We start from the raw sequence: 57671 nt of genomic DNA, 5'->3' as shown, positions 1-57671 counted from the left end.
GCAAAAGCTGTTGAAAAATACCGCAGTGGCAGCGGCGGCGGGGCTGCTGCCGCACCGGCTAATTGAGGAGGCGACCATGGCTAAAGCATCATCTCTGAGCACGCTTTTCGGTAATGCGGTCTGTGAAGATTTCATGGCCTTTGTCGAGGATGACAAGTCTCTTTCCGTAAGCCGCGAAGTCTGTGCGGCCCTTGAACTGTCGGAAGATGCAACACAGGATGGCGGCATTGCCGCCGCACTAAACCGCATCGAACCCGGTAACTCTCCAAAGGTAGTAATGGTCGATGTCACCAGAAGCCTTGATCCTGACGGAGACATCACTCGCCTGATCCGCAAAATGGGCACGGAGAATACGCTGATTGTTATTGGCGATGCCAATGATGTGGGCGAGTTCCGCAAAATGGTGGCGCTGGGGGCAAGAGACTATCTGGTCAAGCCGCTGACCTTCGAGTTGATGAAGGATGCCATCGAGAATATTGATCGCCAGTCGCAGGCCGTGAAAGCATCACAGAGTGGCCGCCTGACCGTGGTTATCGGGGTGCGCGGCGGCGTTGGCGCAACGACTATCGCCACAAACCTCGCCTGGATCATGGCGAATGAGGAAAAGCTGCCGACGGCCTTGCTTGATATGGATCTGCATTTCGGCACGACGACATTGTCGCTCGATATCGAAACCGGTGGCGGCTTCCGTGAGGCGCTGGAAAATCCGCATCGTCTGGACAAGCTGTTTCTGGACAGCGCCATCGTCAAGGATGGCGAGCGTCTTGCCGTTCTCGGAACGGAAGAGCCGATCGACGAGCTGGTGGACGTCAGCGAGGAATCCATCGACGCCCTGATCGGGGAAATCAGTCAGGATTACAACCAGCTTGTGATTGACCTGCCGCGGCATATGCTGCCAACGCAGGGGGCGCTGCTGGCCGCCGCCGATGCCGTGATTCTGGTATCCGACCAGACGCTGGCCGGAATTCGCGATATCAACCGGATTACTCAGGCCATGACATCACTGCAAACAAAGGGACGTATCCTGAAGGTGGTGAGCCGTGTCGGATCAGAACGGGCGGCACAAGTTTCAAAAGCGGATTTTGAACGCGGCCTCAATGAGCCGGTGAGCTATATCATCCCGGAAGATGCCAAAACCCTGACTGTTTGCGCCAATGCCGGCAAGGCGGTCGGGGAAGTGGCAACCAAGACGCCGATTGTCAAGGTCTTGCGGGAACTGGCGGCAGACGTGTCGGGATATGAGAAGCCGAAGAAAAAAGGGCTTTTCACGATTGTTCCGGGCGGCAGGAAAAAGAAGTAAGCGAGGCCTGAACCGTGAGCTTATGGCGTTCATCTTCAACGGACAGCAAGGATAGGGCAATACCTGCCGCGAGCGCGGCCGGGCCCGTTGCCTCGGAGCTTGTGGCGAAATTCTCGCCGGAAGTGATGGAGAAGCTGCTGCCGCAAATCGATGTTAACGAAAATCGCTCCGCCGTTACGCAGATGGTCAAGACATATTTGCGCGAAACGATGAAGCGTGAACGGATCGATCTCAATGTTCTGGAGCAGCGCGCGCTGGTCAATGACCTGGCGCAGGCTGTCTGGTCACGGCTGGACGAAAAAAAGCAGCGGATCGCGGCCGCGGTTTCAAAGTCATCATCAGAGCGGCCGTCTTCCGGCAACGGGTCGGAAATGTCCGCGTCTTATAGCGCCCGAATTGTCGAAGAAGGCGTGACTGTTTTCGGCGCTGACCCGGATGCGCCGGTAGAATTGCAGGCTGAATTCGACCGACCGGCCGGATATGAGGCATCCTCCTCAGAAATGGAGGAAGATGACGACGAAGATATCGTCCCCGTCGTGCCGCTGGCGAAACAGGAGGATGCTGAACCTGTTGAAAAAGAAGAAGTAACTTCTGCTTCGCTGTTCAACCTGTCGATGGCGCCGGAAACCACCGGTAAGCCTATGAACAAACATCTGGAAAGTATCAAGCAAACGGTCCAGCCGCTGCTGATGGAGCGTATCGATATCAGCGCCGCCGTGACCATGGACCGTCTCGACCTGGCGCGTGATATTTCCGATATTGTCACCGATATCCTGATCGAGGAACGTATCCAGCTTAATCAGCGCGAGCAGCGTGAGCTGACCGAAAGCCTGATGCATGACATGCTCGGCCTCGGTCCGCTGGAGCCTTTGCTCGCCGATGAGGGCATCACCGATATTATGGTCAATGGCCCCAAGCAGGTGTTTGTGGAGCAGAAGGGCAAGTTGGTGCTGTCCGATTGCCAGTTTCGTGACAACGCCCATGTGATGCAGATTGCAGGGCGTATCGTCAGCCATGTGGGGCGGCGTATTGACGAATCAAACCCGCTGGTGGATGCCCGCCTTGCAGATGGCAGCCGAGTGAATATCATCATTCCGCCGCTCGCCATTGATGGCCCGTCCATCTCCATCCGTAAATTCGCCAAGCAGAAAATCACTCTCGATGTGATGGAGCGGCAGCAGAATATGTCGCCGGCTGCGGCGACTGTCCTGCGGGTTGCGGGCCGGTGTCGGTTGAATATCCTGATCTCTGGTGGTACGGGCTCCGGTAAAACCACCATGCTGAACGCCATTTCCCAGTTGATCGATCCGGGCGAGCGCATCGTGACTATCGAAGACGCGGCGGAACTGCAATTGCAGCAGCCCCATGTGGTGCGGCTGGAAACTCGCAGCGCCAACCTGGAAGGCGGTGGTGAGATTACCATGCGCGATCTTCTCAAGAACGCCCTGCGTATGCGGCCTGACCGGATTATCCTCGGCGAAATTCGCGGCAGTGAGGCCATTGACATGCTGCAGGCCATGAACACCGGACATGACGGTTCGCTGTCCACCATTCACGCCAACCGCCCGCGCGAGGCGCTGACCCGGCTAGAAAATATGGTGGGCATGTCGGGCGTCAATCTGCCCGCAAAGGCCGTGCGCACGCAGATCGCTTCCGCCATTGATCTGATCGTCCAGGTTAGCCGGATGCGCGATGGTGTCCGCCGTATTACCTATATTTCCGAAGTGGTCGGCATGGAAGAAGACGTCATCACCATGCAGGACCTGTTCTGGTATGAGTTTCATGGTGAAGATAAGGGCGGCCGTCTGCTCGGTGAGTTCAAGTCATCGGGCCTGCGTCCGCATTTCGCACCACGGGCGGCCTATTTCGGCCTCGAAAAGATGCTGTTGGGAGCNATATGATGGATCAGATGACCATGATGCTCGTTGTTGGNGGCGCGACNNTGNTGATTTCNCTGCTGCTGGTTTTTGCCTTTGCCGGNGGCGANGGGCACAGCCGCGACATGANNCGNCGGCTTGCGGAAATCAGCGANGGNCAAAAGCCCACCGGCAAACCGANANCCCGCAGCTCCGCCCGCCGGGCACANGATACCAGCGGNTTNCGAATTCTCGACAGTATTATCAAGACGCTNGTCCCNAANCCCGATCNNCTCAAGATCNGGCTCGAAAAGACNGGNTANAAGATTTCCATCTCNCGCTACGCCACCTTTACCGGCATNCTGATCCTGCTGATCATCGGNGCNGGCCATTATCTNTATGANNTGCCGATGTTTCTCGCCATTCCAGTGGGGCTCGCTTCCGGGCTTTTNCTGCCGCATTTCACGATNGGNTTTCTNGGCAANCGGCGGATCAANAAATTCATGAAGACCTTTCCCGAAGCNATTGAATTGCTGTGNCGGGGCCTGCGTGCCGGTCTGCCGATCAGCGAGGCGATTGTCACCGTCGGTAAGGATGCGCCGGANCCGGTTGGCAAGGAATTTCGNGGCGTTGCCGATGCCATGCGGGTNGGNCANAGCCTGGAGCAGGGGCTGTGGGATGTGGCGCGACGCATCGACGTTCCGGANTTCAAGTTCCTCATCATNGCCATATCCATCCAGCGCGANACNGGCGGTAACCTNGCGGAGACCCTTGGCGGACTTGCNAGNACGCTGCGCAAGCGGCGCCAGATCAAGCTGAAGATCAAGGCAATGTCTTCTGAAGCGCGNGCCAGTGCCTGGATCATNGGCTCCCTGCCTTTCATCATGTTTTTCCTGCTGTGGCTGGCCAACGATTCCTATGTCATGACCCTCGTCAATGATCCGCGNGGCATGTANATGATCGGNGCNGGCCTNACCATGATCGGNTNCGGTGTCGGCGTNATGGCGAAAATGGTCCGCTTCGAGATCTAGGAGGTCACACTATGGTCGATATCGCCACCCTTCTGCCNGANTGGCTGCGTGANGANAATATGCTGGCCCTGATTGCCGGGGTGGCTTCCTTNGCGGTGGTGCTGATGATGTGGAATGCGCTGCTGGTGAAGGANACACTTGCCCGGACGCATCAAGAATCTCGAAAAGCGNCGCAGCAAACTGAAATCGGAGATGGTCGGCCAGACCAGGCAGCGCAGCAAGCTGGTGATGCGCGAAACCTTCATGCANCGCATCGTCAANAAGCTGCAGCTCATGCGGGGCGANCGGGCGCGGGTTATGGCNGCNAAGNTGGCAAANGGCGGNTGGCGCTCGAAAGATGCGCTGGTGGCCTATCTGTTTGCAAAAATNTCTCTGCCTCTTCTTTTTGCGGTGCTGACNGGCGTTTACCTCTTTGGCACGCATGCAGTTGAATGGGGCGCGGCNGTGAAGTTGCTGGTCTCCGGCGGTGCCGGGCTTCTCGGCTATCTTTTGCCGGACATACTTGTCAAAAACCGGNTTTCAAAGCGGTATGANGCGATTCGCAAATCCCTGCCGGATGCGCTTGACCTNCTTGTGATCTGNACGGAGGCNGGGCTNAACCTTGACAGNGGGCTGGATCGGGTCTGCCGGGAGATTTCCAANTCCTCGCCTGAACTCTCNGATGAATTCGGCCTTGCCTCCATCGAACTTGGGTTNTTGCCAGATCGCAAGATGGCACTCGCCAATTTAGCGGCACGGGTTGATTTTCAGGCAATGACAACGCTTGTGAATACATTGATNCAGACTGAGAAATACGGCACGCCGCTGGCTGTGGCACTGCGTGTGCTGGCCAGTGAAATGCGGGACGAACGNNTGATGAAGGCGGAGGAGAAAGCCGCCCGGCTGCCCGCCATCATGACAGTGCCGATGATTNTNTTCATTCTNCCTGCNCTCTTTATTGTGCTGATCGGTCCCGCGGTTCTGAAGGCCATTGACGCTTTTGCGGGCGGGGGCTGAGCCCNCGCTCATTATTCAAAATATAAAAAGATATCTGTCTTGAAAACGGCGCTTCTCCGGCGTCGTTTTTTAATGCCACGCCTCAGAGCCATAGGNCAGAAGAAAGAGNGNATGGANTGGCTATTCATAANATGAAGAAGCGCNGGACAGGAGAAGGGNCACGGGGTGAATAAANCCGAAAAGATTNCACAAAATAAAAGGGCCGGTAGATAACCGGCCCTTTTTTGTTGCTNTGCGCAGCTNTCAGAAAGCNCCGAAACTTTCTTCCGTATCGGCGATCATGCCGGGTTCGCTGGCGGGTTTCNCTTTGTTGGCAGGAGNNGTTTCCTCCACCATCCGNTGTTCNGGNGCGAGGGTNGGNNTCTNCTGCTTTNTCGGNCCGGCNTTTTCAGGGGCTGGCATAAAGCAGTCNAAATTGCGGTCNCGAAGCGTGGCGCAGAGGTTCATCATACGNGNCCTGTCCGCGAAGCCACCGATTTGCAAGCGGTAGTGAACGCCCCCCTTGTCGCCAAGGTCGGCATGATGATAGACCGGNTCGACANCNTCCAGNAGGTCNATNTTCTGCGACTGGATAATANGCCAGCCTTTTTCGGCAAGCGGCATATCCTTATAGGAACCGATCTGCAAATAATATTTACCGCCATCGGGCTTGTAGGCATTGGCAAGCGGCGTAAAGGACGCTTTGACAACCGTCGCCTCGTCAGTTTTGTCCGCCTTTACGGCTTCCACCTTTGCGGTGGCCGGTGGTGTGGGTTTTGCGTCAAGCGTCCATTCACGGGCCGGGGCAGGGGTGCTCTCCTCTGTTTTGGTCAGGTTTTTCGCGGCAGTCGCTTTTGGCGCCTCTGCCGGAGCTTCCGCTTTTGACACTGCAACCGGGCTCTCAGCCTGCTTTTTAACGGCTTCCGCATGGGCGACAACCATCTCATCAGAGCTTTGCGGGGTGGCTTTCTTTGTCGTCACGACCGGTGCGACTTCCTGCACAGCAGGAGATTTTGCAGTCACTGTCGGCGCGGCCGGTTCCGACTTTGCCATCATGACGGGGGCGGCGGGGGGCGGCGTCAGGCTTTTTGGATTGCTGCGGGCCGGGGCCGCGGGCTTGCTTGCGGCCGCATCGGTGCCGAGCCGTTCACTGTCCACACGGGCGACCAGCCTATCCGGGTTTTCCGGGCGGCGCGGGGCGTCACGATCAAGCTGTTCGGCAACTACCACTTCATTACGCGAGGCTTTCATCATCTTGATCTGCTGATCGAGAGAGCTGACATTCTCGTCTGTTTCGCCGTTGAGCGCCGCGAAGTAGAGCGCGTTGTTGCGCACTTCCTGTTCCGAGAGATCCATGCGGGAATATTTCAGCGCCTCACCGGATTTGCCCGCCAGCCCGTAGACCAGGGCAAGCGTCTGACGATGCTTTGCTGTGGCTGCCGGATTGTCAGTAACCGTTTTCAGTAGTGCAATGCCCTGATCCGTTTCGCCCGTAAGAGCAAGGGAAAGGGCGAGATTGCTTTTATAATTGAGATTTTCCGGGTCGGCCTTGATGGCCTGGCGATAATATTCCTGCGCCTGGGGATGATCCCCGGCTTTGTCGAGTGCCACCGCAAGACCACCGAGAGATCTCGCGTCATTGCCGTTTATTTCCAACGCGCGGGTAAAGTGTCGCGAGGCCTGATAGGGCTTTTCAAGCTGAAGCTGGGTATAGCCGAGGCCATGCAGCGCCGCGAGATTGCGGGGATCTCTGACAAGCGCCTGATCGTAAGCGATGAGGGCTTCGCCGGGTTTGCCCGTGCTGCGCAGGATGTCTCCCATGGCAAGCAGCGGTGCGGGGTTGTTCGGGTCCTGCTGTGCGGCGGTTGCATAGAGACGCAGCGCCGTCGGGGCGTCATGTCTTGCCCAGGCGCGCTCGGCAACCCGCACCAGTGATTGATAATTGAGACCCTTGCCGGACCGATCATCCGCATTGCTGGCGATGGCGGCGGGCCTGTCAGCGGCGGTGCTTGCCGAAGTGGCGGGATCGGCGGTGGTGTTGCAGCCCGCAACGACCAATCCGGTCGTGGCGAGAAGGGCTGTCCGGAGACGGGCGGCAAATGGTTTGTGAATAGGCACAGCTCTGGCCTCTCTTCTGAGTGATGAACCAATGAGCTTGCAGCCTAATACGATCTTCCTTAAAAACGGTTAATGCATAAGGAAAATTGTCCTAAAATTGCCGAAAACCGAGGGGTATCCAGCGCCTGTCTTTGAGGACTGTTCCGTTAGACCAATCGTCGCCGGGAGGGCGCAGGGGCAACCGGTTCTGGTCGGGAAGAGACTGGTGCCGGCGCGAGGGGAGGTGGAGCCGCAGTCGCCGCCGCACCTTCGCGGTTCGGGTCGATGAAGCGGTCGAACATGCCGGAGCGGATATGCTCTGGCAGGGCGCCGAATAGCGAGATGGTGTTCTGCAACCCGATGCCGTTCACGAAATTGGCGATGGCGATGGTCAGTAGTCCAGTGCGGACTGTTCCGGGGTCAATGCCCTGCTGATGACAGCGCGCTAGGGCATCGGAAAACTCCTTGGCGACGATATCGTTCATAGTGTCCTTTCTCATAATCCCTCCGTCTGCGCGTTCCATTGCGCTGATGAACATGTACAGATAACGAACAGGCAGAATGGTTGTGACAATCAAGCAGAGGATTTTTCAATTCCGGGCACTCTGCGCTAAATTATGCCTATAATCATAAAATGAGTGGCAACATGCCCGAAGCAGGATGAACAGGGAGGCTGAGGATGAAGGGTGATGAGGTGCAGACGCTGGCGGATATGGTGAATGACAGCCGCTCAATCGTGATATTCACGGGCGCGGGGATCAGCACGGAATCAGGCATCCCGGATTTTCGGAGCCCCGGCGGTCTGTGGGAAAAGAACCGCCCTATTGATTTTTCCGAATTCATCTCCTCGGCTGAGGCGCGGCGGGAGAGCTGGCGCCGCAAGTTTGCGATGGACAGCGTCATGGCAACTGCCGTTCCAAATGCAGGTCACCAGGCGATTTCCAACCTTCATCAGCAGGGCAGGCTGAAGGCGGTGATTACCCAGAATATTGACGGGCTGCATCAGGCGTCCGGTATTCCGGATCAGGAGGTTATCGAAATTCACGGCAATACGACTTATGCAAAATGCCTGGATTGTGGCACGCGTATGGAACTTGACGAGGTGCGGGCCGTTTTCCTGCCCGATGAGGTTCTGCCGGAATGCGGTCATTGCGGTGGCCTGATCAAGACAGCAACGATTTCTTTCGGTCAGGCCATGCCGGTGGAGGAAATGCGCCGCGCCACCGAGGCGGCGCTCGATTGCGACCTTTTCATTGCCATCGGGTCATCTCTGGTGGTGTATCCGGCGGCGGAATTGCCGCTGATCGCCCGGCAGGGCGGCGCGCCGCTGGTGATTTTGAACCGTGAACCGACGCCGCTTGATAGCTACGCGGATCTGGTACTCAACCGGGAAATAGGGGATACGCTTGCTGCCGTCACGAAATTGTAAGAAAATTGCCGCATAAGGGCTGGCTGTGCGCGGTTATTCCTGACCCCTTTCACCGACGATGAGTTAATAAATGTCCTCTGGTCCCGGCAATTTCTGGAGAATGCTGCTGTTTATCCTTCTGATGATCAGCCCGCTTGGCCTGCTTCTTCTGCTGCTGGATTTGCAGGGCGGAGTAGGGGCCAAGGATTATGCATTGCTGCTGGCGGCAGTGGCGATGCCGGCTTTATTTGTCTATCTTCGCATGATGCGAGAGCTGCGCACGGTGGCGCGGCGGATGGAGCGGGCGGCGGTCATGTCACCGCTGGATGTGACGGGAACCGACGGCGCGCGCGCCGGGCTGTTGCCGGTCGATAACCTGCTGCTCGCGATGGAGCAGTATCGTCGTGTGCTGCAACATATGCTGCGCGAGACACAAAGGCGGCAGGATGAGACGGCGTTGCTGTTTGACCTGCTGCCCGATCCGGTGCTGGTGTTGGGGCGTGGCCGGCAGATCAACCGATCCAACGCCGCCGCGAAACGTTTCTTCCATGTGGAGGAGATGGGCGGCGAACTGACCCGTTTCATCCGTCATCCGGCGCTGTTGAAAGCCGTTGACGCGGCGGAGGAAGGGCAAGCACTTCATGAGCGGATAGAATTCACCGTGTCCGATGTGGTGCCCCGGCATGTGGCGGGATATCTGGTCAGCCTGAAGGAAGAAGAAAATGCGGAGGCCGATCTCATCCTGACGCTGCATGACCTTACCGAATCACGCCGGATGCAGCAGATGCGCGTGGATTTTATCGCCAATGCCAGCCATGAACTCAGAACCCCGCTTGCCATTCTGGTGGGCGCGCTGGAAACGCTGGTGGGCCCGGCGCGGAATGATCTGGCCGCCCATGAGCGATTTTTTACCATGATGCAGACACAGACGACACGCATGTCGCAGCTCGTTAATGATCTGCTGTCGCTCTCGCAGATCGAGATTAATGAGCATAGTCGGCCGACGGGCCGGGTGGATATGGCGCGTCTGCTTACCGGTGTTGCCGATCTGTTGCGGGCCAAGGCGGTAAAGCTGGAAAAGAGCATCCGGCTAGATCTGCCGGAACGTGATGTGATTGTCACCGGCGACTTCGATCAGCTCACGCAGGTGTTCACCAACCTTGTGGACAACGCCCTGAAATACGGGCGGGAGAAGAGCGAGGTGACCGTCCGGGTGACAATCAGCGGGCAGGAGGCGCGCCTTTCTGTCATTGACGAAGGGGAAGGGATCGCGGAGGAACATCTCTCCCGCCTGACGGAGCGGTTTTACCGTGTTGATAATGATCGCAGCCGTAAGCTTGGTGGCACCGGCCTTGGCCTGGCCATCGTCAAGCATATAGTGAGTCGCCACCGTGGCCAGCTTGAGATCAGCTCAACCGTTGGAAAGGGCTCCTGCTTCACCGTTCGCCTGCCGCTGGCAACAGGCTGATAACCCGTTTTCCGCCGTTTTTTGCCTCCTTTTCCGTTGTAACAATAGTGTCACGAAACTGTAGTAATTCTGACGCCTGACAAGCGCAATGTTCCGCCACCGACAGAGAATGCTGTCGCATGCAATGAACGGAGAATGACACGTGCTAAACAAAACCATCGGTCTGGCAATCGCCGCAACAGTTGCCACCGCCGCCTTCTCGGGTCAGGCAATGGCTCGCGATCAGATCAGGATCGTCGGCTCTTCAACGGTTTTCCCTTTTTCCACCGCCGTCGCCGAAGCCTTCGGCAGCAGCGGCAGCTTTAAAACCCCGGTTGTTGAAAGCACCGGTTCGGGCGGCGGGCTGAAGCTCTTCTGCTCCGGCGTCGGGCTGGATACTGCTGATATCACCAATGCCTCCCGCCGGATCAAACAGTCCGAAGTTGATACCTGTGCAAAAAATGGCGTTACCGAGATTACGGAAGTCAAGGTTGGTTATGACGGTATCGTGATTGCCAACTCCAAGTCAGCGCCGGTGTTTGACCTGACCAAGCAGCAGATTTTCATGGCGCTTGCCAAGCAGGTGCCAGTAGATGGCAAGCTGGTCGATAACCCTTACAAGACCTGGAACGAAATCGATCCTTCGCTGCCTAACACCAAGATTGAAGTTCTGGGCCCGCCCCCGACGAGCGGCACCCGCGATGCATTCGTTGAACTGGCCATGGAAGGCGGCGCGGATGAGTTTGAAATGCTGAAGGCACTGAAAAAGTCCGACGGCAATGCCTATAAGGCGGCTGCTCATTCCGTCCGTGAAGACGGCGCCTATATCGAAGCCGGTGAAAACGACAACCTGATTGTCCAGAAGCTGGAAGCCAATCCCGATGCGCTTGGCATTTTTGGCTTCAGCTTCCTAGACCAGAATGCTGACAAGCTGCAGGGCAGCCATGTGGGCGGTGTCGAGCCGACCTTTGAAAATATCGCTGATGGCAAGTATGGCATTTCCCGCTCCCTCTACTTCTATGTGAAGGATGCGCATGTCGGCAAGGTGCCGGGCATCAAGGAATTCCTCGCTGAATTTACGAGCGACAAGGCCTTCGGTGAATTCGGTTATCTGACCGAAAAGGGCCTGATCCCGCTCGGTGAAGCGGAACGTGAAAAAGTCCGCAGCGATGCGCTGGAACTTGCGCCGCTGAAACTGATGTAATTTTCCGGAGAAGGCGGGGTTTCGGCCCCGCCTTTTCTTTACAATGATTTTCCCTGCCGGGCGCCGGCCTCATAAAAGTAACTGTCATGAGCTTCTATCCCTTTCTGATCGCGCTACTGCTGCTCTCTGCCGCCGGATACTGGTTCGGTTCAAAAAAGGCCCTTGGCGCCGTTCGGCAATCGACGAGTTTTCTGACCCCCCGTCCGCATCAGTTCGGTCTGTTTGTCGCCATATGGGCCCTGCTTCCGCCCCTTTTGCTGGGCGTGTTTTGGGTGGTCTTTCAAGTGATGCCGTTACAGCTTGATGCCGGTACAAATCAGCAGATTGACCGGGTTTTCTTCCCGGTTCTGGGGCTGCTTGCCGCTGCCGGTGGTCTTTTCCTCGCCATTCGCCGGATCGGCCCTGATCTTAAAGTTCGTAAGAGTATCGAGGCGGTCGTTTTCGGTATCCTGATCCTCGCTTCCATTATTTCAATCCTGACCACTGTCGGCATTGTCTTCTCGCTGCTGTTTGAAACGATCCAGTTTTTCAAAAAAGTACCGATGAGCGAGTTTTTCTTCGGTCTGAACTGGAGCCCGCAGACTGCACTGCGTGCCGATCAGGTGGGGTCGAGCGGGGCATTCGGCTCAATTCCGCTTTTTACCGGCACGCTGCTGATCACTTTTATCGCCATGTGCGTCGCCGTGCCGCTTGGACTGCTCAGCGCTATTTATATGACCGAATATGCGTCCGACCGGTTCCGTTCGGTGGTGAAGCCGTTGCTGGAAATCCTCGCCGGTATTCCGACGGTCGTCTACGGCTTCTTCGCGGCTCTGACTGTCGGCGTGTTCCTGCGCGACACCGGCAGCGCCATCGGCATTGATATTGTGTCGGAAAGTGCGCTGGCTGCCGGGTTCGTGATGGGCATGATGATTATCCCCTTTGTCTCCTCACTCAGTGACGACATCATCATGGCGGTGCCGCAGAGTTTACGCGATGGCTCCTACGGCCTTGGCGCAACCCGTTCTGAAACGGTGCGCAAGGTGATCCTGCCCGCGGCGCTGCCGGGCATCGTCGGGGCCGTCCTGCTGGCCGTCAGCCGCGCTATTGGCGAAACCATGATCGTGGTAATGGCCGCCGGTTTCGCCGCCAACCTCACCGCCAATCCGCTGGAAGCCGTGACAACGGTGACTGTGCAGATTGTCGGACTATTGGTGGGGGATCAGGAATTCGACAGTGCCAAAACCCTGGCGGCCTTTGCGCTCGCCCTCGTGCTTTTCATTGTGACCTTGTGCCTGAACGTGATCGCCCTGGTCGTCGTTCGCAAATATCGGGAAAAATATGACTGACCTTAGCAACAAGACCGGTGGGACGGGTTGGAATTCCGATCATTTCCGCAAAAACCTTGCACGCCGGAAACGATCAGAAAAACGATTTCAGCGTATCGGCCTGGGGGCCATCCTGACGGCGTTGACCCTGCTGGCAATCCTGATGTTCAGCATCTTCAGCAAGGGCTACACCGCCTTTATCCAGACGTCTATCTCGCTGGATGTGACGTTCAATGAGGCAATCATTGACAAGGACGGTACGCGCGATCCGGAGGCTCTTCGCCACGCCAACTATACAAAGCTGGTGCAGGAGTCGCTGCGGGCCCGCTTCCCCGATGTCGAGGGGCGTAGCAATCTGCGCGCGCTGTTCGGCCTGCTTAGCAATGATGCGAGTGATACGCTCCGCGATATGGTGATGGCGAACCCGGAGCTGATTGGTCAGACGCTGTCTGTCGAGCTGTTGGCGGGCGATGATGTGGACATGCTGAATAAGGGCTATATCGACCGTGACCTGGCTGAGGATAACCGCCGCGTCAAGGACAAGGAGCTTGTCTGGATCGACAGCCTTAAAGAGGAAGGGCAGATTGTCACCCATTTTAATTCGGGCTTCTTCACAAACGGTGACAGCCGGGAGCCGGAGAAGGCCGGTATCGCGGGCGCCATGGTCGGCTCTTTCTACACGTTGCTGATTACCATGCTGCTATCCTTTCCCATCGGGGTGATGACAGCGATCTATCTGGAGGAATTCGCCCCGCGCAACAAGTTCAATGACCTGATTGAGGTGAATATCAATAATTTGGCGGCCGTTCCTTCCATCGTATTCGGTCTGCTGGGGCTTGCCATCTTCTTGAATGTGGCGCATCTGCCGCGCTCGGCCCCGCTGGTTGGCGGCCTCACCCTTGCGCTGATGACACTGCCGACGATCATTATCGCCTCAAGGGCCGCGATCCGCGCCGTCCCAGACAGTATCCGCCAGGCGGCGCTCGGCCTTGGCGCCTCGAAACAGCAGGCCGCCTTTCATCATGTGCTGCCGCTCTCGATGCCGGGTATCCTGACGGGGACCATCATCGGTCTTGCCCAGGCTCTTGGCGAGACGGCGCCGCTGCTGATGATTGGTATGGTTGCCTTTATTGCAGATATACCGGGCGGTATCAATGATCCGGCAACGGTCATGCCGGTGCAGATTTTCCTCTGGGCGGATAGCCCGGAGCGGGCCTTTGTCGAAAAAACATCCGGGGCGATCATGGTATTGCTCGCCTTCCTCGTCCTCATGAATGCATTGGCGGTCTTCCTTCGCAAGAAGTTTGAGCGTCGCTGGTAGAAAAGGAAATGAACGTGCAGATGCAAGCGGAAACAAATCTGATGAGTGATGCCGACATGGCGGAAGAGATTGTCATCGAGACACAGGATGTGAATGTCTTTTATGGCGATAATCATGCACTGCGCGGGGTATCGCTGGATATCCCGAAGCATCAGGTCATGGCGCTGATCGGACCGTCAGGTTGCGGTAAATCCACCTATCTTCGCTGCCTCAACCGGATGAATGATACGGTTGAGGGGTGTCGCGTCGTTGGGAAAATCCTGCTCGATGGCATTGATATTTACGGGCCCCAAGTGGATGAGGTGCTGCTCCGTGCTCGCGTTGGTATGGTGTTTCAGAAGCCAAACCCCTTTCCGAAATCCATCTATGACAATGTGGCTTATGGCCCGCGCATTCATGGTCTTGCCGCCAATAAGGACGAGCTGGATGAGATTGTTCTCAGCAGCCTTGAAAAGGCCGGGCTGCTGAAAGAAGTGCAGGATCGGTTGCATTCCAGCGGCACAGGCCTTTCCGGCGGACAGCAGCAGCGTCTCTGTATCGCCCGGGCGCTGGCGGTCCGGCCGGAGATCATCCTGATGGACGAACCCTGTTCGGCGCTTGACCCGATTGCTACGGCGAAGGTTGAGGAGCTGATTGACGAGCTGAAAGAGAATTACACCATCATCATCGTGACCCATTCCATGCAGCAGGCCGCCCGTGTGTCGCAGCGGACCGCCTTCTTCCATTTGGGTGAGATTGTCGAGACTGGCCCGACGGAGCAGATTTTTACCAGCCCGATCGATGAACGGACGCAAGGATATATTACCGGCCGGTTCGGCTGATACGTCATTTACTGACAGGAGACTCAAGAATGAGTAGCGGACATATAGTGAAATCTTTCGATGAAGAGCTGGCGCGGGTGCAGAATGCCATCGTCGAGATGGGGGGAATCGCGGAAACCCAGCTTGAGGCGGCGGTAAGATCCCTGGCTGAGCGGAATACCGAACTTGCCCTTAAAACCATTGAAGGCGACAAGGCCGTCGATGCGCTGGAACATCGCATTGATGATATGGCCATCAAGATGCTGGCGCTTCGCAGCCCCGTCGCAGACGATCTCAGGATCGTTATTTCCGGGTTGAAGATCGCGTCCTTGCTGGAGCGTGTCGCCGATTATGCGGCGAATATCTCCAAGCGGGTCATCGCCCTCAACTCCGCCCCTGCGATTGCACCCATTTCATCCATCCCGCGGATGGGCGAGTTGGTGCGCCGCATGATTGCGGATACGCTGACCGCATACAGTAATGCCGATGCGGCGCTCGCCTATGATGTCTGGGCGCGTGATCAGGAAGTGGATCAGCTTTATAACAGCATGTTCCGCGAACTACTGACCTTCATGATGGAGGATCCGCGCAGTATTACGAGCTGTACGCATTTGATCTTCATGGCGAAGAATATCGAACGTATCGGCGATCATATGACGAATATTGCGGAAATCATTATATATCAGGTGACGGGCGACATGCCAAAGGAACCCCGCCCTAAGGGCGACAAGACCAGCGTCACCATGATCGACCCGAAAGAAGGCTGATCGAGGTTATTTGAGTATGAAGATACTGATTGTTGAAGACGAACCGGCCATGGTCGAACTGCTGCGTTATAATCTGGAAAGCGAAGGATTCGATGTCGTCTCCGCCCATGATGGGGAGGAGGGGCTGCTGGCTCTGGAGGAGGAACAGCCGGACCTGCTGCTGCTGGACTGGATGCTGCCGGGCGTCTCAGGCATTGAAATCTGCCGCCGGGTGCGACGGGATGCGAAACAGGCGGGCCTGCCTGTCATCATGATTACGGCCCGCGGGGAAGAGCAGGATCGTGTGCGCGGCCTTGATGTCGGGGCGGATGATTATGTTTCGAAACCCTTCTCGCCGGCTGAACTGCTGGCCCGCATCCGGGCGTTGCTGCGGCGGCGCAACCCGGATGTGGGGGCAGAGAAGCTGAAAGTCTCCGATGTGGAGTTGGACCTTGTGGCTTACCGGGTGCGTCGTGGAGACCGGGAGTTGCATCTCGGCCCGACGGAATTCAAGCTCTTGCGCTATTTTATGGAGCGGGCGGGGAGGGTGTTGACCCGTGATCAGCTTCTCGATGGTGTCTGGGGGCAGAATGTCTATGTCGAAGATCGTACGGTGGATGTCCATATCCGCCGCCTGCGCAAGGCCCTTAATGAAGCGGGAGAATCGGATCTCATCCGTACCGTGCGTGCTGTTGGTTATTGTTTTGAACGGGCCTGACAGCCGGTTTGCCGGAATAACCCGCAAACCATAAAAAAATGCCGCGTTCATGAAGCGGCATTTTTAATATCTGGGGTTACTCTGCCCGTGCTGCCGATACCGGATCAGCTTGCTGAGCCGGTCTGTTCCTTCAACCTTGTGATCAGACCTTCCACGCCGACACCAGGCTTGTTGACAACGGAGGAGAAATCAGAGCGCTGTGTCTGCGCCATGCTGATACCCTCAACGATAACATCGACAATTTTTTCACCATTATCTCCCTGACGCACACGCCAGTCGAGCTTTACGGGCGGGCCGTTCGGCCGGACAATCAGCGAATTGACCAGCGACTCCTTATCATTGAGAGAGGTTGTTTCCTTGAATTCCAGATTTTCACCGGAATAGGAGCCGATCTTGTCGGCATAGCTGGAAACCATATAGTCGCGGAAAACTTTCAGAAATTCGCTGCGCTGTTCCTCGCTTGCGCTCCGCCAGTGCTGGCCGAGCACGAAACGGCCGATCCGCTCCATATCAAAGCTGCTGTCCAGAAACTGTTCGAAACGTTCCTGTTTCTGTTCATCGCTGAGGGATGTATCGGAGAGGGTGGCAACGGCCTTTTCGCCAATGCCTTTAACAAGGGCGAGGGCGGCCTGTTCCTTGTCTGCGGCTAGGGCAGGCGCTCCCGTAAGGGCGGTTATAAGCGCCGCGGCGGCAATCAGCCCGCTAAACATACGTCTGGTCAACATCATATCAACACCCCCAGTGGGTTTGGATATTCAAAATATATAATGATTAAATTAGTCCGGTGAAGCTAGTTTTTCTGCACCGGCTTGTCATCATCCTCAAATGACATATCCGGCAATTGTGTCGAATTGCTGGCACCGTTGAGAATCATGTTATTACGATTCTGTCGATAGAGGCTGCGGATAGCTGCATAGAAATCAATAGAGGTCCGCTCGATTTCATCCAGCGCCTCAATGGAGCGGGATCGCGCGTCAATGCCATCTGCGGCAAACAGTGCGACCGGTACATAATCCCAGTCATGTTCACGCGCGACGTAATTCACCGGATTGAGGAAATAATCAACCACAGCGCCGCCGGCGGCGCGCGTTGTCCGCGGTCCAAAGACCGGCAACACCAGATAAGGACCTTCCTCCACGCCCCAAACGGCCAGCGTCTGGCCCATATCTTCGGGCTGGGTGTCCAGCTTTGCCACATCAAACAGGCCGCCAACTCCAAGGAAGGTGTTGGTAAAGAAGGCGCCCATGTTATCACCGGCGCGATCCATCTCGCCCTGAAGGACATTATTGATAAAATAAACGGGCTGCCACAGGTTGGTGATGAAATTGCGAACACTGTCCTGCGCGGCATCGGGAAGAACGCCGCGATAGATTTCGGCAACAGGGCGCAGCAGCAATGCGTCAAGCGCGTAATTCACATCAAAGAAATAGCGGTTCATCGGCTCCAGCGGGTCGTAGACTTCGTCATACATGACCACTGCCGCCTTGCTTTCCTTCTGTTCCGGCGTGGCACAACCGCTGACGCTAACCATCAGCGCCGTTGCCAGCAAACCGGCTTTTAATGATGTCGATTTTATACGCAATCCCATTTTTTCTTTTCCACCTTAGTAACCTGCGCGACCGGAAATGACTGCCACTCTATTCAATAACGGTTACCAAAGCCTTTAACCCCCGATTTTCTTTCTCTCCGCCAAGTTTTGAAGCAAAATCAAGCACCTGCGAAGGGAACAACTAGTGTACGTACCTAGCACAAGGTACAAGGTATGGCGAGTCGGTGATTTTCAGGCCATTCAGAATCCTTGCGTGGTGTGGCGAAAAAGTCGCTGTCCGGTCGATATTAATCCTGTACAAAGATATAAGGATATGTTTATATCGTTTTAATTAATGATTTATTTGAGGTTGCTGTGGAAAATTTGCTGCAAGGCCTGCGTGCGGCGGGGGAGGAAACACGGCTTCGGCTGTTGGTTCTCTGTGGCCATTCCGAGCTGACAGTCAGTGAACTGACCCAGATACTGGGGCAGAGTCAACCCCGTGTTTCCCGTCATCTGAAACTGCTGTGCGAGGCGGGATTGCTGGATCGCTATCAGGAAGGAAGTTGGGTTTATTACCGTTTGTCCGCCAAGAGCGAGGCAGCGCTGCTGGCGCGTACCCTTGTTGATCTGGTGCCGGAGACGGATGCGACTGTCTCGCGCGATCTGGAGCGGCTGGAAGCGGTCAAAAAGGCCCGGACCATCGCGGCAGAAGAATATTTCCGGGAAAATGCGGCTCACTGGCGGCAAATTCGCTCGCTGCATGTGCCGGAGGAGGCGGTGGAGGCAGCATTGCTGGAACTGATGGGCAGCACCGAGATTACCGATTTTCTTGATATCGGCACGGGAACGGGGCGGATGCTGGAATTGTTCGGTCCGACAGTCGCCCATGCCATTGGCGTGGACACCAGCCGGGAGATGCTGTCCTTTGCCCGCACGGCCATTGATGACGCGGGCTTGCGTAACTGCCAGGTCCGCCTTGCCGATATGTATAATCTGCCTTTTGCCAGCCAGTCACAAGACGCCATCGTTATCCATCAGGTGCTGCATTATGCGGAGGATCCGGCGGCTGCTATCCGCGAGGCTGCCCGTCTGCTGCGCCCCGGCGGCCTTCTTGCCGTTGTTGATTTTGCGCCCCATGAACTGGACAGCCTGTGCACGGATCATGCCCATCTCCATAAGGGGTTTTCGGAAAATGCCGTCTGGCGTATTTGTGAAGAGGCCGGATTGCAGTCAAAAGATTTTCGGGTACTGGAAGGTAGCCCGCTCAATGTCAATATTTGGACGGCCGCGCCCGCCGTGCGCCGTCAGTCAAAAGGAGCCATCGCGTCATGATTATGTCTGGAATTTCCGAGAGCGCCGCCACAGCAGGCCTGCTGTCCGCTGCGGGCGGGCGCAGCAAGGTGGAGGTTTCCTTTGAGTTTTTCCCGCCAACGACGGACAAGCTTGCCGAAAAGCATTGGGAGGCATTGACGCGCCTGACACCGCTGGGCCCGCGCTTTGTTTCGGTCACCTATGGGGCAGGTGGCTCAACGCGGGAGCGCACCCATGCCCTGGTTAGCCGCATCCGGAATGAAACAGAGCTGGAGCCTGCGGCGCATCTGACTTGTGTCGGGGCCAGCAAGGGCGAAATCGGGGAGATTGCCGATCTTTACTGGGAAAGTGGCATTCGACATATTGTGGCACTGCGCGGCGATCCGCCGGAAGGACAGGGCCATTTTACGCCGCACCCAGACGGCTTCACCGGATCGGTGGAACTCATCGAATTTCTGAAAAAGCGACATGATTTCGAAATTTCTGTCGGCTGCTATCCCGAAATTCACCCCGAGGCGAAATCCAGCCTGGCCGATATCGAGTATCTGAAACGTAAAATGGACGCCGGGGCGACGCGGGCGATCACACAGTTCTTTTTCGATCCGGAAACCTATCTGCGCTTTGTTGATCGGGCGCTTGCCCATGATATCACCATTCCGATTGTTCCGGGCATTCTGCCGGTTACGAACTTCGCCAAGGTCCGCCAGTTCAGCAAACAGTGCGGGGCGCAGGTTCCGGCCTGGCTCGCCCATCTGTTCGAGGATCTGGATGAGGATCCGGCAACACGCAATATGGTCGCTGCGATGGTGGCAACGGAGCAATGCCTGCGGTTACAGCGGGCCGGAGTGGGGCAGTTCCATTTTTATACGCTCAACCGGGCTGACCTTGTCTATTCCGTGTGTCATACACTTGGAATACGACATAAAAAAAGCATCTGAACAGACTAATATATTTATATTTGCAGGCGGGGACACCAGTGAATAAATCAACAGCCTTCACCGAAATTGAAGCGATTCTGAAAAATCGAATCATGGTGCTGGATGGCGCTATGGGAACGATGATTCAAGGATTCCGTCTTGGTGAGGAGGACTATCGCGGTGATAAATATCCGGATGCTGTGAAGGATCTGAAGGGAAACAATGACCTTCTCACTCTGACCAAGCCGGAAATCATTGAGAGCATTCATGACCAGTTTCTGGCGGCCGGCGCGGACATACTGGAGACCAATACCTTCAACTCCACTTCCATTGCGCAGGCTGATTACGACCTTCAGAGCGAGGTCTATGAACTGAACCGGCAGGGTGCGGCGCTGGCCCGCCAGGTGGCGGATCGCTGGAGCGCGAAAACACCCGAACAGCCGCGCTTTGTCGCGGGGGTTCTGGGCCCGACCAACCGCACGGCGTCCATCTCCCCTGATGTTAATGATCCCGGCTACCGCAATGTCACCTTTGATGAGCTTGTGGCCGCCTATGACGAGGCGTTGCGCGGCCTGATGGATGGCGGCGCGCAGATTATCCTTATTGAAACCGTATTTGACAGCCTCAACTGCAAGGCGGCCATCTATGCTGTCCTGAGTTATTTTGAAGAAACCGGCGTCCGGCATCCCGTGATGGTGTCGGGAACGATTACGGATGCTTCCGGCCGCACATTGTCGGGGCAGACGGCAGAGGCCTTCTGGGCGTCCATGGCGCATGTGGAACCGATCAGTATCGGATTTAATTGTGCCTTGGGTGCCAAGGACTTGCGTCCGCATATTAAAGCTGTTTCCAATATTGCGAATACGGGCGTGAGTGTTCATCCCAATGCCGGGCTTCCCAATGAGCTTGGGGAATATGACGATACGCCGGAATATATGGCGGAGCAGCTGGCGGAATTTGCAACAAGCGGCCTTGTCAACATTGTCGGGGGGTGCTGCGGAACGCGGCCCGATCATATCAAGGCAATCGCCGAAGCGGTCGGCAATATTCCGCCGCGATTGCTTCCCGAGCTGGACCCCATGTGCCGCCTGAGCGGTCTGGAGCCGCTCTACCTTGATGATGTGGTGGGCTTCATCAATGTCGGTGAGCGTACGAATGTGGCTGGTAGCGCGAAATTCAAGAAGCTGGTGATGGAGGGGCAATATGATACTGCCCTCGATATTGCCCGCGATCAGGTGATTAATGGCGCGCAGATCGTCGATGTGAATATGGACGATGCGATGCTGGACGCGAAGTCGGCCATGCAGACCTTTCTCAACCTGATTGCCTCAGAGCCGGATATCAGCCGGGTGCCGTTGATGATCGACAGCTCCAAATGGGAGGTGTTGCAAACGGGTCTCAAATCCGTTCAGGGCAAGGGCATTGTCAATTCAATCTCCCTGAAAGAGGGGGAAGAAGAGTTTATTGCCCATGCACGGGAAATTCGCCGTTTCGGCGCCGCCGTTGTTGTCATGGCTTTCGATGAGGATGGGCAGGCGGACAACCGGACGCGGATGGTCGAAATCTGCACACGCAGCTACAGGATTTTGACGGAAGTGGTTGGTTTTCCTCCGGAAGACATCATTTTTGATCCGAATATCTTTCCCATCGCAACGGGCATTGATGAACATCGCAACTTCTCCGTTGATTATATCGAGGCGACGAAAGAGATAAAACGCACATTGCCTCATGTGCATATCAGTGGCGGGGTCAGCAACATGTCCTTTTCCCTGCGCGGGAATAATGCCATGCGCGAGTCCATGCATTCCGTCTTTCTTTTTCACGCCATTCAGGCGGGGATGGATATGGGCATTGTCAATGCAGGACAGCTCGCCGTTTATTCTGATATCCCGGAGAATATCCGGGAACGGATTGAAGATGCGGTTCTCAATCGGCGGGAAGATGCAACGGAGCGATTACTGGAAGTGGCAGAGGAAGCTGTCGGCCAGTCCCGCGGAAGTGCTGTCGATCTCTCCTGGCGGGAGGGAAGCGTCGGGGAGCGATTGACCCATGCGCTTGTCAAAGGCATCTCCGATTTCATTATCGAGGATACAGAAGAAGCCCGGCAGCAGTTCCCGCGCCCCATTCAGGTGATCGAGGGGCCGCTGATGGACGGCATGAATGTGGTAGGCGATCTGTTCGGCTCCGGCAAGATGTTCCTGCCGCAGGTGGTCAAAAGCGCCCGTGTGATGAAACAGGCGGTTGCCTACCTGCTGCCATACATCGAGGCGGAGAAGGAGCAGTCGGGCGCGAGCCAGACCAAGGGCAAGATCCTGCTCGCGACCGTGAAAGGCGATGTGCACGACATCGGCAAGAATATCGTCGGCGTTGTTCTGCAATGTAACAACTTTGAAGTGATCGACCTTGGCGTAATGGTGCCCTATCCAAAAATCCTGGAAACCGCGATTGCCGAAAAGGTAGATATTATCGGACTTTCCGGGCTGATCACCCCGTCGCTGGAGGAAATGGCGACGGTGGCCGCCGAAATGCAGCGACAGCAGTTTGTGTTGCCGCTGCTGATTGGTGGGGCGACCACATCGAAGGTGCATACGGCCCTTAAAATCGCGCCCCAATATGACGGCTCCACCATCTATGTGACGGATGCATCCCGCGCCGTCGGCATTGCGACAAAACTGACCAGTAAGGACAGCAATCTGGAGCTTGTCGCCAGCATCAAGGAGGAATATCAGACGGTGCGGGAGAATTACCTCAAGAAATCCCGCAAAGATACGCTGAGCCCGCTCCGTGAAGCCCGCGCCAATGCCGCGCCCATTGACTGGTCAGGCTACACGCCGCCTGTGCCGAGTTTCACAGGGGTGCGGGAATTCAACGTCGATCTTGCCGCCCTTGTTGACTATATCGACTGGACCCCTTTCTTCCGGACATGGGAATTGGCCGGGCATTATCCGAAAATCCTCACCGATGCCGTGGTCGGGGAAACGGCAACGGAGCTTTATAATGATGCCCGGGCCATGCTGGATAAGGTAATTTCAGAGAAATGGCTTGAGGCGCGGGCGGTTGTCGGTTTCTTCCCGGCGGCGCGGGAGGGGGATGATGTCATCCTTTACACGGATGAAAGCCGAAAGGTGGAGCGGCACCGTTTTCATTTCCTGCGTCAGCAGATGAAGCGGAGCAATGGACGCGCCAACTTCTCGCTTGCCGATTTTATCGCGCCGACAGGGTCGGGTCTGAAAGACTATATCGGCGGGTTCGCTGTAACGTCGGGTCTTGGGATCGAGAAAAAGCTCGAAGAATTCAAGCTAACCCATGATGATTACAGTGATATCATGCTGAAAGCCCTTGCTGACCGTCTGGCGGAAGCTTTCGCGGAATATATGCATGAGCGGGTTCGCAAGGAACTCTGGGGCTATGCTTCAGAGGAAAACCTCACGAATGAGGAGCTGATACGTGAGGAATATCGCGGTATTCGCCCGGCGCCCGGCTACCCGGCCTGTCCGGAGCATTCGGAAAAGCGCGGGCTGTTTAAGCTGCTGGATGTGGAGACAAATGCCGGGATCACGCTGACCGACAGCTTTGCGATGTTACCGGCCTCCTCGGTTTCCGGGCTGTATTTCTCACACCCTGAGGCCCGTTATTTCGGTGTCGGCAATGTCGGCATTGACCAGGTGGAGGATTACGCCGCGCGTAAAGGCATCACGGTTGAGGACGCTGAAAGGTTATTGGCTTCCAATATCTCCTATGACCGGGTGCGGCGGGCAAGTTAGCCTGAACTTCAGATTTTGAAGCTAACTTACGGGAAATAAACCTATTTCCCGTACCCGCCGCCCGTTGGTGTCTGGATGACATAGAGATCGCCTGCCGCCATTTCGGTGGAGGAACGGGCTTCCAGTTCCTCCCTCTGGCCATCATGCCGTTCGACCCACTGCTTGCCGACTTCCCCGTCATCACCACCTTGCAGCCCGAAGGGTGGGATCCGGCGATGACTGGAGAGTAGCGATGCGGTCATCGGTTCCAGAAAACGGATCTTGCGCAGCGTGCCCGCGCCGCCCCGATGATGGCCCTTACCGCCTGATCGATGACGAATTTCAAAACTCTCCAGCAGCACAGGAAAGCGCCATTCCAGCACCTCCGGGTCTGTGAGGCGGGAATTGGTCATATGGGTATGGACCGCATCGGTGCCGTCAAAGTCAGGTCCGGCGCCGGAGCCGCCGCAGATGGTTTCATAATATTGATAGCGGTCATTCCCGAAGGTGAAGTTGTTCATGGTGCCTTGCGCGGCGGCCATCACTTCCAGTGCGCCAAACAGGCAATCCGTAATGCATTGAGATGTCTCCACATTGCCCGCCACCACGGCCGCCGGATATTCCGGGGACAGCAGGGACTTTTCCGGCACAATGATTTCAAGCGGTTTGAGACACCCGGCGTTGAGGGGAATATCCCCATCGACAAGGCAGCGAAATACATAAAGCACTGCCGCGGTCGTGACAGCGCGCGGGGCGTTATAATTGGTCGGATGCTGGCCGCTGCTGCCTGTGAAGTCGATACAGGCGCTGCGGGCGTTCTTATCAATGGTGATGTTGACGGAAATCTTATATCCGTCATCCATGGCATAGGTGAAGGATCCACTTTTCAGGACATCCAGAACCCGGCGGACGGATTCTTCGGCATTGTCCTGAACATGGCCCATATAGGCATGCACCACCTCCAGACCGAAATGATCGACCATGCGGCGCAACTCCTGTATGCCTTTTTCACAGGAGGCGATCTGCGCCTTCAGATCGGCCATATTCTGATCCGTATTGCGGGACGGATAGGGTCCGGATTTCAGGATATTGACGATTTCCGCCTCGCACAGCTGGCCGCCATCGACCAGCAGCACATTATCCAGAATGACGCCTTCCTCCGCCACCGTGCGACTATCCGGCGGCATGGAACCGGGTGTCGTGCCGCCGATGTCGGCATGATGCCCACGGCTTGCCACATAAAAGAGAACGTCGTTGCCGGCGGTGTCAAAAACCGGCGTGATCACCGTGACATCGGGCAGGTGAGTGCCGCCGTTATAGGGGGCGTTCAAGGCAAAGACATCGCCTGCCTTCATGGTGCTGCCATGTTTGGCAATGACGGCCTTGATACTCTCCGACATCGAGCCGAGATGCACCGGCATATGCGGGGCATTGGCGATAAGATCACCGTTCAGATCGAACACCGCGCAGGAAAAATCAAGCCGTTCCTTGATATTGACGGAATAGGCAGTCTTTTCAAGGACGGTGCCCATTTGCTCCGCCACATTCATAAAGAGATTGTTGAATATCTCCAGCATGACAGGATCGACTTCCGTGCCGATAGCCATATCGCGTTTGAGGGGGACGACACGGCTCAGCAGCAGGTCACCGCGCAGCGTTTTCTCGGCCTGCCAGCCGGGTTCTATAACCGTTGTGCCGGTTGCCTCGACAATCACGGCAGGGCCGCCAACCCTAGTATCCAGTGGCATATTATCCCGGTTATAAAAGGGACAGTCCTGCCATTTTCCTTCCATGTAAACGGATTTGCTGGAAAGCGATTTCAGATTGTCATCTTGCGGCCGGGGAGTGACCTCGTTGTTCTTTTCGGCGGCGCCAATGACTTCCACAGCGACAGCTTCGACAATCATCGGCTTTTCCGGTGTGGTGAAACCAAACCGCTGGCGGTGGGTGGCTTCAAAAGCCGGGATGACCTCCTCCGGTGCGCCATCCTCTACGATCATGGCGGTGTCGGATCCCTGATATTTGACATGCAGGCGGCGGATTGTTGACATGCGGCTTGCGGGCATTCCCTGCGCCCGCATTTCTTCCTCCCCGTTATGCGCTAAGTCATCCAGTGCCTTTGAAATAGTTTCCAGTGATTTGTTTTCATAGGCTATTTCCAGTGCCTGCTCCTTCATGACCCGCAGATCGGCCAGCCCCATACCAAAGGCGGAGAGAACCCCGGCAAAGGGATGCAGCAGGATTTTTTTCATGCCGAGGCTGTCGGCGACCAGGCAGGCATGCTGTCCGCCCGCGCCGCCGAAGGAGGTCAGCACATATTCAGAGACATCATAGCCCCGCTGGGTGGAAATCTTCTTGATGGCATTGGCCATATTCTCCACGGCGATGAACAGAAAGCCGCGCGCCACTTCCTCGGGGCTGCGATTGTCGCCGGTGGCGGCATTGATTTTATCCGCAAGGGCGCGGAATTTTTCGCGGACAATCTCCACATCCAGCGGTTCATCTGCATCAGGGCCGAAGACGGGTGGGAAATAATCGGGGGAGAGCTTGCCGAGCATGACGTTACAGTCGGTGACGGTCAGCGGTCCGCCTTTGCGGTAGCAGGCGGGGCCTGGATCCGCCCCGGCGCTGTCCGGCCCGACGCGATAACGCGCCCCATCGAAATGCAGGATGGAGCCGCCGCCCGCCGCCACCGTATGGATCAGCATCATGGGCGCGCGCATGCGCACCCCGGCGACTTCCGTCTCAAATGTGCGCTCATAACCCCCGGCATAGTGCGACACATCGGTGGAGGTGCCGCCCATATCGAAGCCGATCACCTTCTCAAACCCCGCGAGACCGCTGGTTTCCACCATCCCGACAACGCCGCCCGCCGGACCGGAGAGAATGGCATCCTTGCCCTGAAAGAAATGGGCATCGGTCAGGCCGCCGTTCGATTGCATGAACATCAGCCGCGTATCGCCAAGTTCTGACGCCACCCGATCGACATAACGGCGGAGAATGGGGGAGAGATAGGCATCCACGACGGTAGTATCCCCGCGGCTGACCAGCTTCATCAGCGGGCTTGTCTCGTGGCTGGTGGAGACTTGCGTAAAGCCGATCTCACGGGCAATCTCTGCCGTGCGTTTCTCATGATCGGTGAAGCGGTAACCATGCAGGAAGGCAATGGCGCAGGCGCGAAGACCATCATCAAAGGCGGCCTTAAGCTTGGCGCGGGTATCCTCTTCATCAAGGGCCCGGATCAGATCCCCGCGGGCGCCGATCCTCTCTTCCACCTCGATCACGCGGCTGTACAGCATTTCCGGCAGTTCAATATTCAGCGCGAAGAGTTTCGGGCGCGTCTGATACCCGATACGGAGGGCGTCCCGAAAGCCCTTTGTGGTCACCAGGAGCAGCGGCTCGCCTTTGCGTTCCAGCAGGGCGTTTGTCGCGACGGTAGTGCCCATTTTCACCGCATCGATTTTCTCTGCGGGGAGGGGGTCGCCTTTGGTCACGCCCAGCAGATCGCGAATGCCCTGAAGGGCGGCATCCTCATATTGTTCCGGATTTTCACTCAGCAGTTTATGGGTGACAAGCCCGCCATCCGGCCGCCGGGCAACAAGATCGGTGAAGGTGCCGCCCCGGTCGATCCAGAACTGCCACTTATCTGCCGTCATCCCGTTCGCCTGATCCGTCATACCCGTTCCAATCATACCCGCCGCTGCTTGCCTTCCAATCCTTAACATCTGGTTCGGGCAGAGGTAAAGCGCCAAGGAACGGGAGGCCGTTTAAGAGTTTTTAAACCCTGTTCCGTCCATGATATGCTATAACGCAACGCTTTGACATGAATGGTAGAGACAGGATTATGGCGCATAAAGGTATTATTCTCGCAGGTGGTACAGGCAGCCGGTTGCACCCGCTGACAATCGGTGTCAGCAAACAGCTGATGCCTGTTTATGACAAGCCCATGATCTATTACCCGCTGGCGACCCTGATGCTGGCGGATATCCGCGATATCCTGATCATTACGACGCCGGAGGAGCAGGCAGTTTTCAAGCGCGTCCTGAAAGACGGTTCGCAGTGGGGGCTAAATATTTCATACGCAGCTCAACCATCGCCCGATGGTCTGGCGCAGGCCTTTATTATTGGGGCGGAACATATCGGTGATGATCATTCTGCTCTGATTCTGGGCGATAATATTTTTTATGCCAGCCGTTTCAGCGACCTTCTCAAAAGCGCGAGAGCGCGGGAGACAGGCGCGACGATCTTCGGCTATCATGTCTCAGATCCGACTGCCTATGGCGTTGCGGAATTTGATGAGACAGGCAAAGTGATCGGGGTCGAAGAAAAACCGAAGAATCCCAAATCCAACTTCGCCATTACCGGTCTATATTTTTACGACAATCAGGTGATCGACTTTGCGAAGCATCTGAAACCGAGTGCCCGCGGGGAGCTGGAAATTACCGATCTCAACCGCCTCTATCTTGATCAGGGGCAATTAAATATGGAATTTCTCGGGCGCGGCAGTGCCTGGCTCGATACCGGAACCCACGATAATCTGCTGGAAGCCTCGCAGTTCGTGCAGACGATTGAGAAACGGCAGGGCCTTAAAATTGCCTGCCCCGAAGAGATCGCTTACCAGAAGAAATTCATCACGGCGGAGGAGCTGGTCGCCCTCGCTGAACCGCTTCGCAAGAGCGGATATGGAGATTATCTGCTGACACTTCTGAAATAAAAGAAAGGGCGGCATAACCGCCCTGTTCTATTTCTGATCTTCCCGCATTCGGGCAAGAGCGTTAGATAAATCCCCGCTGTTCCAAGACGGCGATGATCTGGTCGGCGGCATCTTCCGGGCTTGTCCGGCTGCCGTCAATGATGATCTCCGCATTTTCCGGCCGTTCGTAATCCGATGATATGCCGGTGAAGTTTTTGATCTCGCCGGCACGCGCCTTTTTATAGAGACCCTTGATATCCCGCGCTTCGCAAACCTCAAGCGGTGTATCAACGAAGACCTCCAGAAATTCGTCCGTCTCCAGCAGATTACGGGCCATCTGCCGCTCGCTCCGGAAGGGGGAGATGAAGGAGACAAGCGTAATCAGTCCCGCATCCACCATCAGTTTTGACGTTTCGCCGACACGACGGATATTCTCCACCCGATCCGCATCGGTAAAGCCGAGATCCTTGTTGAGCCCGTGACGGACATTGTCGCCATCCAGCAGATAGGTATGTTTGCCAAGGGAATGCAGTTTCTTTTCCACCAGGTTAGCGATGGTCGATTTGCCTGATCCAGACAGTCCGGTGAACCAGAGGACGGATGCCTTCTGCCCTTTCTGGATCGCCCGCGCTGACTTGTTGATGTCAACGGCCTGCCAGTGGATATTCTCCGCCCGGCGCAGCGCGAAGTCGATCATTCCGGCGGCAACAGTGGCATTGCTGAAGCGGTCAATCAGGATAAAAGCGCCGGTTTCACTGATTTTGATATAAGGATCAAAGGTGATCGCCTTGTCCACGGTGACGTTGCAGACGCCGATTTCATTCAGTTCCAGCGTTTTGGAGGCCGTATGCTCCATCGTGTTGACATTGACCTTGTATTTCAGGTTGCTGATCCGCGCAGCCGTGGTACCCGTGCCGAGCTTGAGGAGATAGGTCCGGCCGGGCAGCATGGGTTCGCTGTTCATCCATACGATCTTAGCCTCGAACTGATCGGCGGAGGAGGGGCGGTCTTGCGTCTCACAAAGAATGTCGCCGCGGCTGATATCAATTTCATCGGCAAGCGTCAGGGTTACCGCCTGGCCGGCAATGGCTTCTTCGAGGTCGCCATCCATGGTGACAATGCGGGATATCTTGCTGCTCTGCCCCGAGGTAGGCTCGACGATTGCGTCGCCGACCCGGATGCGCCCGCTGGCGATGGTGCCGGAAAAGCCACGAAAGTCGAGATTGGGCCGATTAACCCATTGCACGGGAAAGCGGAACGGGCCGTTCAGGCGGTCGCGCCCAATTTCGATCGTCTCCAGATGCTCCAGAACCGCCGGGCCGCCATACCACGGCATGGCCTCACTCGCGCCGATCATGTTATCCCCATTGAGGGCGGAGACGGGAATTGTGGTGATTTCCTCAAAACCGAGTTTTTCAGCGAATGTAAGATAATCGGCCCGGATCTTGTCGAAAACAGTCTGATCATAATCAACCAGATCCATCTTATTAATGGCGAGGATCACTTTCCTGATGCCAAGCAGCGAGACCAGATAGCTGTGCCGCATGGTCTGGATGAGCACACCTTTTCGCGCGTCAATCAGGATGACGGCAAGATCGGCGGTGGAGGCGCCGGTCACCATATTGCGGGTATATTGCTCATGCCCCGGCGTATCGGCGACGATGAATTTGCGCTTGTCGGTGGCGAAGAAGCGATAGGCAACGTCAATAGTAATGCCCTGTTCACGCTCCGCCTGCAATCCATCCAGGAGAAGGGCGTAGTCTATCTCGCCATTCTGGGTGCCGATGCGCTTGCTTTCCGCCGTCAGAGTGGCAAGCTGGTCTTCGAACAGCAGTTTCGAATCCCACAGCAGGCGGCCGATAAAGGTGCTCTTGCCATCGTCCACGCTGCCGCAGGTGATGAAGCGAAGAAGGTTCTTCTGTTCCTGTGTTTTGAGATAGGCGTCGATTTCGGCCGCCGTCTGCATGGACAAATCATTCATCAGAAATATCCTTCCTGCTTTTTCTTCTCCATCGAGCCGGCCTGATCCTTGTCGATGAGGCGGCCCTGCCGTTCGGATGTGCGGGCGACGAGCATTTCCTGAATAATCTCCGGCAATGTGGCGGCGGTGGATTCAATCGCGCCGGTTAGAGGATAACAGCCAAGGGTGCGGAAGCGGATGGACTTCATCGCCGGTGTTTCCCCCGGTTCAAGCGGCATCCGGTCATCATCGACCATGATCAGCATGCCATCGCGCTCCACCACCGGGCGCTTTTCGGCAAAATAGAGCGGCACGATGGGGATATCCTCCATATAGATATATTGCCAGATATCCAGCTCCGTCCAGTTGGAGAGGGGGAAGGCGCGGATGCTCTCTCCTTTTCGGACGCGGCCGTTATAAAGATTCCACAGCTCCGGCCGCTGGTTTTTCGGATCCCAACGGTGATTTTCATTGCGGAAGGAAAAAACCCGTTCCTTGGCGCGGCTGGCCTCCTCGTCACGACGGGCGCCGCCGAAGGCCGCATCAAATTTATAATGGTCGAGGGCCTGTTTCAGCGCCTCCGTCTTCATCACGTCCGTATGCAGCGCCGAGCCATGGGTGAAGGGGCCGATGCCACGCTTCACGCCTTCCTGATTGATATGGATCAGAAGTTCCAGCCCATATTCCTTCACGATGGTATCGCGAAAATGAATCATGTCGCGGAATTTCCAGGTGGTGTCGACATGAAGCAGCGGAAAGGGCACAGGAGAGGGATAGAAAGCCTTGCGCGCCAGATGCAGTAGCACCGCGGAATCCTTGCCGATGGAATAGAGCATGACGGGATTTTGAAATTCCGCCGCCACTTCCCGGAAGATATGAATGCTCTCCGCCTCAAGCTGTCTGAGATGGGTTAAACGCGTCAGGTTCATGATATATCCGTTTCACATTTGCAGTAGGCTTCGTACCGCTTCGGGCAAGGGATTACATAATATAGGGACATGCCACAAGTAGAAACAAGGCAATTATACATATATATCATGTGATATAAGCATTTTATCAAAAATTTCTCGGATAAATGCTGTCAGAGGGTCGAAACGTCTGTTTCGGGACTGCTGTAGAAGGGGTGGTTGGCGCGCATTTAACCTGTGCCACCGGACTTCATGATCAAATCAATTGAATGCGGCGAAGGGTCCGACTATCCTCCATCCCTGATCTCCAGTTGAAAGAGTGGTATGAGGATCGACCGTCACTTTACCTACACCGAGAGTCATATGGCCTGTCCCGAATGCGATTTGCTGCATTTGGTGAGCGACATCCGCGAAGGAGAGCAGGGACATTGTATTCGCTGCGGGGCGCTGTTATTCGTGCGGCATCGCAACAGCCTTGATCGGGCGCTGGCCTTCTCGCTGACTGGCCTCAGCTTTTTTATTCTCGCCAATCTGTTCCCCTTGCTTACTTTCGAGATGGAAGGACAGACAGAGTCGAACCGGCTGATTGATGGGGCAATTGCTTTCTGGCAGGCGGGTTACTGGGAGTTGGGTATCGCCGTTTTCATTTTCAGCGTATTTGCACCGCTTGCCGTGCTGCTGGTGCTGGTGACATTGCTATTGCCACTCCGCCTTGGTCGGGCGCCACTATTTGTGAAGCTTCAGATCCGGCTGCTTGTCTTTCTGAAGCCCTGGGCGATGTCGGAAATTTTCATTCTCGGCATTATTGTTGCCTTTGTGAAGTTACAGGATTTTGCTGATGTGGGAATTGGCCTTTCATTGTTCGCCTTTATCCTGATGGTGATCGCGACGGTTATGGCCTATCTGACCCTGGATACGCGGGCGCTTTGGGCCCGGCTTGAGGAACTGGCGGTATGAATGGGGCGCAGCAACAGGCACGGCTCACCGCGGCATCCATCGAAGCCGTCTCCTGCCATATCTGTAACCTGCTGGTTTCCGACAGCTACCGGCGGCGGCATGGCAATATCTGTCCGCGCTGCGGGACGGCCCTGCACCGCCGCAAGCCCGACAGTATGAGCCGGACATGGGCGTTGCTGATCGCGGCAGCAATCCTTTATGTGCCGGCCAATGTATACCCGATTCTGACTGTGGTTTCCTTCGGCCAGCCGACCACCAGCACCATCATCGGCGGGGTGATTGAATTGGCGGCGGGTGGACAATGGGTGATTGCGGCCGTCGTATTCATCGCCAGTGTCTTCGTCCCGATCTTCAAAATTCTCGCTTTACTTTTTCTGGCGCTTTCTGTGCAATTGAAATGGCAGGCCCGGCCGCGGGCGCGCACGTTGCTTTACCGGTTTACGGAATTTATCGGTCGCTGGTCGATGATTGATATTTTTATGATCTCGATCCTGATCGCTCTGGTGAAGTTGCAGGCGCTGGCGACGGTGACTGCGGGACCGGGGGCGATTGCCTTTGCCGCAGTGGTCATTATCACCATGTTCGCGGCGATGACCTTTGATCCGCGACTGATCTGGGATACGGAAGGAATGGGTGATGACGGAGGATAAGCAGCAGGCCGTGCCGGAGGCAAAGGTGCGCCGGGGTTATGCGAGCCTGATGAGCATCTGGATTGTTCCCGCCATCGCGCTTGGTGTCGCCCTGTATCTGATTTTTCAGACACTGGCGGAGCGGGGGTCGGAAATCACCATTGTCTTTGAGGATGCGGAGGGCATGGTGCCGGGCAAGACCCAGCTCCGCTACAAGGATGTGGAAATCGGTGTCCTGAAACGCATTGAATTTCTCGACGAAAGTAATGAGGTGGCGCTCAAAGTTGATGTGACGGCAACCGCCGAAAAATATCTGACTGAAACGGCCAGTTTCTGGATTGTCTCTCCTTCCATCGGATTGCAGGGTATCAGCGGCCTTCAGACCCTGCTTTCAGGCGCCTATATCGAAATTGATCCGGGGGAGGGCGGCGCCCGCAAAACCGAGTTTGAGGGGCTTAAAATTCCGCCGGTCGTCACCTCGACCCAAAAGGGAACGGAATATATTCTTTCAACGGAGAAGCTGAATAATATCAATCGCGGCACACCGATTATCTACAAGGGGCTGACGGTTGGCAGTGTGCTCGGTTATCGCCTGGCGGAAGATAAGACGGCCGTTGATGTCTACGCCTTTGTGGAAAACCCATATGACGAGCTGGTGCGCGGGGGAACGCAGTTTTGGAATGCAGGCGGGGTCAATCTTTCGGTCACGACATCCGGGTTCGAGGTGGGGGCCAGTTCCCTGCAAAATCTGATCGTTGGCGGGATTGAATTTGCGACACCACCACGCCATCAGGATACCTCTCTTGCCGCGGCGCGTCAGAAATTTACGTTGTATGACAATGAAAAGGCGCGCGATGATGCACGCTTCACCGAGAAAATTATCTATATCCTCTATTTTGATGGGTCGGTGAGTGGGCTTGCCGTTGGCGCCAACGTGGAATTCAAAGGCATCAAGGTTGGCACCGTGCGCCGGATTGGTCTTGAGATCGACGAACATAACCTGAAATATTATATCCCCGTGCTGATCGAGATTGAACCGCAGCGGCTGCGGATCACGGACAGCGGCAGAAGCGCCCGCTCGGTTGAGGAAACGCGGGAAGCAAGGCACAAGCTGGTCAGTAACCTGATTGACAAGGGGTTGAAGGCCAAGCTCAAAATCGCCAACTTCCTGACGGGTCAGCTCATCGTTGATCTTGATCTTTTGCCCGATCAGGAGGCCGTATTCATTGCCAAAAACGGTCGCCTGCCGGAAATTCCCACCGTTGCTGCGGACCTGGAGGCTATCGCCACCTCCGTCACCCGGCTGATGGCCAAGCTTGACCGTCTGCCGATTGAGGAAATCGGCAGGAATCTCAATGGCACCATGCAGGGGCTGGATAAGCTGATCGGTTCGGGTGAATTGCAGGCGACCATCACGGAATTCCGCCAGTTGGCATCTACGGTCCGGAATGTGGCGGAGAGTTTCGAGAAAACAACGATGCCGGGCATCGGGGCAACGCTGGAAAGTACGGAAGCCGCGGTCAAACGGATCGAGACGACCCTGGCCGCTGCGGAGGCAATGTTTACCTCCGTCGATGGTCTGATTGCCGATGGCTCGCCCTTCAAATATGATCTGATGAATATGATGCAGGAGCTGGCGGCGGCTAGCCGGTCGGTACGCAGTCTTGCCGACTTCCTGGAACGCAACCCCAATGCCCTGATCAGCGGAAAAAGATAGACCATGATGACCCTTAAAAAATACCTCGCTCTGGTCAAAGTTGCTCCGCTGTTATGGCTGTTGTTCACGCTGGCCGCCTGTGCCGCCTTGCCCGGGTCGGCGCCGACGAATTTCTACATTCTCAAACCGGCGGGGGATCTGAAGATGTCCGGCGGTGCGCTTGCCGAGGGAGTATCGGTCGGTGTGGGGCCGGTGCAGATACCGGGCTATGCCGACCGGCCGCAGATTGTCACTTTCGATCAGGGTTCCGCCATAGAGGTGCATGATTTCGATCACTGGGCGGAACCGCTGCCGGAGGCGATCCGCCGGGTGCTGACCAGCAATGTGTCGTCTCTTCTAGGCGCGGCGCGGGTCTTTCCCTATCCTGCCGATTTCCGGCCTGACCGTCAGGCCGTTCAGGTCGCCGTCAATATCATTGATATCACGCAAAGCTCCGATGGGCGGGCGGTCCTGTCCCTCCGCTGGCATGTGCGGGCGCTGTATGACAATGTGGTGCTCGGCCGGTTTGTGAAGTCTTATGAAGCGCCGGGAACGCCGGGGGATTTGGGTTCCTACGCCGAAGGCCTCAGCGGACTTTTGGGCAGGCTGTCCGAGGATATTGCGGCCTCCCTTGCCGACCTTGATCTTTCCTGACGGACCATAGGCGGATAATGGGGATATGAACCACCTTCAACAGCGCAAGGAGCTGATTAGCGCCGTCCGGCGGATGAATAAAATCGGCATCAATCACGGTACATCCGGCAATGCCAGCGTCCGCGTGGACGGCGGCTATCTGATTACTCCTTCGGGCCTCGCCTATGAGGAGCTGGAACCCGCCGATATCGTTGAGATGAGTTTCGACGGCGAAGTCTCCGGCCGCTGGAATCCATCCAGCGAATGGCGGTTCCATCATGATTTGCTCGTTGCCCGGCCCGATTTCAACGTCATTCTGCATACCCACGGCAAGGCGGTGATGACACTTGCCTGTCAGCGGATCGAACTGCCCCCCTTTCACTATATGATCGCCGTCGCAGGAGGAAACACAATTCGTTGCGCTGATTATGCGACCTATGGCACGCAGGAATTGTCAGACAATGCCCTTCTGGCCATGCAGGATCGCAAGGCCTGCTTGCTCGCGAACCACGGCTTGTTGGTGGGAGAGACGAGCTTCAAACGCGCGCTCTCCCTGGCGGAGGAGGTAGAGACACTATGCGATACCTACTGGCGTATCCTGCAAACCGGTACGCCGGTGCTACTGACCGAAACACAGATGGCAGAGGTTCACGCGCAATTTGCGAAAGGCTACGGGATGCCGCAAAAAGACGAATGAGGAGAGGGCGCCTCACCCGTGAGAGATGAAAAGGCTATCGCCTTTCCCAGAAACAGGATAGAAAAAACCCATAACAACAAGATATAGGGAGAAAAAAATGACAGACCCGCTGAGACTTCCAAAGGAAGATTATCTGAAATCCGTCGGGACCGAATATGGTCCGACCGACTGGATGTTGATTGATCAGGCGCGCATCAACAAATTCGCCGAGGCGACCGATGACTTCCAGTTCATCCATGTCGATCCGGAACGGGCGGCCAAGGAAACTCCCTTCGGCGCGACGATCGCGCACGGCTTCCTGACGCTGTCCCTGCTGGCCTATCTGGTGCCGCAGATCCAGCCGAAGATTGATGGCATCAAAATGGGTATCAACTATGGTCTCGACAAGCTGCGCTTCCTGCAACCGGTCAAAGTGAATAGTGAGATACGGGCGAAAATCAAAATTCTCAGTATCGAGGAAAAACGTCCCGGCCAATATCTGACCAAGACGGAAGTCACCATTGAAATCAAGGGTGAAGACAAGCCAGCGCTGATCGCCGAATGGCTTGGGATGAGCATGACCTGACATTTAAGAAATATTGAGGAGACACTATGAGCATTCGATTTGATGGCCGCGTGGCAATTGTCACAGGTGCGGGCAATGGGCTCGGGCGCAGTCATGCGCTCGGACTTGCTGCCCGCGGCGCGAAAGTGGTGGTCAATGATCTGGGCGGGTCTGTCGATGGCAGCGGCGGTTCCTCCGATGCGGCAAAGGCCGTCGTCGCGGAAATCGAAGCGGCGGGCGGCGAGGCCATTGCCAATGGCGCCAATGTCACCGATATGGAACAGGTCATGGCCATGGTCGATGCGGCAATGGCAAAATGGGGCCGCATTGACATTCTGGTGAACAACGCGGGCGTGCTGCGGGATAAATCCTTCTCGAATATTGACCTTGCAGATTTTTCCTTCGTTCTCGATGTGCATCTGATGGGATCAGTCAACTGCTCGAAGGCTGTCTGGAATGTCATGCGAGATCAGAATTATGGTCGTATCGCCATGACCACATCGTCAAGCGGCCTTTATGGCAATTTCGGTCAGGCCAATTACGGGGCGGCGAAAATGGGGCTGATCGGGTTGATGAATACGCTGGTGCTGGAAGGGGCGAAATATGGCATCCGTGTCAATGCCCTCTCTCCTTGTGCCGCGACCCGCATGACGGAAGGGCTGATCCCGGAAAACCTGCTGGAATTGCTGACGCCGGAATCGGTGACGCCTGCGCTGCTCTATATTGTTTCCGAGAATTGTCCCAACCGCACCATCATCACGGCGGGGGCCGGCACCTATGCGCGCACCATCATTAATGAGACGGCAGGAAAATGGCTGGCGGAAGGGGAACGCAGCCCCGAAAATATCGCCAAGATGTGGAACGAAATTGCCGATCCGGCCACGCAGAGCGAATATATGAACGGCAATGATCAGACCACCAACATGCTGACCAAGGCGGCAAACGGTCTCGGTATCAAAATTTGACTATTTGCCGGACAACGGATCACATGAGGATGATGGGACTTGAACAGGGCGGAGCCGGTTGCCGATAATAATGGCGCGGGCGCCGCTCTGCTGTTATGAAAGCATCTCTAATTAACAGACGCGTGAGTATATGTCGAGATCACCCCATATGAAGGCCCCGGTAAATGGCGATCTGGCGCTACTTGCCGAATTCACTTGCGATTTGGCAGCCCTTGCCGCGTCGGTTACGCGGCCCTATTTCCGGCAGCCTCTGGATGTCATCAGCAAGGCGGACAGTTCTCCCGTCACCATTGCCGATCAGGAATGCGAACGTCTGATCCGCGAGACCATTGCAAAGCGTTATCCGGCCCATGGCATATTGGGCGAGGAGCATGGCTTTGACGGCAGCGATAAATCCGATGTCTGGGTGATTGATCCGATTGACGGGACGAAAAGTTTTGTCTCGGGCCTGCCGCTCTACGGCACGCTGATCGCCTATACGCAGAAAAAAGACGCCATCATCGGCGCCCTCTCCATGCCGGAACTTGATGAATTCTGGATCGGCATCAAGGGAGAGGGGTGTTTTTTCAACGGCGCCCGCTGCCAGACAAGTGATTGCAAATCCTTGGGGGATGCCATCCTGATGACCACTTCGCTTGAATATTTCCAGCAGGCGGACAGGGAAAAATTCCAGACACTTGCAGGCGCTACGCGGATCCGCCGGTATGGCGGAGATTGCTATATCTACGCCATGGTGGCCGCCGGTTTTGCGGATCTTGCCGTCGAGACTGGACTTAAAAGCTATGATTACATGGCCCTCGTTCCGGTGATCGAGGAGGCGGGCGGCGTCATCACCGATTGGTCTGGCAAACGTCCCGGCTTCAATTCCGATGGCACCATCATCGCTGCCGCCACGAAAGAGCTGCATGAACAGGCGCTGGCAATCCTCAACGGCTGATCAGAGTTTCAGACGGTAAAGGGGCAGTTCTTCGGCGCTGTTCCAGTGGCTGCGGCACCATCCGCTCTGGCGGGCGCCCATGCGCTTGTAAAATCCCCCGGCATGCGGATCGGCGGCGATGCGGATATGCAAATGTCCGCGCTTGCGTGCAGTGGTGGCCGCAGCGGTGAAAAGCTTCCGTCCATAGCCCTTTCCCATATGCAGTGGCGAGACATAGAGCAGCATCAGCTCGGCTTCCGCGCCATCGTCATCGAGGAGATAGAAACCGGTTGCTCCCTGTGTCTCCTGCAGGACACCACTCCGCCATCTGGCAACCATTTGATCCGTCACGGTAAGGGCAGGGGTAAATTGCAGCATCTGCTGGTCCGAATATCCCCAAAAGGCTTTCGCGGCCAGGGCCAGCTCGGTGAGGGATTGGCAGTCCGCTGCAACGGCAGGGCGGATTGATATCACGATCCCTGTTCCGGAGAAAGTGCAAGCAGCCGATCAGGATAATCGCTGAACAGCCCATCGACGCCCCAGCCATAGAGCCTGGTCGCCACTTCCGTATCATTGACTGTGTAGGCGAGCAATTTGTACCCCTCCGCATGGACATCCTGCACAACCTGTTCGGTCACAAAAGGCCAGGCACAGTGAAGGCTGGAGGCCCCATAACCCCGCATCCGCGTCTGCCAGTCCGGCGGAATGGCAGACGTCAGATAACCCAGCGGCAGATGCGGCAGTCTCTGGGCAATGATGGGCAATGATTCCGGAATGAAAGAGGAAACAAGCAGCGGTAATTCGTCCGGCCAGTAATCGGCAAGTTCATCGGCGATTTTCTCTGCTGTCGGAATCTGCCAGCCGATGGTCGGCTTGATTTCCAGATTGAGGCCGAGCCCGAGTTCTTTCAATAAGGATGTAAGCTCGCGCAATGTGGGAATTTTTTCTTCCCTATAGGCTTTTGAAAACCAGGCTCCCGCGTCGAGTTTTCGCAATTCCTCNAGNCGGNNCAGNAGAACCGGACCATGGCCGNTTGTNGTTCGGCCCAGATCAGANTCATGTAGGATGANAANTTCATCNTCGCAGGTGAGAGTGGCNTCCACCTCGACAAAGCGANCCCCCAATCCTGCCGCCTTNCGTNTGGANGCAAGGGTATTNTCNGGTGCATGGCCCGCCGCNCCGCGATGNCCGATGACTTTGGGCANGGCGTNCAGNANCTCTGCTTTCGATTTCATGCGAGTTCTCCCACCNGCCAGTCNANNGGNGTNTTGNCTNCNCTTTACNAGATAGNNNTTGGCNTTTGANAAATGNCCGTTNCCNATGAAATCCNCGATGGGCGGANAGNGGGGANGGNTGCGGGCTTTGCAGGACNAGGTGNTTCTNNCGGTCGATAAAGGCNCCTTTNTTCTGCGCATAGCTGCCCCANAGCAGGAAGACAANATTTTCCCGCTTGTCATTGAGGGCGGCGATNGCNGCGTCTGTGAACCGTTCCCAGCCGNGNCCCTGATGTGATCCNGCACGNGCCTGCTCCACCGTNAGNACGGCGTTCAGCAGCAGCACCCCTTGTTCGGCCCACCGGNCAAGATTGCCATGAGCCGGNCGNGGGAGGCCGAGATCACGGTTGAGTTCCTCATAGATATTNCGGAGNGANGGGGGAATGGGNANGCCGGGCGGCACGGAAAAGCTGAGNCCATGGGCCTGNCCCGGNCCGTGATAGGGGTCCTGGCCGATAATAACCAGTTTCACCGCATCAAATGGCGTGCTGTTGAGCGCCGCGAAGATATTNCCNCCGGNGGGATAGANNATTTTTCCGGCGGNCTTTTCGCGGCGCAGAAAGTCGCCAAGCTCTNTCATATAGGGTTGATCNAACTCGCCCTGCAACTGTTCAAGCCAGCTTTGTTCGAGTTTGATGTCGCCCATATTGCCCCTCCGTCGTCAGAGCCGCTTGCGGCCCGCAANTTTCTGTAGCGGCGTCGCCAGCAATCCNTTTGGCAATAGCACGACGCTGATCATGAAGGCAATGCCGAGGATGAGGATCCAGTAATCGCCGAATATTTCNACNAGCCAGCTTTCCGCCCAGCGGGTGAGAATGGCGCCCATCAGCGCCGCCAGCATCATTTCCTTGCCGCCGAGCGCNACCCAGATCAGTGCCTCGGTCGAGAGGGTGAAGCCNATCAGGGTGGGNGATGCGAAACCGTCCAGCGTCACGAACAAAGCCCCCGCGAGNCCGGCTATGGCGGCNCCAAGTGTAAAAATGGANAGCCGNAGGGTCAGCACATTGTAGCCAAGGAANGAAAGCCGGTCCGGGTGGCTGCGCACCGCNGNCATNAGAAGGCCGTAACGGGAATTCATCAGCAGGACGACCAGCCCATAGACTGCCGCGACNATGACGAGAATGACNTAGAAGGTCGGCANCCGNTCATAAAGTTCATAGGACACGCCGAAAAAGCTGAGGGTGATTGGCGGCACATTGAGAAGGCCGTTATAGCCGCCNAGCGCATACCANTTATTCATCANCCGTTCCAGCACAAGGGCAATGGCCAGAGTGATGATGGCGAGATACGCGCCGCTGACGCCGCGCCCGGCNAANAGGAAGTAGCCAAGNGCAAGNGCGAACAGTGCCGCCCCGGCGATGGCCACAATCAGGCCGATATAGCTGCTNGTGATTCCNGGCAGGATCATNCCCTTNGTTATNGTGGCCATCAGATAGCCGCCGATGCCAAAAAACATCGCCTGGCCAAANCAGAGAATNCCGCCATATCCCCAGACGAGGGAGAGGGANATGGCGAGCAGTCCATATACCAGATAGGCGGTGAGCTGCCCCGTCCAGTAATTGCCGACAAAGACGGGGGCNATGGCAAGCCCCGCAAAGACNAGNAGGGCGATAAGGCTATTTCGCACGGCGCCCTCCCATGAGCCCTTCAGGCTTCAGGCGGATCACGAGAATGGCGAGAATATAAACGGTGATCATGGCGGCGACGGGGGATATCCAGACGGTCAGAAGATTGCTGGTGCCGCCAACTACGGCGCCGCCGACCAGCACACCGGCGAGCGGCCCCGCCCCGCCCACAAGAATGGACAGGAAGCCCGGCACCAGATAGCCGAGGCCCATCTGTGGGTCAACGCTGATAATGGGGGCGACGAGCGCGCCCGCAAGACCGGCAAGAGCCGTGCCGATGACGAAACTCAACCGGTACATCCGCCGGGTGTCAATACCGAGAGCGGCAGCGGTTGTCGGGCGGGCGATAACGGCGCGGGCCATCAGACCGAAGCTGGTTTTCAGAAAAAGCCAGAATGTCCCGGCGATCAGCAAAATGGACATCCCCATCAGCAACAGACGATAGAGGGGGTAGCTGACGGAGCCAAGTGTGAAGGCCCCGTCAATGGGGGCGGCGACAGAGTGAGATTCAGGACCGAAAGTGAGAACAATGATCTGTTTGAGGGCGATAGAAAGCCCCCAGGTGGCAAGAATGGTATCCAGCGGGCGTAGATAGATATGGCGGATCAGCAATGTCTCGATCAGTAGGCCGAGAAGCCCGACGATAAGGGGGGCGAGCAGGAGGCCGGCAATAAACGGCAGGCCCAGCGACTGGCTGGCCAGCATCACATAGGCGCCGATCATAAACAGCTCCCCATGCGCCATATTGATGACACCCATCATACCAAACACAATCATCAGCCCGAGGGCAACCAGCACCAGGACGAGAATATAAGAGGTGACATCGAGAAAAATGGGGAGAAAATCCATCAATGTTTTCCCTCACACAGAAAGATAACGGTTGATAAGGCTGTCATCGCGGCGCAGCGTGTCAATATCACAGGAATCGGCGATCACCCCGTTTTCCATGAACAGCACCCGGTCGGCCAGAGTGCGGATCATATCCACATTCTGCTCGACAATCAGGATGGCAAGACCCGTCTCGCGGGCGATGCGGGCGAGTTGCAGGCCGATGTCATGGACAATGCTGGGCTGTATCCCTTCCGTCGGCTCATCGAGGAGAAGAAGTTTCGGTTTTGCAATCAGCGCCCGCGCAATGGCGAGGATCTGCTGCTGTCCGCCAGAGAAGGTTCCGGCGCGCTGCTCCCGGCGTTCTTCGAGAATGGGAAACCAGTTAAAAATCTGCCGAAGGGGCTGAGTGATGTCAGAAATACCATGGCCGAGCAGGCTGAGGCGGAGATTTTCCTCAACTGTAAAGCCTTCGAATATTTCGCGTCCCTGCGGCACATAGCCAAGCCCGGCGCGGGCAATCAAATGGGTTTGCTGATCGCGGATCGGCTGTCCGTTAAAATTGATGTTGCCGCGGCGCGCGCGGATCAGCCCCATGATGGTTTTGAGCAGCGTCGTCTTGCCCATCCCGTTGCGGCCCATGAGCGCGGTGACTTCCCCCGCCGGGATGTGGCAGGAAAGGTCGCGCAGCACCAGAGCCTCCCCATATCCAGAAGATATTTTTTCTATTTCAAGCATTTGCAGGTATCTCCTGCATTCCGAAGTAAAGCGCCCGCACATCCGGATCCTGCCGGATATCCGAATAGCTACCGGATTTCAAAATGCGCCCTTTGGACATGACGTGCAGGGGACAGGCAAGATATTCGATAAAAGCCATGTCATGTTCGATAACCAGAACCGTGAGCTTTTCTGACTGATTAATGGTGCGGATAAGCTCCGCCGTGGCCCGCGTTTCGGTTGCTGTCATGCCCGCTGTCGGTTCATCCAGCAGAATAAGAGTTGGAGTTTGTGCGAGCAGCATGCCAATTTCCAGCCATTGTTTCTGCCCATGCGCCAGCTCTCCGGCCATCCGATCCTGTGCGTCCTCCAGCCTAATAAGAGACCGGATAGAGTTGACATCAGTGCGTTTTGGGCTGCGGCCGGCAGCGATGATCAAATTTTCCTGGACGGTTAGTTCGTCAAAGATGGCGGGCACCTGAAACTTGCGGCCGATCCCGAGACGGGCAATTTGGTGTGGCGCAAGACCGGTGATATCATGTCCATCAAACAGGATGCTGCCACTGTCGGGCCGGAGCGCGCCAGTGATCAGGTTGAACAATGTGGATTTGCCGCATCCATTGGGTCCGACAAGGGCATTGAGGCTGCCCTTTTCAAGCAAAAGCGAAAAGCCATCCACTGCGCGCAGGCCGTCGAAATTTTTTGTCAGCGATCTGAGTTCGAGAAACGACATCCGCCTTCCAGTGATTCAAACATGTTCATATGTGGTCATACAAATGATGATTGTGCACAAACAATGTTTTAATATGTACACAGCCGAATTATGTGTGAATTACCACCCGATTTGGCCAAAATCCGGCCATTTTGCCGGAGCATAACGGTAATTATTTGATTCTTCTAGAGTAAATGGCATATCCATGCACATTCAAAATGACCGGGCAAACACATGCTTTGGCCATGCCTCAGGCAAACAGAAAGAGTGAGGAAGACTCAATGATCAACATTTCCAGAAGACATTTTATCGGCGCCGTCGGCGCGACGGCGGCGGCATCGGCCTTCAGCATGCCCGCCATTGCATCGGGCAAGACCATCCGGATTGGCGCGGTGCAGCCTTTCTCAGGCGGGTTGGAGCTGTTCGGAAATCAGGCCAAGATGGGTCTTGATCTTGCGGCTGCTGAAATCAATGCGGCGGGCGGCATTCTTGGTCATCAGGTCGAAATCCTCTATGAAGACAATAAGACAGACCCCAAAACCTCTGTTGAACGGGCGAAAAAGCTGATCGAACGCGACGAGGTGGCGGCAATTTCCGGTCCGATTACATCGGCGGCGCGCGATGCCATGGCCGCCACGATGGAGCGGGGCAAGACGCCGCTGTTCTACGCAACCAACTATGAGGGCGGCATCTGCAACCGCTATCTTTTCTCTTTTAATACAGTGCCGAACCAGGATACTGCGCCGCTGATTCCATACCTCAAGGACATCGGTGTCGGCGACAGCTATTACATGTTCGGCGCGGATTATGTCTGGCCACGCAATATGTTCGCGACCGCCAAAAATATCATCGGCGAGATCGGCGGAACAACGCTGGGCGAGGAATATACCCCCTTCGGCGTCAAGGATTTTGCCCCGATAATCCGTAAGATTGCCGATTCAGGCGCCAAAGTGCTGCTGTTCGCCCTGCCGGGCGCCGATGGCATCACCTTCATCAAGCAGGCGGAAGAATTTGGTCTTACGAAGACTGTCAAAATCGCGTTCCTTGGTTTTGCGGAAACCTATCTCGGCGCCTTTGGCGAAGGCAAGGGCGAGGATATGTATTGCGGGGTTCCGTTTGTCGCCAGCTCCGACGAGCCGGGCGTGCAGGATTTTGTCTCGCGCATTCGCAAGACCAATGGCGACGATGCGGTGGTTTCCTTCTATGTCATGACTCACTATAATTCCGTTATGGCGCTGAAGGCAGGCCTCGAAAAGGCTGGCAAGGTGGACCGGGAAGCGATGATCGACGCCATGGGCGGCCTGACCTTCGATATTCCGACAGGTCCGGCGACAATCACGGAGGCGGATCACCATATCGCCATGAATATGTATATTGCCAAGACCGAAAATGGCACGCTCAACGTGGCTAAGAAACTTGGCATTATTGAACCTGCGCCGCAGTGCGGGTAAGGAGATAGCATGACAATGAGTGACCTCACCGAAAAGATCAGCGCGGCCATGCCGCTCGCCTTCGCCGAGTATAACCCGGCCGCGGCAGGGCGGAAGACCGGCCTTGTGATCGTCGATGAGGTCAATGGGTTTGCAACCGTCGGGGCAGGGGCGCTGGCGCCACCTGCCCCGAACGAGCAGGTTTCCGTCATGGTTGAGGAAACGGTGCATCTCGCCCGGCATTTTTCCGCGCAAGGCTGGCCGATCCTCGCTTTTCTCGATACTCATACTCCCGGCAAGCCTGAGCCACCCTATCCGCCGCATTGCGAGGCGGGCACGGGCGAAGAGGAGCTGGTACCGGAGCTTAAATGGCTGGAAACAGACAAGCAGACAACCCTTGTCAGGAAAGACTGTATTAACGGCTTTGTCGGCGCCATGCGTCCCGATGGCAGCAATGCTGTTGTTGACTGGGTGAAGGCGAACGGCATTACCGATTTTCTTGTGGTCGGCATCTGCACCGATATCTGCGTCATGGATTTTGTTCTAACGACGCTCAGCGCCCGCAATCACGACATGCTGCCGGGTCTGAAAGATATTTATGTCTATGACAAGGGATGCTCCACCTACGACCTGCCGCGCAATGTGGCGGAGGAAAGCGGTTTCGGCGCGGCGGCGGCCCATCCGCAGGAGCCAACGCACTATATGGGCCTCTATTTCATGGCGAGCCGCGGGGCGCAACTTGTCAACAAGGTGATCCTTCCGTCATAATGCCCTCATAACCCGACGAAAAAAGGGAGAGGGAGATGATCATCACCGCTAACGGAAATCAGTTCGATACACGCCTGGAAGGGCCGGAAGGTGCGCCTGTCGTAATAATGAGCCATTCGCTCTGTTGCGATCTTGGTGCCTGGGACGAACTGGCGGAAGACCTCAAGAAGGAGTATCGCGTCTTGCGTTATTCCCTGCGCGGCCATGGTAAAAGCGCGGCCACGCCGGGGCCCTATGATTTTGCCTTGTTGGCTGCTGATATGACCGCCATACAGGAGCATTATGGAATTACAGAGAGTCATATCGTTGGGTTATCTATCGGCGGTATGATAGCGCAGGAATTTGCGCTTCGCTATCCTGACAGGGTGAAAAGCCTTGTCATTTCCAGTTCTATGTGCGCCCTTCCGGATGGGGCTGCTGCTCTCTGGCCGGAACGCATCCGTCTCGCCGCCGAAGAAGGGCTGGCCGCAACGGTGGACGCTAGCATGAGCCGCTGGTTTGTTGAAGGCTCCCTCAAGGACCGACCGGAAATAGAGGCCCGCATCCGCAAAATGATCCTGGAGACCTCCGTCGAGGGATATGTCGGTTGCTGCCACGCCATTGCGGGGATTGATTTGAAAGACCGCATTCCCGCGATTAAGGTACCGACGCTCGTCATCGTCGGGCGGGAGGATATGGGGACGCCGGTTTCCTCCTCGGAACTGATCCACCGGCAGATTGAGGGATCACGGCTGGTGGTTGTCGATAATGCGGCCCATCAACTCGCCGTTGACAAGCCGGGCATTTTCAATGCCGAGGTCTGCAAGCACCTGGCCACCGCCGTTTAGCCTTCTGCCAAGATGGCGGCATGGTGGCGGATATGGTCTTCCATGAAGGTCTGGATGAAATAATAGCTGTGATCGTATCCGTCCTGCATCCGGAGGGTGAGGGGCTGTCCTTCTTCCTTGCAGATCGCTTCGAATATTTCCGGTTTTAGCTGTTCGCTCAGGAACTGGTCCGCGCGGCCCTGATCAATCAGGATATGGGACGTGCGTTTGCCATGCCTGACAAGCTCCGTCGCGTCATACTCCGTCCAGCTTGCTTTGTCGGTCCCGAGATACCCCAGAAACGCCTTCTCCCCCCAAGGGCACTGCATGGGGGAGGAAATCGGCGCAAAGGCGGAAACAGATTTGTAGATCTCCGGGTTTTTAAGAGCAATGGTCAGCGCCCCGTGGCCGCCCATGGAATGGCCGAAAATGCCGACCCGGTGGACATCGACATTGAATTCTCCGTCGATCAGCAGGCGCAACTCATCGGTCACATAGCTGTACATCCGGTAGGCTCCGGCCCAGGGCTCCTTAACCGCGTCGAGGTAAAACCCGGCGCCGGTGCCGAAATCCCAGTCCTCTTCCTCTCCGGGCAGGCCGACATCGCGCGGGCTGGTGTCCGGCATGACCAACATGAGCCCATGCTCCGCTGCGTATTTCTGCGCGCCCGCCTTGATCGTCGCTGTCTCCTCGGTGCAGGTAAGGCCCGCAAGATAGTAGAGTACGGGCACCTTGCCCGCTTTTGCCTGCGGGGGTTGGTAGACCGCAAACCGCATCACCGATCCGGTCTCGCTGGAACTATGCTTATAGAAGCCCTGCGTCCCGCCGAAGCAGGCCTGTTCAGAAATAATGTCCATAATCTCGCTCAGAATGTGACGACGCTGCGGATGGATTTGCCCTCATGCATCAGGTCGAAGCCGTCGTTAATTTTCTCGATCGGCATGACATGGGTGATCAGGTCGTCGATATTGATCTTGCCGTCCATATACCAGTCGACGATTTTCGGCACATCCGTGCGGCCTTTCGCGCCGCCGAAGGCCGTGCCTTTCCAGACGCGTCCCGTGACCAGCTGGAACGGCCGGGTGGAGATTTCCTGACCCGCGCCCGCAACACCGATGATAATGCTTTCACCCCAGCCCTTGTGGCAGCATTCGAGGGCCTGACGCATCACATTCACATTGCCGATGCACTCAAACGAATAATCTGCACCGCCCTTAGTAAGATCGACGAGATAGGGAACGATATCGCCCTCAACTTCCTTCGGATTGACGAAATGGGTCATGCCGAATTTTTCGCCGAGGGCCTTTCGCGCCGGATTGAGGTCGACCCCGACGATCATGTCTGCGCCCGCAATCTTTGCGCCCTGAATGACGTTGAGGCCGATGCCGCCAAGGCCGAAGACGACGACATTGTCGCCGGGTTTTACCTTCGCCGTGTTGATAACCGCGCCAATGCCGGTGGTCACGCCGCAGCCGATATAGCAAACCTTGTCGAACGGCGCGTCCTCCCGGATTTTGGCAAGCGCGATCTCCGGCACGACTGTATAGTTCGAGAAGGTCGAGCAGCCCATGTAATGAAAGACTTTCTCACCATTGATCTTGAAGCGGCTGGATCCGTCCGGCATCAGCCCCTGGCCCTGCGTTACGCGGATGGCCTGACAGAGGTTGGTCTTGCCGCTCGTGCAATAGTCGCACTGGCGGCATTCCGGGGTGTAAAGCGGGATGACATGATCGCCCTTCTTGAGGGAGGTGACACCCGGTCCCACATCGACGACTATCCCTGCGCCCTCATGACCGAGAATTGCCGGGAAAATCCCCTCCGGATCCTCCCCGGAGAGGGTGAAGGCATCCGTATGGCAGAGGCCGCTGGCCTTGATTTCCACAAGAACCTCGCCCTCGCGCGGACCCTCCAGCGTAACCCTTTCGATGGTGAGAGGGGCTCCTGCCTTGTGGGCGACGGCGGCTTTGACTTCCATAGTGTCCTCATTTTCCGGTTTTTCTTGCTCCCCCAACTCTGCCCATTTAGAAGGAGAGAGGCAAGGGTTTTCCAAAATAGTCACACGATATCGCAGGTCGCAGACCGGGAGGATGAGGTGAAAGTAGACGGCATCGCGTATCGCAGCATCGCACTTGATCCCGATGGCTGGTCGGTCAATATCATTGATCAGACGCGCCTTCCACATGCATTTGCCATTAATAAGCTGACGACCGTGGAGGAAGCGGCCCATGCGATTAAAGCGATGCTGGTGCGCGGCGCGCCGCTGATCGGGGCGACGGCGGCCTATGGCGTCTGTCTCGGCCTCAGGACGGACGCCAGCGACAGCGCCCTGCGGAAAATGTGCGAGACATTGATTGCGACGCGACCGACGGCGGTCAACCTTCGATGGGCCATCCGCGCGATGCAGGAGTTGCTCCTGCCGCTGCCGGAGGGCGAGCGTGTATCTGCGGCCTATGAGAAGGCGGCGCAAATCTGCGATGAGGACGTCGCGATCAACAGCGCCATCGGCGATCACGGGCTGGAGGTCTTCCGTCGCATCTGGAAAGCGAAGGGAGAGCAGGGCAAACTCAATGTCCTGACCCATTGCAACGCGGGCTGGCTGGCGACCGTGGATTGGGGAACGGCGCTCTCGCCTATCTACAAGGCGCATGATGCGGGTATTCCGGTGCATGTCTGGGTCGATGAAACCCGGCCGCGCAATCAGGGGGCGCATCTGACCTGCTGGGAGCTTGGCAAGCATGGCGTGCCGCATACCCTTGTTGTGGATAATGCGGGCGGGCATCTGATGCAGCAGGGGCTGGTTGATCTCTGCATTACCGGCACCGACCGGACGACGGCGACGGGCGATGTTTGCAACAAGATCGGCACTTATCTCAAAGCGCTCGCGGCGCAGGATAATAACGTGCCCTTCTATGTAGCACTCCCCGGACCGACCATCGACTGGGAGATTGAGGATGGGCTGCGCCATATCCCGATCGAGAACAGGGACGGGCGGGAAGTGGAATATATAACGGGCCGGACCGGGGCGGGGGAGATGAAGGATGTACGCATTCTTCCTGACTTCAGCAATGCGGCCAACCCGGCGTTTGATGTGACGCCCGCGCGCCTGGTTACGGCGCTGATTACGGAGCGGGGCATCTGCCCGGCCACGCGGAAAGGGCTTGCCACACTCTACGGGCGATAGGCGGCGCAAAATAAGGGCGGCGGTGAGGCCGCCTTTATTTTGATAATAAAAATTGTTAAAGGCAGTTAGCGACGTTTTCTGATGCGCCACTCGAAGCAATCATCGCCATAATCCTGTCGTTTCAGGACTTCCAGAACCAGAGAGCGGTTATGCACGGCAAGCGCGCCCTCCCAGAGTTGGTTCCAGCTATCAAAAACAGATGTTGGTTGGGCATCGGCGCCGCGCATGAAGCGCCAGCCTTTCTGGCGGACGATGACCGCTTCACCGTCCGTTGTCATTTCCGCTTCATCATCATGCCCCTCCGCCATACCGACAAGGTAGCGCCCGAAATCTTCCGCGCTGTCTCCGGCTATGCCGATGAGGTCTGCGGTCTTGCGGTAAAATTGCTTGCCGATGAGCTGCGCGGTGATACCGCCATAGACATTGGCGTCCATCGGGCCGTAGAGCATGGCAAGCTCGATCAGAGCGTTTTTTGCGTACTCCATTGAATAGTTTCGGTTGGCTTTTTGCAGCCGTTCCTCCGGCCAGTCGGAAGTATCCAGTTTCGGCGCCGCGGCGGGATCAAACGGCGGAGCCATTTCGCCGGGTGCGAACTGCAGGCGTTCCTCCGGTGCGAGATCATGATCGAATTCCTTGAAATCCCCGGCCATGCCATATTGCCCGTCCATATCCTGCGAGGTGCAGACAAACCCAAGCCGCGGATTTTTCAGGCTCACGCCATTATGGGCATACCAGCCTTTCAGATAGCCGTGATTGACTTCAAGCGGGATCCCGCAGATGGCCGCGCCGTCGTAGATCCAGCGGGGATGACAGAAATGTACCCAGGCTTTCGTATCGCTTTCATACATATACTCGACAGAAACACCGCCCACGCCATTGGACAGATAGTGATATTGCGCGCAAGCCACCGCATCGGGCAGGCCGTCCAGTCCGAGCTTTTCAAAGCTGGACAGGAACTTGTCGTGATGCTGGCGGCGGAAGATATTGAACGTAAAATCGCCCGCGGCAAAACGATCCTTACGGCTTGCAAGGGTTAGCAGAACACCTGTGAAATAGGCGTGGTAAAGAATAGCAACCGCCTCATAACGGTCTTTTATGGTGGCGCTTTTCAGCATGGCAAGTCCTTATTCTGGATATTATTGTTGTTCTTCGTTCGCGAGTATACAGACCGGACACCACATTGCCAGCCTTCGTCATGGAACCTGATGAAATTCGCAGCTCACCCCTACAAGAGATATAAATCAATAGGATTTGATGCCGGGCACACGACATTCATAGGTGGTATATATGTCTTTGAGATAGCAGGCCGTCGTCACGGAGATAACCAGGTTGCCACGGCAGTCGTTGAATGAGACCCATCCTTCCACATGATCAATACGTCCGCCGTTGCCGCTTGCTCCGTAGATATTCAGGACGTTGATATCCCGGATACGGGCTTCGGGAATTTCAAGCGAGGAAAGAATTTGTCCGATTTCTGATCCACAGCGCGCAAGCGCAAGGCCTTCGGCGGCCGCGGGCATCGCAAAGCTAAGGCAGAGGCCGCCGGAAATAAGTGAATGGAATAGGCGCATATGATACCCCCAGATGATGCGTTATTCTTTTCAGCTAGCGGAGAAAAATCTGCGGGCAAGATATACGCCGCAATTTTTAATCCCGGTCACGTCGTCCATTGCATGATGATCGCATATGCGGATTGCGGGATATATGCGCCATTTCAGTCTTTGAGGGCGTATTCTATTCCGGGCGAGAGAAGTAGATTGCTCGCGTGAGGCATGGCAGATCAGTCTGAAACGAAGGCTTCTCCGGTATCTTGCTCCGCGCGGCGTTTATCAACGACGCGAAACCGTAGCCGGACGAGGCGGTTAAGGTTTACAAGTCCGTCGAGAAGGCCGGGGATGACCACTTCCGATGGTTTTTTCTGCTGTGACAGATGGCGCAATGCGGTCAGCATGGTGTTACTGTCGCGTACCCCGTCATCGACAAGAACGCCGATCAGCCCGGCTTCCGCAGCGCGGGAGGCGCGGATATATTGTTCCAGCCGCGGCACGGTACGTGGAATGATCAGCGCCCGCTTGTTCATGGATAGCACCTCGCAGAAAGTGTTGTACCCGCCCATGGCGACAACGGCGGAGGCCTCCTGCATCAGGCTTTCCATATGGCTGTCGAAGGTAACAGCGCGGACGCGGCGCAGCTTCTGGATGCGTTCACGAAAGCTGGCGCGGGTTTCCGGCGGCATGAAGGGGCCAAGAACGAACAGGGCATTGAGCGGCGGCTGCCGGTTGCCTTCATAGGCGCGCAGGACCCAGTCCGTCAGCACATCGCCGTCGCCGCCGCCGCCAACAGTGACCAGAACATATGGATCCTTCATTTCTCCGAGGATTGCCGGATCAGTGACGGACGGGGCGGAACGGGGCAGATAGCCCGTATAGGTGATCTTGCGTTTCACATTTGCGGGGATATCCAGGCCGGCCAGCGGATTATATATTTGCTTGACCCCGAACACCCAGATATCGTCATACAGGGTTTCAAGGGCCGGCAGGACATTCTTGCGCCGCCACTCGGGAGCCAGAAGCGACGGATCGTCGAGAACATCGCGCAGGCCAAGAACAAGATGCGTTCCGCGAGCCTTCAGCATGGCGAGCGTTTCTGTGACTTCGCCCTTGAGGCCATAAGGCTCTTTGTCGACGATAAAAATATCCGGATCGAAGGTTTCCGCCGTATGCTGGATAATCGAAGCGCGCATGGCCAGCGTCTGCTCCGTATTGATATGCAGGCTGAGCGAGGTGTATTCGCCATTGCGCAGCTTGATAATGCCGGGAATACGAACGAAATCCACACGGGACTTAAAATCGAAGCTCCCGATAATTGGGGAACCGGACAAAATTAGGACAGAAAGATTGCTGTTCTGTTCGACCAGTGAATTGGCCATAACCATGCAGCGCCTCAGATGACCGAGACCAAATGAGTCGTGACTATAAATCAGGATGCGCCTTGCGCTTTCACTTTCGCTCATGGTTTCGGCCCCCACCGGTTTCCCCGGATATACGGTTATAGGAGCCTTGTTTCAACTTTTTAATGGGAAGGGTATGTCATTTTTCCGGGAAAACTGTTGCAAATCTATATCGCCTTATGGGTTGGCTCTTCATAAGAGAGGGGGCAGGGGAAAGATACCGATAAAAAGAATCGAAATCTATTAATACGAGGGCGATTCGCTTTTCATGCAATTACCATAAGATGAATATAAATATAATGTAGCAACTTTAAATTAGTAATATTAGCAAAAAATTATAGTTAATTGCTGAATTAACTATTTATCTATAAAATTTTAGATGACTAATAATTAAATTATCTTATATAAAAAAATAGTTATGAAGGCGGAAAATTTGAATAAAAATATGGGATTAGAAAACCATAAATAACATACATACAGTTCTGTATCTTTAGTATCAAAAGTCAATGATTACAAGCTGAAAAACCTGTTGAAGAATCGCATATGCGAGGCAGTTCAAGGCTCAAAAAATGCGAGTCATCAGCCGAATGCTATAACTAACACTTTAAAGTAGTGGTTCGATAATGTTCGAAAACGAACTTCTGCGTCCATACACACAGAGAGGTGAATGATGAAAATACTCCTTAGCAAATTGATCAATGATGAAAGCGGTGTGACCGCCGTGGAATATGCCCTGATGGCAGCGGCGGCGGCGGCTGTTGTCGGTGTCGCAGGGGCGGCCTTTTACACCAAGCTGGAAACCGCCTTTAATGCCATAGATCTGACCGGATCGGGTGGTGGCAGCAGCAACTGATCACTTCCTAACACTCCCGGTGGGATTAATCCTGCCGGGAGACCGCGTTCAATACTTAATCCGTGAGCCAGATTTATGAGCCAGCTATACCCCATGCTGACCTTGTTATTACTTGGTTTTGCTGCTGTCAGTGATTGTACGACACGGATCATCCGCAACTGGATATCTCTCGCAATCCTGCTGCTGTTTGTCCTCTACGCCGTAAGTCCGGGCATAAACCTCGATGTGATAGCGCACATCCTGCTGGCGGGCGGGCTGTTCCTGCTGTTGTTCGCAGGTTTTGCGTTTAACAAGGTGGGCGGCGGCGATGTCAAGCTGGCTACGGTGACAATGCTGTGGGCGGGACCGGCGGCGGCCGGGGATTTTCTGATGGTGACGGCGCTTGTCGGAGGGCTGCTTGCGCTGATTGTGATCATACCGCAGGCGCGTTTGATGCAACAATGGATGTTGGCGCCGGTCTTGCGGCTGATTGACCGGGCGGAGCCATTCCCTACTCATACGGTGCCCTACGGCATAGCCATTGCGGCGGGGGGATGCGTTGCCCTGTATGGCCGATATGTGTCTGGAAATTAGGGGGAGACATGCGCAGTTTCATTTTTATTCTGATTGCCGCGCTGTTTCTGGGCTCGGCCGCCTATCTCGGAAACATGTTTCTGTTTCCGCGCGCCGTTACGAAAACCCTTGTTCCTGTCAAAGATGAGACACTTCCTCCCAGGCTTGCCTTGCGCATAACAGAACCGTTATCGGCTGGAGATATATTAGCGCCGCATCTGCTGGAATGGCGTGTGCCGCCAGAAGAAATGCGAGAATTGCCCCTTTTTCGCAAGGAAAGCGTCACACTGCAAGAGCTTGACCGCGCCGTGCTGCTGCGGCCCCGCGAAAAGGGCGCATTTCTGGAACAGGCAGACCTGATCCGTCCGGGAGCGGTCGGTTATGACAAGGCGTTGCTCCGCGCCGGTGAACAGGCACAAGCCTTTACAATTCTCAATCGTGGTGATTTCGACGCGCTGCGCCCCGGCGACCATGTAGATTTGATCCTCACGTTTACCGCGCCGACCGATACCACACGGGCGGGGGAGGTGCTGGTCAGGCGGGTTGCGGAAAATATCCGCATCACGGCGCTTTCCGATATAGCCCGCGATCGGGGGCGGGAGGGGCGGGTGACGCTCGCCCTGTCGGCGGAGATGGTGACGCGTGCGACTTTGGCCGCCAACCTTGGCAGCCTGCGCATCGCCCCCCGCAGTGACCAGGGGACAACGTCTTCACCAGAAATGGGGAGGATGGATTCCTCCCATTCCGTCACCGATCTGTTCCCCGATCTGGTGCGTAAGCAGGCTGCGCCGCGTCCGTCGCCTGCGCATCAAGTGATTATCATGCGGGGCGGAGAGACATCCGTCCAGCAATTGCGTAGTCGCTTTACCGCACCGGATACCACCACACTCGGCAAGGGGGGATCATGAAACGATTTGGAAATCAGGCCGGGGCGTTTTGTCTGCTTCTGACACTGCTGCTGATGTCCCCGTCTGCCTGTCCCGATGCCAGGGCGGCGGAACCGGAAACACCCCTTTCTCTTGCCATAAATGAAGGACAATTGTTCCCTCTTGGCGCGGCGGCTTCTGAAATATTGCTGACCGATCCGGCCATTGCGGATATCCGGCTGACGGCAACAAATGGCCTGTTCATTTACGGTAAACAGCCGGGACGCACGCATGTGATGGCCTTGGGGCCACGGGGGGAGCGGTTATTCGAACGAGTCGTCACCGTCCTGCGCGATGTCGCCCTGATCGAGGAGATGCTGAACCGGCAATTTCCCGAAAGCCGTCTTGGCGTAAGTGCGACACCGGGGCGAATTATCCTATCCGGGCAGGCGCACTCTCCTTTACAGGCGGAGCAGATTATCGCCGTTACCCGTGGGTTTCTGGGAGAAGGGGAGGAAATCGTCAACCGGATGGAACTGACGGCTCCCTCACAGGTCAATATACGCGTCCGCATTGTCGAGATGAACCGGGAGGCATCAAAAAATCTCGGCATCAACTGGGACATGCTGCTCAACCCCGGTTCGCTGGCCATCGGGCTGATCACCAATCGCTGGCCGTCTGTCCTGGGCGGTGGGGGATTGCTGCCGTCTTCCGCCTCCACGGGCCTTGGCGGCAGTGCGTTGTTTGGCTATCAAGGCAGTAACGGTTCTGCGTCCCTCATCATTGATGCGCTTGCCGAAGAGAATCTGCTGACCGTACTGGCGGAACCGAACCTCACCTCCCGTTCCGGTGAGACGGCGAGCTTTTTTGCAGGGGGTGAATTTCCCATTCCCGTTTCCGCCACCGATGAGCAGATTACCATCGAATTCAAGAAATTCGGCGTGATACTGGACATCACGCCGACGGTACTCTCCAATGACCGCATCAGCATCCATATCCGGCCCGAAGTGAGCGAGATTTCCGACCTTGGCGCCGTGGTTATCAATAATTTCCGCATTCCCGGTATTGCCGTACGCCGCACCGAAGCGACGATAGAATTGGCGAGTGGACAGAGCTTTGCCGTTGCCGGGCTGCTCCAGAACCAGACCCGTAACGTGGTAAGCGAAGTGCCCTGGCTAGCCGATCTTGCCATTCTGGGTCCGCTGTTTCGGTCCAGCCGTTATCGCAATATGGAAACGGAACTGGTGATCATTGCGACGGCCAATATCGTCACTCCGCGCAATAGGGATGATTACCGGACTGCCGTCGATCGCTATCAGCCGACGGATACGTTTGAGAAAATGACAACAGGACGTTTGGCCCGTCCCGTTCATAACGCCGAAATACCCGAAGAGAAAGACGCTTCAGATTTGAAGCTGAAGGGTCCTGCGGGCTTTATCTATTAGGGAGGGGAAGATGCGTGGATCAGGAATACTAGCAATTACGCTCATCACTGTCCTGCTCGGCGCCTGTGCGGAAAAGCCGCTGCCGGGCGTGCTTCCGCCCGTTGCCGCCACGAATGGCGTTACGGCTATGAGCACGCTTCTTTCCTTTACCCGTACTGGCGCGGAGGGACGTCTGCAAACATCTACGGGGCTTTCCCTGGAAACGGCGCTATTGCGGCTCCGGCAGGATCCGCCGACCCTTGTTACGCTGCAAGCCTATGGTGCAGACATGCCGACGGCCCAATTCATGCCAGTGATAAAGAGCACATCCCTTGCCAATATTGCTCTTGTGGAAGTGCGGCCGGCAATCGCAGCGGGGAGGAGCAGACTCGAGTTGGAAATCACCTATTACCGTTATCGCCTTGCCGACTGCGGAGCTGATCTCGCCTATCGCAAACTTGATTATGTGGCCCGCAGCTCTCCAGGATTTGGCTGCGCGGTGGAGCAGAACCGTATGCTCAACCTCGCTTATCCAGGGGAATGGTATCAGGGCCGCCGTCTGGCCCCGCCGCTGGCGGCGCGCGATGCGGCGGCCGCCAGCCGTTATTTCGCTGCGGAGCCGCGCTCCATGCCGGTTATTGGCAGATAGAGAGGGGAATAATCGTGCAGAAAAAAGCGACACCGGAGATTGTCACTTTTCCGAAAGCCGATAGGGAGGCGTTGCGTATTGCCGCCTATCTTGCGGAAGCGGAGACGGAGCGGCATTTGCGCGATCTGTTCGGTAAATGGGGCTATGCGACCGATCATCTTTCAAGAGGCGGCATAGCGGAGGCGATCCGGGATTATGCAAACGCGGATATGCCGCCGGTTCTCATTGTTGATATATCTGCGACCGCGCTGCCACTCTCAGATTTACAGACGCTGGCCGATATCTGCCCGCCGCAGGTGAATGTGGTCGCGATCGGCGCGCGTGATAATGTCGGGCTGTACCGGGATCTGATGGAAATCGGCGTCACCGATTACCTGGTGAAGCCCGTGCCGGGCGATCTTCTGTACCGCGCCATCCGACGGGCCAGCGGGCAGACGGAGGCGCGACATATGGTCCAGCGGACCGGGAAAACCATTGCGGTTTACGGCGTGCGGGGCGGGGTTGGCGCGACCACCACGGTGGGAAGCCTGGGCTGGCTGCTGGCAAATCATTTCAATCGTCATGTAATCATGGCGGATCTCAATCTGGCGTATGGATCGCTTGCCCTCGATCTCGGGCAGGAGGCGAGCGCGGGTCTTGCCGACCTGCTGGCCAGCCCCGAACGCATGGATGCGGTTGTCGTTGACCGGGCTACCCTTGCGCTCGGGGAAAAATTACGACTACTTG

53 protein-coding genes and 1 pseudogene (2 of these 54 cut by a window edge) are annotated in these 57671 nt (G+C 56.2%); 35 read left to right on the top strand and 19 right to left on the bottom strand.

The features are described from left to right. The 5 genes from CMN55_RS04320 to CMN55_RS04300 form a co-directional block, all read left to right on the top strand. On the top strand, positions 1 to 66 hold the 3' end of the coding sequence (locus tag CMN55_RS04320; RefSeq protein WP_293948308.1) for a CpaD family pilus assembly lipoprotein. Its footprint begins 612 nt before the window's first position; 66 of the gene's 678 nt are visible here — the last part of the coding sequence; its start codon lies beyond the left edge, outside the window; the stop codon is at positions 64 to 66. Between the two features lie 10 nt (positions 67 to 76). Then, positions 77 to 1300 carry a nucleotide-binding protein gene (locus CMN55_RS04315; protein ID WP_293948307.1) on the top strand — a complete coding sequence of 408 codons (1224 nt, stop codon included), beginning with the start codon at positions 77 to 79 and terminating at the stop codon, positions 1298 to 1300. 125 nt (positions 1301 to 1425) lie between these two features. Then, positions 1426 to 3201 carry a CpaF family protein gene (locus CMN55_RS04310; protein WP_459253644.1) on the top strand — a complete coding sequence of 592 codons (1776 nt, stop codon included), beginning with the start codon at positions 1426 to 1428 and terminating at the stop codon, positions 3199 to 3201. Then, positions 3198 to 4187 (top strand): type II secretion system F family protein, encoded by a 990-nt coding sequence (locus CMN55_RS17435; protein ID WP_459253640.1) that lies wholly within the window; start codon positions 3198 to 3200, stop codon positions 4185 to 4187. The genes CMN55_RS04310 and CMN55_RS17435 overlap by 4 nt, the downstream gene beginning before the upstream one ends. A gap of 192 nt (positions 4188 to 4379) precedes the next feature. After that, on the top strand, positions 4380 to 5183 hold the full coding sequence (locus tag CMN55_RS04300; RefSeq protein ID WP_366931970.1) for a type II secretion system F family protein: 804 nt from the start codon (positions 4380 to 4382) through the stop codon (positions 5181 to 5183). A gap of 243 nt (positions 5184 to 5426) precedes the next feature. Here the strand turns inward: CMN55_RS04300 and CMN55_RS04295 are convergent, their stop codons facing one another. Both CMN55_RS04295 and CMN55_RS04290 read right to left on the bottom strand, forming a co-directional pair. Next, positions 5427 to 7091, bottom strand: a complete 1665-nt coding sequence (locus tag CMN55_RS04295; protein WP_459253643.1) for an SPOR domain-containing protein — start codon at positions 7089 to 7091, stop codon at positions 5427 to 5429. Between the two features lie 335 nt (positions 7092 to 7426). Further along, a complete protein-coding gene (locus CMN55_RS04290; protein ID WP_293948303.1) occupies positions 7427 to 7759 on the bottom strand; it encodes a hypothetical protein in 333 nt (110 codons plus the stop codon). A 179-nt stretch (positions 7760 to 7938) separates the two neighbouring features. Between CMN55_RS04290 and CMN55_RS04285 the strand changes: the two genes are divergently transcribed. From CMN55_RS04285 to phoB, 8 genes are all read left to right on the top strand, one after another. Next, positions 7939 to 8688: an SIR2 family NAD-dependent protein deacylase gene (locus CMN55_RS04285; protein WP_293948302.1), complete on the top strand. Its 750-nt coding sequence runs from the start codon at positions 7939 to 7941 to the stop codon at positions 8686 to 8688. Positions 8689 to 8758: 70 nt separating this feature from the next. Continuing rightward, complete coding sequence (locus CMN55_RS04280; RefSeq protein ID WP_293948301.1) at positions 8759 to 10135, top strand: ATP-binding protein; 1377 nt, start codon at positions 8759 to 8761, stop codon at positions 10133 to 10135. Between the two features lie 142 nt (positions 10136 to 10277). Then, positions 10278 to 11318, top strand: coding sequence for a PstS family phosphate ABC transporter substrate-binding protein (locus tag CMN55_RS04275; RefSeq protein ID WP_293948300.1), 1041 nt, complete (start codon positions 10278 to 10280; stop codon positions 11316 to 11318). Positions 11319 to 11404: 86 nt separating this feature from the next. After that, positions 11405 to 12646, top strand: a complete 1242-nt coding sequence (gene pstC / locus CMN55_RS04270; protein WP_293948299.1) for a phosphate ABC transporter permease subunit PstC — start codon at positions 11405 to 11407, stop codon at positions 12644 to 12646. Next, the gene (gene pstA / locus CMN55_RS04265; RefSeq protein ID WP_293948298.1) at positions 12639 to 13946 is read left to right on the top strand and encodes a phosphate ABC transporter permease PstA; all 1308 of its coding nucleotides are present in this window, start codon (positions 12639 to 12641) and stop codon (positions 13944 to 13946) included. The genes pstC and pstA overlap by 8 nt, the downstream gene beginning before the upstream one ends. 41 nt (positions 13947 to 13987) lie before the next feature. Further along, positions 13988 to 14767: a phosphate ABC transporter ATP-binding protein PstB gene (gene pstB, locus CMN55_RS04260; RefSeq protein ID WP_293948297.1), complete on the top strand. Its 780-nt coding sequence runs from the start codon at positions 13988 to 13990 to the stop codon at positions 14765 to 14767. A gap of 29 nt (positions 14768 to 14796) precedes the next feature. Further along, complete coding sequence (gene phoU, locus CMN55_RS04255) at positions 14797 to 15513, top strand: phosphate signaling complex protein PhoU (protein WP_293948296.1); 717 nt, start codon at positions 14797 to 14799, stop codon at positions 15511 to 15513. A 16-nt stretch (positions 15514 to 15529) separates the two neighbouring features. After that, positions 15530 to 16210 carry a phosphate regulon transcriptional regulator PhoB gene (gene phoB / locus CMN55_RS04250; RefSeq protein WP_366931967.1) on the top strand — a complete coding sequence of 227 codons (681 nt, stop codon included), beginning with the start codon at positions 15530 to 15532 and terminating at the stop codon, positions 16208 to 16210. Positions 16211 to 16314: 104 nt separating this feature from the next. Here phoB and CMN55_RS04245 read toward each other — a convergent pair whose 3' ends face one another. Together CMN55_RS04245 and CMN55_RS04240 are read right to left on the bottom strand one after the other, a co-directional pair. After that, positions 16315 to 16938 (bottom strand): MlaC/ttg2D family ABC transporter substrate-binding protein, encoded by a 624-nt coding sequence (locus CMN55_RS04245; protein ID WP_293948294.1) that lies wholly within the window; start codon positions 16936 to 16938, stop codon positions 16315 to 16317. 62 nt (positions 16939 to 17000) lie between these two features. Continuing rightward, positions 17001 to 17798 carry an MlaA family lipoprotein gene (locus tag CMN55_RS04240; protein WP_293948293.1) on the bottom strand — a complete coding sequence of 266 codons (798 nt, stop codon included), beginning with the start codon at positions 17796 to 17798 and terminating at the stop codon, positions 17001 to 17003. A gap of 315 nt (positions 17799 to 18113) precedes the next feature. Between CMN55_RS04240 and CMN55_RS04235 the strand changes: the two genes are divergently transcribed. The 3 genes from CMN55_RS04235 to metH are packed head-to-tail and all read left to right on the top strand — an operon-like array spanning position 18114 to position 23733. Next, positions 18114 to 19073: an ArsR/SmtB family transcription factor gene (locus CMN55_RS04235; RefSeq protein ID WP_293948292.1), complete on the top strand. Its 960-nt coding sequence runs from the start codon at positions 18114 to 18116 to the stop codon at positions 19071 to 19073. Next, positions 19070 to 19990 (top strand): methylenetetrahydrofolate reductase [NAD(P)H], encoded by a 921-nt coding sequence (gene metF / locus CMN55_RS04230; protein ID WP_293948291.1) that lies wholly within the window; start codon positions 19070 to 19072, stop codon positions 19988 to 19990. The genes CMN55_RS04235 and metF overlap by 4 nt, the downstream gene beginning before the upstream one ends. A 38-nt stretch (positions 19991 to 20028) precedes the next feature. After that, positions 20029 to 23733, top strand: a complete 3705-nt coding sequence (metH, locus tag CMN55_RS04225; protein ID WP_293948290.1) for a methionine synthase — start codon at positions 20029 to 20031, stop codon at positions 23731 to 23733. A 41-nt stretch (positions 23734 to 23774) separates the two neighbouring features. Here the strand turns inward: metH and CMN55_RS04220 are convergent, their stop codons facing one another. Further along, the gene (locus tag CMN55_RS04220; RefSeq protein WP_293948289.1) at positions 23775 to 27368 is read right to left on the bottom strand and encodes a hydantoinase B/oxoprolinase family protein; all 3594 of its coding nucleotides are present in this window, start codon (positions 27366 to 27368) and stop codon (positions 23775 to 23777) included. A gap of 188 nt (positions 27369 to 27556) precedes the next feature. Here CMN55_RS04220 and rfbA point away from each other — a divergent pair, with 188 nt between their 5' ends. Next, on the top strand, positions 27557 to 28426 hold the full coding sequence (gene rfbA, locus CMN55_RS04215) for a glucose-1-phosphate thymidylyltransferase RfbA (protein WP_293948288.1): 870 nt from the start codon (positions 27557 to 27559) through the stop codon (positions 28424 to 28426). A 61-nt stretch (positions 28427 to 28487) separates the two neighbouring features. Here the strand turns inward: rfbA and cysN are convergent, their stop codons facing one another. Together cysN and cysD are read right to left on the bottom strand one after the other, a co-directional pair. After that, complete coding sequence (gene cysN, locus CMN55_RS04210; protein WP_293948287.1) at positions 28488 to 30386, bottom strand: sulfate adenylyltransferase subunit CysN; 1899 nt, start codon at positions 30384 to 30386, stop codon at positions 28488 to 28490. Continuing rightward, positions 30386 to 31294, bottom strand: coding sequence for a sulfate adenylyltransferase subunit CysD (gene cysD / locus CMN55_RS04205; RefSeq protein ID WP_293948286.1), 909 nt, complete (start codon positions 31292 to 31294; stop codon positions 30386 to 30388). Before cysD ends, cysN begins: the two co-directional genes overlap by 1 nt. A 303-nt stretch (positions 31295 to 31597) precedes the next feature. Between cysD and CMN55_RS04200 the strand changes: the two genes are divergently transcribed. The 8 genes from CMN55_RS04200 to hisN all read left to right on the top strand — a co-directional run bounded on the left by CMN55_RS04200 (position 31598) and on the right by hisN (position 38331). Then, entirely contained in the window at positions 31598 to 32230 is a 633-nt protein-coding gene (locus CMN55_RS04200) for a paraquat-inducible protein A (RefSeq protein ID WP_293948285.1), read from the top strand. Beyond that, positions 32227 to 32880: a paraquat-inducible protein A gene (locus CMN55_RS04195; RefSeq protein WP_293948284.1), complete on the top strand. Its 654-nt coding sequence runs from the start codon at positions 32227 to 32229 to the stop codon at positions 32878 to 32880. The genes CMN55_RS04200 and CMN55_RS04195 overlap by 4 nt, the downstream gene beginning before the upstream one ends. Then, a complete protein-coding gene (locus CMN55_RS04190) occupies positions 32867 to 34576 on the top strand; it encodes a PqiB family protein (protein ID WP_293948283.1) in 1710 nt (569 codons plus the stop codon). The genes CMN55_RS04195 and CMN55_RS04190 overlap by 14 nt, the downstream gene beginning before the upstream one ends. A gap of 3 nt (positions 34577 to 34579) precedes the next feature. Continuing rightward, positions 34580 to 35209 carry a PqiC family protein gene (locus CMN55_RS04185; RefSeq protein WP_293948282.1) on the top strand — a complete coding sequence of 210 codons (630 nt, stop codon included), beginning with the start codon at positions 34580 to 34582 and terminating at the stop codon, positions 35207 to 35209. Between the two features lie 25 nt (positions 35210 to 35234). Further along, on the top strand, positions 35235 to 35885 hold the full coding sequence (locus CMN55_RS04180; protein ID WP_293948281.1) for a class II aldolase/adducin family protein: 651 nt from the start codon (positions 35235 to 35237) through the stop codon (positions 35883 to 35885). 97 nt (positions 35886 to 35982) lie between these two features. Beyond that, on the top strand, positions 35983 to 36450 hold the full coding sequence (locus CMN55_RS04175; protein ID WP_293948280.1) for a MaoC family dehydratase: 468 nt from the start codon (positions 35983 to 35985) through the stop codon (positions 36448 to 36450). Between the two features lie 26 nt (positions 36451 to 36476). After that, positions 36477 to 37394, top strand: coding sequence for an SDR family NAD(P)-dependent oxidoreductase (locus CMN55_RS04170; protein WP_293948279.1), 918 nt, complete (start codon positions 36477 to 36479; stop codon positions 37392 to 37394). 130 nt (positions 37395 to 37524) lie between these two features. Further along, a complete protein-coding gene (gene hisN, locus CMN55_RS04165) occupies positions 37525 to 38331 on the top strand; it encodes a histidinol-phosphatase (protein WP_293948278.1) in 807 nt (268 codons plus the stop codon). Here hisN and CMN55_RS04160 read toward each other — a convergent pair whose 3' ends face one another. The 7 genes and pseudogenes from CMN55_RS04160 to CMN55_RS04135 form a co-directional block, all read right to left on the bottom strand. After that, a complete protein-coding gene (locus tag CMN55_RS04160; RefSeq protein WP_293948277.1) occupies positions 38332 to 38784 on the bottom strand; it encodes a GNAT family N-acetyltransferase in 453 nt (150 codons plus the stop codon). Then, complete coding sequence (locus CMN55_RS04155; protein WP_459253642.1) at positions 38781 to 39503, bottom strand: glycerophosphodiester phosphodiesterase family protein; 723 nt, start codon at positions 39501 to 39503, stop codon at positions 38781 to 38783. Before CMN55_RS04155 ends, CMN55_RS04160 begins: the two co-directional genes overlap by 4 nt. Then, a pseudogene (gene ung, locus CMN55_RS17060) lies at positions 39385 to 40230 on the bottom strand (uracil-DNA glycosylase). The gene CMN55_RS04155 and the pseudogene ung overlap by 119 nt, the downstream one beginning before the upstream one ends. Before the next feature lie 15 nt (positions 40231 to 40245). After that, positions 40246 to 41211: an ABC transporter permease subunit gene (locus CMN55_RS04150; RefSeq protein WP_293948275.1), complete on the bottom strand. Its 966-nt coding sequence runs from the start codon at positions 41209 to 41211 to the stop codon at positions 40246 to 40248. Next, the gene (locus tag CMN55_RS04145; protein ID WP_293948274.1) at positions 41201 to 42058 is read right to left on the bottom strand and encodes a branched-chain amino acid ABC transporter permease; all 858 of its coding nucleotides are present in this window, start codon (positions 42056 to 42058) and stop codon (positions 41201 to 41203) included. The genes CMN55_RS04150 and CMN55_RS04145 overlap by 11 nt, the downstream gene beginning before the upstream one ends. 12 nt (positions 42059 to 42070) lie before the next feature. After that, complete coding sequence (locus CMN55_RS04140; RefSeq protein ID WP_293948273.1) at positions 42071 to 42775, bottom strand: ABC transporter ATP-binding protein; 705 nt, start codon at positions 42773 to 42775, stop codon at positions 42071 to 42073. After that, positions 42768 to 43487, bottom strand: coding sequence for an ATP-binding cassette domain-containing protein (locus tag CMN55_RS04135; protein WP_293948272.1), 720 nt, complete (start codon positions 43485 to 43487; stop codon positions 42768 to 42770). Before CMN55_RS04135 ends, CMN55_RS04140 begins: the two co-directional genes overlap by 8 nt. A 260-nt stretch (positions 43488 to 43747) precedes the next feature. Here CMN55_RS04135 and CMN55_RS04130 point away from each other — a divergent pair, with 260 nt between their 5' ends. From CMN55_RS04130 to CMN55_RS04120, 3 genes are read left to right on the top strand one after another with little or no spacing between them, the layout of a single operon-like run. Next, entirely contained in the window at positions 43748 to 44917 is a 1170-nt protein-coding gene (locus CMN55_RS04130; RefSeq protein WP_293948271.1) for a substrate-binding protein, read from the top strand. Between the two features lie 15 nt (positions 44918 to 44932). Beyond that, positions 44933 to 45664, top strand: a complete 732-nt coding sequence (locus tag CMN55_RS04125; RefSeq protein WP_293948270.1) for an isochorismatase family protein — start codon at positions 44933 to 44935, stop codon at positions 45662 to 45664. A gap of 35 nt (positions 45665 to 45699) precedes the next feature. Beyond that, complete coding sequence (locus CMN55_RS04120; protein WP_293948269.1) at positions 45700 to 46491, top strand: alpha/beta fold hydrolase; 792 nt, start codon at positions 45700 to 45702, stop codon at positions 46489 to 46491. Here the strand turns inward: CMN55_RS04120 and fghA are convergent. Then, complete coding sequence (gene fghA / locus CMN55_RS04115; RefSeq protein WP_366931969.1) at positions 46488 to 47330, bottom strand: S-formylglutathione hydrolase; 843 nt, start codon at positions 47328 to 47330, stop codon at positions 46488 to 46490. The genes CMN55_RS04120 and fghA overlap by 4 nt on opposite strands. A 5-nt stretch (positions 47331 to 47335) precedes the next feature. Beyond that, complete coding sequence (locus CMN55_RS04110) at positions 47336 to 48445, bottom strand: S-(hydroxymethyl)glutathione dehydrogenase/class III alcohol dehydrogenase (RefSeq protein ID WP_293948267.1); 1110 nt, start codon at positions 48443 to 48445, stop codon at positions 47336 to 47338. Between the two features lie 117 nt (positions 48446 to 48562). On the opposite strand from CMN55_RS04110, the gene mtnA reads away from it, so the two are divergent. Continuing rightward, positions 48563 to 49651 (top strand): S-methyl-5-thioribose-1-phosphate isomerase, encoded by a 1089-nt coding sequence (gene mtnA, locus CMN55_RS04105; protein WP_293948266.1) that lies wholly within the window; start codon positions 48563 to 48565, stop codon positions 49649 to 49651. A 65-nt stretch (positions 49652 to 49716) separates the two neighbouring features. Here the strand turns inward: mtnA and CMN55_RS04100 are convergent, their stop codons facing one another. From CMN55_RS04100 to CMN55_RS04090, 3 genes are all read right to left on the bottom strand, one after another. After that, a complete protein-coding gene (locus CMN55_RS04100; protein ID WP_293948265.1) occupies positions 49717 to 50766 on the bottom strand; it encodes a hypothetical protein in 1050 nt (349 codons plus the stop codon). Between the two features lie 126 nt (positions 50767 to 50892). Further along, entirely contained in the window at positions 50893 to 51222 is a 330-nt protein-coding gene (locus CMN55_RS04095; protein WP_293948264.1) for a hypothetical protein, read from the bottom strand. A gap of 209 nt (positions 51223 to 51431) precedes the next feature. Further along, positions 51432 to 52664 carry a glycosyltransferase family protein gene (locus tag CMN55_RS04090; RefSeq protein WP_293948263.1) on the bottom strand — a complete coding sequence of 411 codons (1233 nt, stop codon included), beginning with the start codon at positions 52662 to 52664 and terminating at the stop codon, positions 51432 to 51434. A 604-nt stretch (positions 52665 to 53268) separates the two neighbouring features. Between CMN55_RS04090 and CMN55_RS04085 the strand changes: the two genes are divergently transcribed. The 6 genes from CMN55_RS04085 to CMN55_RS04060 all read left to right on the top strand — a co-directional run. Then, entirely contained in the window at positions 53269 to 53454 is a 186-nt protein-coding gene (locus tag CMN55_RS04085) for a Flp family type IVb pilin (RefSeq protein ID WP_293948262.1), read from the top strand. A 75-nt stretch (positions 53455 to 53529) separates the two neighbouring features. Further along, positions 53530 to 54027 carry an A24 family peptidase gene (locus CMN55_RS04080; protein ID WP_293948261.1) on the top strand — a complete coding sequence of 166 codons (498 nt, stop codon included), beginning with the start codon at positions 53530 to 53532 and terminating at the stop codon, positions 54025 to 54027. Positions 54028 to 54035: 8 nt separating this feature from the next. Continuing rightward, the gene (gene cpaB / locus CMN55_RS04075; protein ID WP_293948260.1) at positions 54036 to 54914 is read left to right on the top strand and encodes a Flp pilus assembly protein CpaB; all 879 of its coding nucleotides are present in this window, start codon (positions 54036 to 54038) and stop codon (positions 54912 to 54914) included. Further along, positions 54911 to 56317: a type II and III secretion system protein family protein gene (locus CMN55_RS04070; protein ID WP_293948259.1), complete on the top strand. Its 1407-nt coding sequence runs from the start codon at positions 54911 to 54913 to the stop codon at positions 56315 to 56317. The genes cpaB and CMN55_RS04070 overlap by 4 nt, the downstream gene beginning before the upstream one ends. A 10-nt stretch (positions 56318 to 56327) precedes the next feature. Next, complete coding sequence (locus CMN55_RS04065) at positions 56328 to 56945, top strand: hypothetical protein (protein WP_293948258.1); 618 nt, start codon at positions 56328 to 56330, stop codon at positions 56943 to 56945. Positions 56946 to 56959: 14 nt separating this feature from the next. Beyond that, positions 56960 to 57671 carry the 5' portion of a cellulose synthase operon protein YhjQ/BcsQ gene (locus CMN55_RS04060; protein WP_293948257.1) on the top strand. The gene runs 512 nt beyond the window's last position, so only the first 712 of its 1224 coding nucleotides appear in the window; it begins with the start codon at positions 56960 to 56962; its stop codon lies beyond the right edge, outside the window.

Origin of the sequence: Sneathiella sp., assembly GCF_002694385.1 — a bacterium.
In the GTDB taxonomy this organism is placed as follows: domain Bacteria; phylum Pseudomonadota; class Alphaproteobacteria; order Sneathiellales; family Sneathiellaceae; genus Sneathiella.
Note: the sequence above shows the minus strand (reverse complement) of the source record. Positions and strands in the feature narration are given on the sequence as shown.

Bases quoted from the DNA above. Each gene is read 5' to 3' on its own strand.
- CMN55_RS04240 (WP_293948293.1), bottom strand. From the start codon at position 17,798: ATGGGATTGCGTATAAAATCGACATCATTAAAAGCCGGTTTGCTGGCA.
- CMN55_RS04085 (WP_293948262.1), top strand. From the start codon at position 53,269: ATGATGAAAATACTCCTTAGCAAATTGATCAATGATGAAAGCGGTGTG.
- CMN55_RS04065 (WP_293948258.1), top strand. From the start codon at position 56,328: ATGCGTGGATCAGGAATACTAGCAATTACGCTCATCACTGTCCTGCTC.
- CMN55_RS04130 (WP_293948271.1), top strand. From the start codon at position 43,748: ATGATCAACATTTCCAGAAGACATTTTATCGGCGCCGTCGGCGCGACG.
- pstB (WP_293948297.1), top strand. From the start codon at position 13,988: ATGAGTGATGCCGACATGGCGGAAGAGATTGTCATCGAGACACAGGAT.
- CMN55_RS04195 (WP_293948284.1), top strand. From the start codon at position 32,227: ATGAATGGGGCGCAGCAACAGGCACGGCTCACCGCGGCATCCATCGAA.
- rfbA (WP_293948288.1), top strand. From the start codon at position 27,557: ATGGCGCATAAAGGTATTATTCTCGCAGGTGGTACAGGCAGCCGGTTG.
- CMN55_RS04090 (WP_293948263.1), bottom strand. From the start codon at position 52,664: ATGAGCGAAAGTGAAAGCGCAAGGCGCATCCTGATTTATAGTCACGAC.
- CMN55_RS04180 (WP_293948281.1), top strand. From the start codon at position 35,235: ATGAACCACCTTCAACAGCGCAAGGAGCTGATTAGCGCCGTCCGGCGG.
- CMN55_RS04120 (WP_293948269.1), top strand. From the start codon at position 45,700: ATGATCATCACCGCTAACGGAAATCAGTTCGATACACGCCTGGAAGGG.
- CMN55_RS04125 (WP_293948270.1), top strand. From the start codon at position 44,933: ATGAGTGACCTCACCGAAAAGATCAGCGCGGCCATGCCGCTCGCCTTC.
- CMN55_RS04175 (WP_293948280.1), top strand. From the start codon at position 35,983: ATGACAGACCCGCTGAGACTTCCAAAGGAAGATTATCTGAAATCCGTC.
- CMN55_RS04170 (WP_293948279.1), top strand. From the start codon at position 36,477: ATGAGCATTCGATTTGATGGCCGCGTGGCAATTGTCACAGGTGCGGGC.
- CMN55_RS04080 (WP_293948261.1), top strand. From the start codon at position 53,530: ATGAGCCAGCTATACCCCATGCTGACCTTGTTATTACTTGGTTTTGCT.
- CMN55_RS04140 (WP_293948273.1), bottom strand. From the start codon at position 42,775: ATGCTTGAAATAGAAAAAATATCTTCTGGATATGGGGAGGCTCTGGTG.
- CMN55_RS04135 (WP_293948272.1), bottom strand. From the start codon at position 43,487: ATGTCGTTTCTCGAACTCAGATCGCTGACAAAAAATTTCGACGGCCTG.
- cysN (WP_293948287.1), bottom strand. From the start codon at position 30,386: ATGAATGATTTGTCCATGCAGACGGCGGCCGAAATCGACGCCTATCTC.
- hisN (WP_293948278.1), top strand. From the start codon at position 37,525: ATGTCGAGATCACCCCATATGAAGGCCCCGGTAAATGGCGATCTGGCG.
- CMN55_RS04220 (WP_293948289.1), bottom strand. From the start codon at position 27,368: ATGACGGCAGATAAGTGGCAGTTCTGGATCGACCGGGGCGGCACCTTC.
- phoU (WP_293948296.1), top strand. From the start codon at position 14,797: ATGAGTAGCGGACATATAGTGAAATCTTTCGATGAAGAGCTGGCGCGG.
- CMN55_RS04190 (WP_293948283.1), top strand. From the start codon at position 32,867: ATGACGGAGGATAAGCAGCAGGCCGTGCCGGAGGCAAAGGTGCGCCGG.
- CMN55_RS04100 (WP_293948265.1), bottom strand. From the start codon at position 50,766: ATGCTGAAAAGCGCCACCATAAAAGACCGTTATGAGGCGGTTGCTATT.
- CMN55_RS04290 (WP_293948303.1), bottom strand. From the start codon at position 7,759: ATGAGAAAGGACACTATGAACGATATCGTCGCCAAGGAGTTTTCCGAT.
- CMN55_RS04245 (WP_293948294.1), bottom strand. From the start codon at position 16,938: ATGATGTTGACCAGACGTATGTTTAGCGGGCTGATTGCCGCCGCGGCG.
- CMN55_RS04070 (WP_293948259.1), top strand. From the start codon at position 54,911: ATGAAACGATTTGGAAATCAGGCCGGGGCGTTTTGTCTGCTTCTGACA.
- pstA (WP_293948298.1), top strand. From the start codon at position 12,639: ATGACTGACCTTAGCAACAAGACCGGTGGGACGGGTTGGAATTCCGAT.
- CMN55_RS04315 (WP_293948307.1), top strand. From the start codon at position 77: ATGGCTAAAGCATCATCTCTGAGCACGCTTTTCGGTAATGCGGTCTGT.
- cpaB (WP_293948260.1), top strand. From the start codon at position 54,036: ATGCGCAGTTTCATTTTTATTCTGATTGCCGCGCTGTTTCTGGGCTCG.
- phoB (WP_366931967.1), top strand. From the start codon at position 15,530: ATGAAGATACTGATTGTTGAAGACGAACCGGCCATGGTCGAACTGCTG.
- CMN55_RS04200 (WP_293948285.1), top strand. From the start codon at position 31,598: ATGAGGATCGACCGTCACTTTACCTACACCGAGAGTCATATGGCCTGT.
- CMN55_RS04185 (WP_293948282.1), top strand. From the start codon at position 34,580: ATGATGACCCTTAAAAAATACCTCGCTCTGGTCAAAGTTGCTCCGCTG.
- CMN55_RS04110 (WP_293948267.1), bottom strand. From the start codon at position 48,445: ATGGAAGTCAAAGCCGCCGTCGCCCACAAGGCAGGAGCCCCTCTCACC.
- cysD (WP_293948286.1), bottom strand. From the start codon at position 31,294: ATGAACCTGACGCGTTTAACCCATCTCAGACAGCTTGAGGCGGAGAGC.
- CMN55_RS04145 (WP_293948274.1), bottom strand. From the start codon at position 42,058: ATGGATTTTCTCCCCATTTTTCTCGATGTCACCTCTTATATTCTCGTC.
- CMN55_RS04095 (WP_293948264.1), bottom strand. From the start codon at position 51,222: ATGCGCCTATTCCATTCACTTATTTCCGGCGGCCTCTGCCTTAGCTTT.
- CMN55_RS04280 (WP_293948301.1), top strand. From the start codon at position 8,759: ATGTCCTCTGGTCCCGGCAATTTCTGGAGAATGCTGCTGTTTATCCTT.
- pstC (WP_293948299.1), top strand. From the start codon at position 11,405: ATGAGCTTCTATCCCTTTCTGATCGCGCTACTGCTGCTCTCTGCCGCC.
- CMN55_RS04285 (WP_293948302.1), top strand. From the start codon at position 7,939: ATGAAGGGTGATGAGGTGCAGACGCTGGCGGATATGGTGAATGACAGC.
- metF (WP_293948291.1), top strand. From the start codon at position 19,070: ATGATTATGTCTGGAATTTCCGAGAGCGCCGCCACAGCAGGCCTGCTG.